The sequence below is a fragment of the Fervidobacterium pennivorans genome, from assembly GCF_001644665.1.
Lineage (GTDB): Bacteria > Thermotogota > Thermotogae > Thermotogales > Fervidobacteriaceae > Fervidobacterium > Fervidobacterium ngatamarikiense.
The window spans coordinates 933187-990857 of sequence record NZ_CP011393.1 but is presented as its reverse complement, the minus strand read 5'-3'; the positions used below and the strand labels follow the sequence as shown (position 1 = coordinate 990857).

Sequence of the window (57671 nt, the reverse complement as noted above, 5' to 3'; positions counted from 1 at the left end):
AACGGTTCAGAGTGATAATTAGTGTTTTTTCCAATCATAATTAGAATGCAAGGTGATTGATGTGAAATGGATAATAAAAGAAAAGCTTGAAGAATTAAAGAAATACGTTATGAAGGAAGGATGGTATGTAGAAGATATATTCCAAAACTGCTCTATTGCATTTAAGGAGCGAAACGATATCATTGCAAAAGAAGTTAACAACAATTACTGGGATGTTTACAATGAATATCTCATGATTCTTGAGTTTTCACAACAGCTGTTCGGTATGTTTACACCAGACAAACGCGACCTACGATTTATATCTGGTTCTGTCATTATTGCGAAGATACTACTTGACATAGCTGACAGATTGCGAGACATTGCTTCTGACATTTTAGATTTAGTAAAAGAGCCAGACATAAACCAGAGCATTTCAATTCCGGATATGTTTAGATTTTCGCAAAGGATGCTGAGAAAATCACTGAGAGTGTACGTGGATCAGAACATCGAAGGTGCTGCTGCAATTTGTGCTCAAGATGCACAAATTGATGAGTCTTACTCAAAATTCAGCGAAGAAATAGTTCGATTGATTCAAGATAATCCAAGGGTTGTCAAACGTGCGTTGATGCTGATGGACATCTCAAAAGGGTTGGAGGAGATATCAGATTATTCAGTCCAGATAATCGAAGTTACTCACTTCATTATTACAGGCAAATACTATACGTGCTACAAAGATTCTCTTAAAGAGTTTTCTATAGAGCTCTTCAAAGATTTGTCTCAACAAGATTGAAAATATTACAAGTAATATTAAGAAAAACCCTACCGTTTAATTTTCTTCAGGAGGAAAACCCTTGTTTGGACATATCGAAAGCAGATTCGAAGATGATAGAATTAGGATTTTGGATAGCACAGGCGTTGAACTTATGCTTGGAGATGTCAATACCGACAAAGATGGAGAAGTTTTGAGACATACTAAAACCTCCTTTCGATTGAATAGGTTAAAAGGCGAGGGCAGGGGCCTGCTGAACCAAACCTCCAGTGTGACGAGGGTTAAAAACCCAACCAACTTATCATGGTTAAAGGCAGGCGACAGACTCCCGTAATGGCTTGAAAGCCAAGGGACACTAAGTCGTCCTGCCCTGCCTATTTTTTGACTAAAATATTTATACCATACTTTTACGTAGGAGGGATATACTCTGAAAACTCTCACAAAATACGTACTCAAACAATCACTTAAGCCTTTTTTCATGGGACTTGCCGGGTTCATTGTCTTTGTAAGTGTCGAGTGGTTATACCAAATCTCCGACTATATAATAAGAAACAGGGTAGGGGTTTCAAAGCTTTTATTGTTTGTCGCATACAACATTCCTTATTTCACGGTTCTTGGCATACCGGTGGGCGTGCTTTTCGCGATATTTTGGGTGATTAGCGAAATGTCGACGAATAAGGAAATTACCGCAATACTGGTCCATGGAATTTCGTCAAAAAGACTCGTGACCCCGTTTTTGATTCTTTCAATAATCTTGGGATTTTTTTCTTGGCTTCTGAATGATTACATCGTTCCTAACGCAAATTACAAATCATCACAAGTATTAAATCAATATATTCTTCAAGCTCCAGAAACCGTTATCAAGACAAATATGCTTGTAGAGCTTGAAAAAGACGTTTACTTTTACGTAAAGCAATATGACAAGCAAAAAGGGGAACTATACGATGTCGTTCTTTTTAGAAACGAGGAAGGAAACGAACAAATTTTAACATCAAAGAAAGTCATAAAGAAAGCAGATGGCTGGTATTTGCTCGATGGTAACATGTATATTGTTGAACTAGAAACCGGATTTCTGAAGCTTGATATGCAGTTTAAGGAAATGAAGTTAGACGTTGCAGGGGAGATTGAGCAGATGCTTAGAGCCTATAAAACAACTCGTGATAAAACCTCAAAGGAACTTCGCGAACAACTCGAGACCTACAAGAAATTAGGTATAAATACTGCATCTCTGACTGTGGAATTACATCAACGTTATGCAACAGCCCTTGGTTCATTAGTTATAGTACTCATAGGCTTGCCTGTATCTTTGCTCTTTGGTTTTTCAAGCAAATCTTGGAGTGTGATTTTGACGTTCGTACTTGTTGTGCTTTATCAAGGTTCCGGTGCCTGGCTTTCTGGTATGGGAAAAGAAGGACTTATGGATCCAGTATTGGCTACGTGGTTGCCAAACATCCTGTTCGCAGTGGTGGGGCTCATACTTTACTTGCTTATGGATACCCCGATAGCTTACAGAGCAAGAGAAATCCTCAGTAGATTTTTTGTAGTGTTTTTGATTGTTGCTTCTTTTTCTTTCATTCTTTTATCAACAGGTTTTGCTGGTGATTTGAAAGTTACTGCAAATATCGCGAATTTTTCGGAAAATTCTGTCTTTTTGAAAGACAAAATTACAGTAGTATGGGATAAATACAGACTAGAATGTGATGAGGCAACTGCTACACTGGAGTCCGGTAAGGTAAAAACAGTATTCGCCTCAGGAAATGTGTCATTCTACGATGGTGATAGGAAATACGTCGCAAAATCGCTTACTTACCACTTTGAAACAAGTAGGGTGCTTGTAGTTAACGCAAAAACTATCTATAATTACAATTACAAAGGTAAAAACGTTCCCATATATGTATATGGTTCAGAGATAGAAGTCGAAAACATCGATGACGAGAAAAAGATGCAAATAGAAATACGTAACCCTTCGATAACTACTTGTAGCTATGAAGAACCTCATTATTTGATACTTTCAGAAGAAGTTTATGTTTTGGAAAACAAATACATAATTGCCACGAACTCATTCCTTGTAGTTCTTGGAGTTCCCATTTTCCCATACCCAGTTTTTGTAACAGCTCTTCAAGGTGAACCACCATATTCTTTGACTTTTACTTTAGGTAATACATTTGGAGTTTCTCAAACTTTTGCTTTTAATGTTAACAACTGGAATACGAAGTTGGCTTTGGGAACAGACAACGTAACGTTTCAAGCCAACGATAACGTTAACAAACTGAATAAAGTAGCATACGACCTAAAAGCAGACAGATTTGAGTTTACCCTCTTTCCACTGACTTATAGATATTCCAACAAAACAATATATTATAAATACGATGGTATTGTGTACCTTGAAAGTAACTACCTCTCGGACGCTAACTATTACCAAAGAATAGGACTTTCATTACAAGATGAGAAGGCACAACTTTATTTCAAGCCTTACATAATGTACGATGCACGTTTGACAGATACGATAATTTATATTAACGGTGGCATCAGAAATATGTCTTTTGTCATCTTAGATGCTAATAGACTCAACTTTAGCTTCGATAACAATTTACAGATAAGAACTGATGGATATTTAACATCGTTAGAAAGAGATTGGGTGCCAACGTACCGAGGTACATATAATTTGAATATCGCCAATAATGACATAAAGTATACTCTCAACATGTCCGGCACGTTATCTGAAAGTGGTCATAGCAGAACTTTTCTTTATACTTATCAACTTCCTTGGACTTTCAAATGGGATTCGTTCACTACGAATTTCAACTATACTTTCAGTATCAAGGGTGTTTCAAACATATCTGCAACAAAAACAGAATCACTTGGTATGTCTGATAGATACCTTGTAGATTTAAGCTACAATATTGGTCCATTTCGACTTACAGGTAGCTGGGAACAATCTTTTGCATTTCTGGACGAACCAAAGACAACTAACAAAAACATCTTTAAACTTACCTTTAACCTGAACTCTCAGAACTTGACAGCAAGTATTAGTAGAGGTGTTGACTTTCTGAATAACACACAGTTACAAGACACGTTTTCTATAAGTTTTTCAGAGCAATTTGGCCTAATCAATACAAACGGTTCAATCTCTGGAGCATATGATAATAAGAATGCGAAGCTTGGTGTTCAGAATATAAATGTTGGGGTTAATCTTAAAGACATTCAAACAAGTTACTCTTTGCAATTCTCAGTAACTCCTGGGAATCCAATAACGATGTATATTCACACTCTAAAATATTCTAATCTTAGTGCAACGATTTATCAGAAACCTGACTACATAGAGCGAGCTACCGTGTCCGGTTCGTTTAACTTGTTTGATTACAATACTAAGATAAGTGGAACTTACTACGTGCGAACAGCAGGAGCAGAACCGAATTGGAGCTTGTCTTACAGTATGGAAAGGAAGGATGAGAAGTATGTAATATCGTACAACACAGATAATACAAAAAGGTATCTTCTTGAATTGAGCACAAAAAAGATTGACCCAAATATTTATATAAAGCTTAGGTACGACCCATCAAGAAATGTTATTGATAGCATGAATTTATCAATTGATAAGTCTTTGCATTGTTGGAGACTTCTTGTAGGTGTAGACTTATCATATAAAAGCACTGGTAACTGGTTAGACTTTTTGGATAAGCTTACATTTAAGTTCTATCTTACAGACATATCTGACATTTTCTTCCTTTTGGATCCAAAGGCAGGTCAATTCCAATTCAGTGGGATGTGATAACAAAAGTATGGCTTATCTGACAGATTTTAGTTCTCACAATTTTGAAAAGCTCGACCTTTATGAAAAGTTTAAAAGGATAATAGATGAATATGCCTCAGAAGTTAATTCATTTCTTCTTGCTGTCTCAGGTGGAATAGATTCAATAACTATGCTTGATTTGTTTTTCAGACTAAAAAAGGAAAGGCAAAACTTACAAATAGGTGTTGCAACGTTCAACCACAAACTTCGATCGGAAGCGGATGAAGAAGTTGAGTTTGTAAAAGCCAAGTCAGAGCTGATGGGATTTAAATTCTTCACAGACTCTGCTGATGTCAGGAGTTTTTCTCAGGAGAATAAGATGTCGATAGAGGAAGCTGCAAGAGTTCTTAGATACAGGTTTCTTGAACAAGTTATGAAAGAACACCATTACGAATTGACAGTGACTGCCCACAATGCTAATGACTTACTTGAGACAATGATAATGCGGTTTACAAAGGGCACAGGTCCCTTTGGATTGGCTGGACTGAAAATAATTTCGAACAATTATTTCAGACCCCTGTTATTTTTCACAAGGCAGGAGATAGAACTTTATGCAAAAAATAGGAATTTGGATTATGTAGTTGATATGTCGAATTACGATGAACATTATCAGAGGAATTATATAAGACACAGCATAGTGCCACTTCTCAAAAAAATCAATCCCAAACTTGAAAGTGCAGCAATTTCTTTGGCACTTAGTATTTGGGAATTGGATGAATATGTTGAACATGTGATAGAAAGAACTGAAAAGTATATTTTGGAGAATAGGTTGATTTTTAAACTGCACAACAATCCGTTTTTACAAATTGAACAACTACGCAGGTTTTCACTCCAATTCTTTGGTAAACCATTAGACCGAGAAAAAATCGAACGCTTTTCCAGAAATGTCAATAAATCTAAATCTTTCAAGGTTTCGTTTTGGGGAGAACTAGGGGCTGAAGTATCCCACGGATGGGTAATGCTTGGGAATATCAAAAGCTTTGAACCTTTTAAATTTGTTATTGAACTATCAGATAATAGCGAAGATTATACGAGGAAACTCATGAAGGGTATAGAGATTAACGGATACTTTATTAATTTAGTGATTCGTGGTATAATTAAATCTGATGTTCCTAAAATTTGCTTGGTTGTGAGAAATTGGAATGAAGGTGACAAAACCTATGAAGGTAAAAAGTTGAAAGAAGTATTCAACGAAAAGAAAGTTCCGACTTTCGTGAGGAGGTTGATACCAATAGTTGTGTTAAACGAACGTGTAATTTACGTGCCGGGGTATTACAAGTCTAAAATCCTTGATGAAATGGGACTGGAGATTGTTTCGAAAGGAGGTATAAATTTTGAATCGTAACTTGAGTTCAATTATTTTTTTCATACTCACAGCTCTCTTTCTCTTCTGGGTTTACCAAGGATTGGTAAATTCAAAGGGTGTTGTAGAAATAAATATGAGTTACAGCGATTTTGTCAATCGGTTAGGTAATGGAGAAACCGATATAGCAAAGGTTATTATAAAAGACGACGGAAATATCTCAGTTGAAACAAAGAATGGAAAATTGTATTCAGTTTACGCTCCCTGGTTTAGATACGATGTCGAAAAAATCAATAAACTCGTTGAATATGGAATTATTGTTGAAGGTGAGCGAAGTGTTGATAGTTCTTTTTGGATAAATGTGATAGGAAATATAGCAATGTTTGTAGTGACATTGCTACTTTTTGCCTTCATAATACGTGGACTTGGGAGAGGTAACAACCAAGCCTTTAATTTTACAAAAAGCAGAGCAGAAAAAGTGGGACCTAACAAAATAAAAGTAACGTTTAAAGATGTTGCTGGCGTTGATGAGGCAGTTGAGGAGCTTAGAGAAACTGTTGACTTTTTAAAGAACCCTGGTAAGTACGCGAAAATTGGTGCACGAATGCCTAAAGGTATATTACTTGTAGGACCTCCAGGTACTGGAAAAACATTACTTGCACGTGCGGTTGCCGGGGAAGCTAATGTTCCATTCTTCCACATAAGCGGTTCGGATTTCGTTGAGCTGTTTGTTGGTGTTGGAGCTGCGAGAGTTAGAGACCTTTTTGAGCAAGCAAAAGCAAGCGCACCGTGTATAGTCTTCATAGACGAAATTGACGCAGTTGGTAGGCACAGAGGGGCTGGCCTTGGTGGAGGACATGATGAGAGGGAACAAACGTTAAACCAGTTACTTGTCGAAATGGATGGATTTGATGTCAACCAGGGAATCGTAGTGATGGCTGCAACAAACCGACCTGATATACTTGACCCCGCACTTTTGAGACCCGGCAGGTTTGACAAGAAAATCGTTGTGGATCCACCAGATGTGAAAGGTCGAGAGGCAATATTGAGGGTTCATTTAAGAAATAAACCTATAGACAAAGATGTGGATGTCTCGCTTTTAGCTAAAAGGACTACGGGCTTCGTAGGTGCAGATTTGGAAAACTTGGTCAATGAAGCCGCTCTTTTAGCTGCAAGGGCGGGGAGAAACATCATTAAGATGGAGGATTTTGAAGAAGCGATAGACAGAGTAATAGCTGGACCCGCAAGAAAATCAAGGATGATTTCTGAAAAGCAAAAGCGAATAGTTGCCTATCATGAAGTAGGCCATGCTATTATAAGTTCTTCGTTACCAAACGCGGATCCTGTACACAGAATATCTATAATCCCACGCGGATATGCCGCTTTGGGTTATACGCTACATCTTCCGGCGGAAGATAAATACCTTGTGAGCAAAAGTGAACTTCTTGACAACATAACGACACTACTTGGTGGAAGGGCTGCTGAAGAGCTCGTTTTTGGTGATTTCACAAGTGGTGCAGCAAACGATATAGAACGTGCAACAGAAATCGCGAGGAAAATGGTTTGTGAGTACGGAATGAGTGAAAGCTTCGGTCCACTTGCATGGGGAAAGACGGAACAAGAAGTCTTCCTTGGTAAAGAACTCACCAGAATTCGTAATTACAGTGAAGATGTTGCAAAACTCATCGACCATGAGATTCAAAAAATAGTGATGAGCTGTTATGAACGAGCAAAGCAAATACTTGAAAAGAATCGCACCAAAATGGACCAGATAGTTGCTGTATTACTTGAAAGAGAAATTATGAGTGGCGAAGAACTGAGAGCCATGCTAAATGGCAACGAGGAAAGTGAAAATCCCAAGGATGAAGTAGCGGCAAATTAAAAGCTGTTTTGAACAGTTTGCAAGGAGGAATAAAAATGGAGCGTTTTGAAAGCCTTTTGGGTTTGAACAAATCTTTTGAAATTGCAACCGATGAATCGATGGTTTGGGACGAGGATAGTGAGCTTTCCTATCTTCATCTAGTCTCAACATCGTCTCTTTTCAAAGAGGTAAGTGCCGCTTCTTTTGATTTGTTGAACAGTTATTTAAGCGAAGATGAAACGTCGGTTGTTACAAAAGTTGAGATTGAACATATAGCACCTGTTGTTGTTGGAGAGCACCTCGTAGCTGGACTAAGGATAACAGATGTCTCTAAAAACCACATTACATTCAAAGTACTTATTTTGAGAGAATCGCAAAAAATTGCAGAAATTAACCTGACACGCGTTGTTGTCTCCAAGAATTACTTAAGAAGAAAAGCACTTGAACATGCATGATTAAAAAACAAAAACCAAAGAAAGGTGAATAACTTAAAGGATGAGAAGACCGCGTAGTTCGGAAGCTTTTAAAGAGTATAGCCATGTTTTAAAATTTAGAAACTCTGAGAAGATTGTTAGAAAAATAGAGGGCAACCTTGGTAGGGTTGCCCTCATTTTCCCAAATTCCTATACAATTGCGAGTGGTTCGTTGGCTTGGAGTTGGGTGCAAACTCTATTGACAGAACGTGGGTTAAATGTTCAGAGGTTTTTCTACGAAAACTGGTTCGAACGATTTTATTCTATGGAGGACCAGATTCCTTTAGACGAGTTTCCAGTATGGTTATTCACATTACAGTTTGAAAACGACTTGCTAAATGTAGCAGATATCCTCGTTAAAAAAGGTATACCTTTCTCAGCATTCGAGCGACAAGCCTACCATCCGATAATTATATTTGGTGGACCTGTAATGCTTTTCAATCATGAATTAGTAGACGAAATAGCTGATTTTGTATTCGTTGGAGATTTGGAATGCTGTGTTGATGAATTCTCAGAAGCCTTGCGACTTGATAATAAAGATGACATAATCAGACATCTGTTGAATATCAATCAAATCTATTCGAGAAAATACGGTAAGTTGAAATTTACGAATTGTATTGGCAATTTAAGCCCTGTGCCGGTGGCCCATTTCATAACCCCTTTTTCGCCATATAAAAATAAATTACTTGTTGAAATAGGACGCGGCTGCATTCGTAGATGTGCATTTTGTGTAACTGGTTATACGAAAAAGCCTGTGAAATTTGCAAGTCTTGATGAAGTCATAAACGTTTTTGAAGAGCGCAAAGGTTACGAGTACGGATTAATAAGTGCAACAATAACAGATTATCCTTATCTTGAGGGACTGTTAGACTATCTGGAGAGTCAAAATATAAAGTTTTCAATCTCATCAATGCGAGCGGATAAAATTGACAAAAGGCTCTTGATGTTGCTGAAAAACACAGACCATCATTCTTTTACGATAGCACCTGAAGGTATATCCCAGAAGATGAGAGATGTCATGATTAAAGATTTAACAACAGAACAGATTATCAAAACTCTAGAGTTAGCAAGAGAGGTTGGTTTCAAGCACGTTAAGTTTTACTATATCATCGGACTTGAAGAAGAGGACGAGAACGATTATGCAGAGTTTTTCGAGTTTCTGAAAACGGTCGTTGATATGGGCTATCAGGAAGTTGTGATAAGTGTCAATCCACTTGTGCCAAAACCATTCACACCTTTTGCTGATAGAAAGATGGTAGAAAAACGAGAGTATGACGAAAAAACAAAATTCATAAGGAGAAATGTTCCAAAAAAAGTCAGGGCAGACTTTGAAAGCTACAAGCTGAGTAGAATTCAATACGAGCTCTCACACTTAAAAGGTCCTCAGACAGTAGATTATCTTGAACAAATCATCAAAATAGAAGAATAGCGCGGAACTTGTGTTCCGCGTCTTTTTTACTCTGCGATTTTACGATTTCTTACCTTTCTTCTTTTCTTCCATTTTTTTGCCCTTCGAGTTCCTTTTGTCTTTTTTCCTTAGTTACGACAAAAATCAAAACAATAGCGGTAAATACCGTGAGTACGAGATCGAGATAAAATTCAAAAGGTTTAGGTTCCTTACACAAATAGTACGTTAACACTAAAAGCTCAAGCACAAAAGCCCATGTGAATATAGTTAAAACAGTGCGGGTAAACATATCTTAACATCACAGCCCTTCAAGCTTTCTGTATAATTTTGGAACACTTTCGACAAGTAGTTTTGTATATTCATGAGATGGTTGCAAAACAACCTTATCAGGATGTCCACCTTCGACTACCTCACCATCTTTCATTACGAGTATGTTGTCGGAAACGTAATAAGCAAGACCTAAGTCGTGTGTGATGAATATAATAGAAGTTCCCTGCTCTTCCCTTAGTTCTTCAAGCAATTTAATTATACCTCCGCGACTCGACGCATCAATCATAGAAGTTGGTTCGTCTGCAACTATTAGTAGAGGTCTCAAAATCCAGCATCTTGCAATCATTATTCTTTGTTTTTGGCCACCGGAAATTTGGTGGGGATACTTTCCAAGGACATCTTTTGGGTCTATTCCTACTTTGAAAAGTGCTTCCTTTATTATCTCCAAACCTTCCTTTTTGCTTTGAGGTTTTTTCTCCATTAAATTCACAGCCTGCCAAAGCGTCCTTTCAACTGGATAAAACGGATTGTAACTGGCGAATGGGTCCTGGAAGACCGCGTGGACTTTCCTTCTGAGCCATTTCAAATCTTCTTGTTTTTTAATGTCTCTCCATATATCCTTTCCTTCAAATACTATTCTTCCGCTTGTAGGTGGAAAAAGTCTTAAAATCATTTTTGCAGTCGTTGTTTTTCCAGAGCCACTTTCACCAACCAAAGATACGATTTCTCTTTCTTTTACCTCAAAAGAAACATTTTTAACAGCATGAATATATCTTTTTGAAAAAAATCCTATTGCAAACGTTTTTGTTAGATTCTCTACAACTAATCTACTCATAATCCTTTCGCCCCCTGGTGGAGAAAACATGCAACCCTTCTACCACTTTCAACCTCGATAAGTTCAGGTTCCTTTTCTTTACATATATCCATTGCGTAGGGACACCTTGGGTGGAATCTGCAACCTGATGGTGGATTTATGAGATTTGCAGGTGCACCCGGTATCACACTTATCCCTCTTGTCCTTATTTCTGGTTCAGGTGTTAAAACAGAATTCAACAAACCCGTTGTGTATGGATGAAGAGGTTTTTCCAATATCTTTTCCATGTCAGAGAATTCTACAATCTTTCCTGCATACATAACTATCATTCTATCGGCAATCTGTCTAATAGTTGCAATATCATGCGTGATAAAGATTATACTTTTGACAATCCCCGCTCTTTTCAACTGCATCAGAACTTGCAGTAGCACCTTTTGGTTGACTACATCCAAAGCAGAAGTCGGCTCATCAGCCACAAGCAACTTAGGATTCAGAAGCGTTGCAATAGCGATAACCGCTCTCTGCCTCATACCACCGCTCAATTCGAATGGATACCTGTTTAACCACAAAGGATTGAGACCAACTTCTTTGAACCTTTCTTCCGCCTTCCTTAGAAGTTCCGCTGGCTCAACACCGTGCGATTCTGCCAAATGTTCAACATATTTAGACATCTTAATGGTGGGCATGAGTGCGTTCATAGCGCTCTGTGGGATGATGGTTATATCCTTACCCCAAAATCTACGTTTCACTTCTTCCCTGGACATTGCAGAGATTTCTTCAAATTTGCCATCTACTTTTAGAAAGACTTTCCCATCTACCAGCGTCAGTGGTTTTAGCATATTCATGAATATGACGTTAGAGAGCGTGGTTTTCCCAGACCCTGATTCACCTACTATGCCGATGACTTCTCCTTCGTATATTTCAAAGGATACGTTGTCGACAGCCTTAACTGTAGCCTTTTCTAATTTATAATACGCCTTAGCATTCTCAACTTTTAATAGTACTTCCTTCACTTTTATTCCTCCCTCAAACGTGGATTGAAAACTTCATCCATCGTGGTGCTTATAACCATCAAAGAAGCAGTTACAGCAACGATTGCTATTCCAGGTGGCACGAACCACCACCAGAGCCCTCTCCTTATACCGTCCATTAGCACCGACCACTGGAGCATCAGCCCTAATGATATTCCTTGGGTAGGTCCAAGACCTATCAAACTCAATCCTGCTTCCCCCATTATCCCTCCGTTTATGAACAACACGAAGGACATAAACGCGTATGTGGCTATAGTTGGTAAAAGGTCCTCAACAACCAATCTCAAGTCAGAATATCCTGCAATCCTTGAGAGGTAAACATACTCTCGAGACATAACACTCATCAGCTGAGCTCTTATGGCTCTCGCATACCAGGGCCACTGGAAAAGACCAAGAATAACTGCAACAACTTCTAAGCTCCTAACACGAAGGTAACTTGCAATCAGGATAGCAATTAATATGGAAGGCGTTGTCAGAACAATGTTTGTTATCGCCATCAAAATGTCGTCGATGATTCCTCTCTTAACAGCTGCCAAACTACCAATAATGGAACCTATCACTAGTGAAATTATTGCTGCGAGAAAGCCTACGTAAAGGGAAGAACGAATACCATGAAGTAGCTGTGCTAAAATATCACGCCCGTATGTATCCGTTCCGAGTGGATGGTTAGCAGATGGTGATTGTTCGAAATCCCAACTCATATGCGTTGGATCTACTTTGTAAAAATATGGACCTAAAATCCCACTCAAAAGAAAGAAGAGGAATATTGTTATTCCAATTATGAATTTTTTGTTCTTAAAAAGCGGTCTTATCATTGTTAGCAACATATTCATTCCTCCTGACCAAGTCTTATCCTTGGATCTATTAAAGCGTACACAAAATCAACTACAAAGTTTGCAAGGTAGATTGAAGCGATGAGGATAACAAAAATTCCTTGAATCATTGGATAATCAAGGGTTGTAAGTCCCTTGAAAAGCAGGTATCCTGTTCCAGGGTAGTTAAAAACAATTTCTGTTATTAATGCTCCACCTAACGCTCCACCTAAGCTTAATGCGAGTCCTGTAATTTGTGGTAACAAAGAATTCCTATAAGCATACTTGAATATTCTTTTATCTTCCATTCCAAGGTACTCTGAGAATAAGGCGTAATCGCTACCAAGTTCATAGACAATCATAACTCTCATTCCTATTGCCCATCCACCCATTGCAGAGAGAACAATTGACGCAAATGGCATTATGTAGTGTTTTAACACATCGATAATGAAGCTCAAGCTGAAGCTTGGAATTGTCCCTTGAGAATAGGCGCCTTGGACTGGTAACCAACCCAATTTTACACCGAATAAATAAATGAAAATCATACCAAGCCAGTAGTAAGGAATTTGAGAAAGAATCATGGAAGATGTCAAAACCCACTTATCTACCCATGTGTTTCTCCTATAGCCTGCTATCGCTCCAAGTTTATTACCAAGCCACCAAGCTGTCAGTGTTGCTGGAAGTAACAGAACCAGTGTCCACGGAATAACAGGTATAATCAAGTCGATTACTTTTCTCGGATAGTAGGTTATTGAAACTCCCAAATCTCCTCGAAGAGCTTTTGATACGAAGTTAACGTATTGAACCATTACCGGTTTATCTGTTCCGAATTCCTCAAGCAAAACTCTTTCGGCTGCCCTAATAGATTCGGGATTTGCTTGAGCAACGCGGGATAAATTTGATAGAAGTTGAGAAAGCGGGTTACCAGGAATTGCGCGTGGTAGTATGAAGACTATAGTGGTAGCTACAATATATGTTAACAGAAGAAATAGAAACCTTCTTCCAATAAACTTGAACATAGGCTTGAATTTCATCGTGTTTATCACTCCTCAGTTTTTATTTTACTCAGGGTTACAAAAAGTTGTAGCTTAACAAACCGGTCCCCTGAGAGGGACCGGGATAGTAGATTATTTCTTTGCTGACTGTAAGTCTTTGAAAATTTTTGACGTTGGTATGCTAAGTCCACCATTATCTACTGTTTCAAGCCATTTTGGAACTGGTTGTGGGTTCTTTGCAGAAGAAATTCCAAATAGAACTGGCCACGTATCAGCATGCCATGGAGCTGGTCTGAACCAATATGGTTTGTCTTGGTTTGGCCAGTTGACCCAATATTTTGTCGAATATTCATACCAGTGGGCTGTGTAGAATGCAGGTATTGATGGCATATCTCTTGCTATTATCTCCTGAATCCTGAAGTATGCGTTCTTTCTCACTGCTGGATCAAGTGTAGATACCGCATTGTCAAGTAGTTTTACTATTTCATCGTTATCATAGCGTTCCCAGTCGCCTGCCCAGGTGACTTCTCCCACAGGTGCAGAGAGTCTTTTATCGAGAACGAATCTGTAAATGTTGAATGGATGATCAAAGCTTGGTCCAACGCTCCAAGAGATAATCATGTCGAATGTTCCTTTTGTCATCCTGTCTGCCCATACCGAGAAGTCTGGGAATTCTGTTATTACCTCGATTCCTATTTGTTTCAAGCTCTTTGCTATAAGTTCACACATCATCATCCAGTCTGTCCAACCGTATGGAACAGAAATTGTGTAAGAAAGCTTCTTACCGTCAGGTCCAACCCTTATGCCATCTTTACCAACTTTGTATCCTGCATCGTCAAGTATTTTCTTTGCTTTGTCAAGGTTATAATCTGGTCTTCCATCGGCTGTTCCGAAGGTTTTCTTCCATAGGTCATAGTTGATATGCTGTTTGTTTGGTTCGAAAAGGTCGATAACAAATGACGGATGAGCTTGACTTCCATATCCGAAGTATGCTTTTTCTAACATATCATCGTATGGGATAGCGTATGCAATAGCTTTTCTTACTTCAGGGTCAGAAAGTCCTGGTTTTGTGTTGTTCAGATATACAAATCCAACTCCGTCAGGTAAAAAGTATGGTTTGGATTTGTACCATGTTCCGACTGGCAAATTCTTCTTTTGCCACATTTCCCAAACACTTGGGATGAACAATCCTGCCCAGTCTACGTCACCTCTCTCAATTGCCAACGTTGCTGTTGGGTTGTCCTTGTAAATGACGTGTGCAATGTACTTTGGTTTTGGCAATCCAAAGATAGACTTACCCCACCAGTTATCAATTCTCTGATAGACAACGAGGTCTGGGGCATAGAAGTAGAGTTTGTAAGGTCCAGAAACAACTTGTTCAGACGGCTTGTCATTGACCCAATCACCTATGTTGATCTTCTTTGCTTTCAAACCATCGTAAACATGTTTTGGCATCGGTTGTGCACCGAGTGCGTATGAAAGGAATTGGAAGTAGTTAAGAGGTTTGGTTTTTGCTTTGAATTCGACAACTTTTGCTCCGACCCGGTTTATAGATTCGATGTAATTGTCCCAACCAGCTCCAGGACCTATACCGAGCTCTTTCGTAAGTTGGAATGTGTACATGAAATCTTCTGAGGTTATGTCTCTTCCGTCGCTCCACTTTGCCTCTTTACGGATGTAGATTCTTAGAGTAGTGCTGTTTACGAACTCGTACTTTTCAGCGATAACAGGAATCCAAGCATCTCTTCCAAGGTCATACTGGAATGCTGGCAGGTACAAGAACTGGTCAGTTCCCCATGTTGACTGCGCTGCATAAAGGTTCCAAGTAGTTGCTGGTCCCCAAAGTGCTCCTGCGACATAAACTGTCTCTTCTCGTGGCAATGTTACCGCCGCCATGGTTAACGAAAGAACCACGAGCAAGAGGAAAAACGTTCCAAACCGCCTCATACAAACACCTCCCTAAAAATGTGTGATAATGTTAACTAAAAGTATTGAAACTTTCCAAAAACCGCATTATCCTTATAAAGAGGGGACACCCCCAACCAACTCTCGACAAAGGAGGTATCCCGATATGAACAACTCAACGCTCTCTTGTCCAAAATGCGGTTCCACCAGCTTATACAAAAACGGTCATGACAAATACGGTAACCAACAATTCCTTTGCAAACTCTGCCATCATTCTTTCAAACTCTCCCATTCTCACAAACGCAAAAACTTCTCTTTCCCTTATCCCAAATGCCCTTCTTGTGGTAAATCTATGGAAATTTACAAAGTCCGTCGCTCTTTCGTCGTCTTCCGTTGTAGAACTTGTCGTACCAAAGATAGAGTACCTTTTAACCTCCCCGAACCAGTCACCCTTATTCCTGAGAAATTTAAATATTTCCGTTTTCCTATCTACTTCATCTTAAAAGCTTTCGTTTTGTATATGAAACACAATATGTCTTATCGCTCTCTTGCTCATTCTCTTAATATCAAAGTATCTCATGTCACCATATACAAATGGGTTATTAAATTGTGTACTTTATTCTCTGTACTTTTTCCAACATTTACCATCGAAAATGTTTTCTCAGTTCATGCTGATGAAACTGTTCTTGTGTTCAAAGAACAAAAGTACTATGTTTGGCTATTAGTTGATCACGAAACTAACTTAATTCTTTGTTGGCATGTCTCAAAGTATCGTGATATGGGACAAGTCAAAGTATTGCTCGAGAAGTTCTTTGGTAATTCAAAACCTAGAAACATTGAACCTATTACTGATGGACTTGGTGCATATGAAAGTGCAGTAAAGCTGTTGTTCAGAAATATCAATCACGTAGTGGTACCGCTCGGTAAAAACAATCAATGTGAATCTAAGTTTTCATTGTTGAAAGACTTTTTCCGACTCAAGCGAGGGCTGAAGAATACGAAGAACTTAGCGAAATATATTCAAGGATTTTGTGTAGTGAAGAATCTTTGGAAAACGCACAATGGCAATATCAATCGCATTCTTTCACAATTACACTCTTTCATCACTACAAGTTAACACTATCTGATTTCAGGTAATTAAACTTTTGCTGAAGAGTGCTGTTTTTCGCATAACTGTTGTCTATTGCGTATTCGAAAGTCCCTAACAACCTCATAGGCGAAAGATATCTTTCAAGTTCTTCTTGACAGAATGAGACATGTCCAATCTCACCTGCGGCGGAATTTCGACCACGAACGATGTTACCATTTACTAAAATTGCTCCACCAATTCCTTCACCAAAGTAAAGGAAAAACGCTACTTTTGAATTTTTCACATCCGGTGAAAAGAAGCGTTCAGCGAGCATTGAGAGATTTGCATCGTTTTCGATGAATATTTCCATTCCAAGCTCCTCAAACTCTTTTCCAAAGTCTATATCTCTCCAGTTTAGATTAGGTGCACACATAAGTGTTTTCTTCTCATAGTTCACAATTCCAGGAAGTGAAAATACAACCTTTGATATGTGATTTCGTGTTGGATATTCTTTCGTGATTTTTTCAAAAGAGTTGATTACTGTATTTTTAAATTTTTCGAAATCTCTTTGAGTATCAAAACTGTCTACGACTTCCCATGAACCATCGAGATATCCAACAGCAACAAGTGTTTCGGCAATTTCCACGTTGTATATAATAGACGTTACAAAGGACTTGGTTGGACCGTATATAACTGAACTCCTTCCAATGTTCGCAGATATACCCACAACTTCTAGTAATCCATTATCTTCTAATTCGCCTATCAATCTCCAAACAGCACTTTGTGCAAGCCCTGTTTCTTTAGAAAGCTCTGCACGACTCGCTTTTCCCTTTTCCATGAGGTATCGGAGTATGATTCTTTTATTCTCTTTCTTCATAGAAACTGGATTAAGTTTTTTCGTCATATCTTTTCCCCCAAAATTGTATGCTTATGTGAAGGTCGCATACCTCTGAGTTTATTGGTCTTTGTTAATTTTTTCTTTCTCAGAAATAATCACATAAGATTATACATGGAATGAGCAAGAATCTAAAATGGATTAAAACAGGCAAAGGTGAGCCAAGTCTTTACAAAATACCTTTACGAAAATTATTTTTAACATTTCGAAGATATTCGGTGAATTCATGGTGTTTTAGAGGAGGGAGTTGAAACAATTTACACGGCATGTTTTAGATGACTTATGGCGGGTAAATCAAAAAAAGTGAAAAACAGCAGAAGTTAGTTCTGAAGTTAAGACAAGCTTATTACAAGTCATATCTTACCCAACTTCATACTGAAAACACCTGTTGCGAGTATTATAGCAGTTTCGAATCTCAAAATCTTTTTTCCGAGGCAGATGCTTCTGAAACGTTTCTTCAGCAACGAAAGCTCTTTTTGGCTAAATCCACCTTCTGGACCGGCTATGATACCAACATTTTTTGATATTCTCTTTGGAATCTTTCTGCCTTTAAAATCAAGTATATAGGTACTCTCAGGAGCCAAAGAAAAAATATCCAAAAACTCTATGGGTTTGATAACAGGAAAATTGTATCTAACACATTGCTTAGCAGCTTCTCTAACAACAAGCTCGAGCTTTTCTTGTTTATCTTCGTAGTGTCTTGAAGCATGCTCGTTGTTAAAAACATAAATTTCATCAACACCTAATTCGACTGCCTTCTCAATTGTCCACCTCAGTCGTTCCCAACGACCAGACGGTGCAAAAAGCACGAGCCTTCCTTCAGGACCTTCAACGAACTCATAGCTTATCACACTTCCAACCGCTGAATATTTATCTATCCTTTTAACCACAACTTTATATTTTCCTCCATTTCCATCGGTGGCTTCTATGATTTCTCCTTCTTTCAGTCTCATCACTTTCATGTGAGTTACCTCATGCTCATCGAAATAAACAGCATCATCTTTTGGAATGCAGAAATACAAATTTGGCAAAGCAATTCCCCCCATTTAGAACTTTTTTAGAATGCGCCGCCCGTGGAACGGGCGGCCATTACAATTTAATATGTTTCTAGTGGTACACATCCTGTGTTTTACATTTTTACCAGTGCAATATTTCCTTTTCCGTTTCTTTGTCAAACACATGCATCGTGCTCATGTCGAAAACCAAATCTATCTTTTGACCTTCTTTTGCTTGCGTTTTGGCATTAACTCTTGCAACAAGTCTGTCTTCGCCAGCAATTACGTGCAAGAGTGTTTCGCTTCCAAGTGGTTCAACAACATCTACCGTAACTTCGGCGGTGTTTTCCGGTTTTGGAGCGATTGCGAACATTTTATCATAAATGTTTTCTGGTCTGATACCGAAAATGATATCTTTGTCGATATATTTTGAAAGCTTGTCTTCGTATTCTGTTGGAACTTTAAGTTTCAATCCGCTTGTCTTGACCCAAAGACCACCTTCGCCGCGGATGATTTTTCCAGGTATAAAGTTCATTGATGGGCTACCAATGAAGCCAGCAACAAATATATTCGCAGGTCTGTTGTAGACTTCGTACGGTGAACCTATCTGTTGGATTACTCCGTCTTTCATTATGACGATTTTATCCGCCATTGTCATAGCCTCAACTTGGTCGTGAGTAACGTAAACTATAGTTGCTTCGAGTCGCATGTGAAGTTTTTTCAATTCTGCCCTCATTTGAACACGCAACTTTGCGTCGAGGTTTGATAGAGGTTCGTCAAACAAGAAGACCTTAGGGTTTCTAACTATTGCCCTACCAACGGCAACCCTTTGCCTTTGACCACCTGAAAGTTGTCTTGGTTTCCTATCAAGGAGATGTTCAATTTCAAGAATTCTTGCTGCTTCTCTAACACGTCTTTCAATCTCATCTTTTGGCACTTTTCTAAGTTTCAAACCAAATGCCATGTTTTCGTAGACTGTCATATGAGGATAGAGCGCGTAGTTTTGGAACACAAAAGCTATGTCTCTGTCTTTTGGTTCAACATCGTTAACAACTCTTCCATCGATTTTGATAGTACCTTTTGTAATTTCCTCAAGGCCAGCTATCATTCTTAGAGTTGTTGTCTTTCCACAACCCGATGGTCCAAGAAGTACAACAAATTCTTTGTCTTCCACGGTGAATGTCGCGTCTTTAACTGCTTCCACCTTTCCTTCATAAATCTTCCACACATGTTCAAGGTCAACCTGTGCCATACGTGTTATACCTCCTCTTCTTTTTGTTGTTCTTCAGAATCTTCTATTTCTTCAAATTCGAAGATTTCTTCCAATTTCAACTCTTTAAACAACGAAGGGTCACCGAGATCAAGCAAGTACAGCTCCCAAACTTTGTCAACAAAGTCCATTATCTTTGTGTATTTTTCATACGATATGATTACAACCGCCGGTTTCCCATTTCTGGTGATTATTATATCCTTTGAAAGAGCATCATCAACCACTTTTGAAAACTTTGCTTTCGCTTCTGCCAGCGAGTAAAAATCTTGCTTTACTCTCATACATTGACCTCCTTGACTATAATTATAGTCAAATTTTTCCAAAATATGCTACCAGTTGCAAAAAGTTACTAAGTTGTAACTACATAGAAATATTAATTCCTAAGGACAAGGTGTAAAATTTGACTGAACGGTCAATAAAATATTGCTTTTCATATTGAGAAGGAGGGGTTAGGTTATGGCAGTTGGTGGTTTGAAAGGTATGTTTTATCATCAGGCCGGTAAGTTAGTAGCCAGCGTTGTAAGAAAGGCGGATACTCAAACGTTTGCCAAGCTTTTATTCACAGCGTCGGCACTTAGTAAAGAGCCAGCAAAGAGCGGTTTGAAGAAACTTGGATTGATGGCTCAAGAGGAACACCCGATGATTAGAAAATGGGTTGAGATTTTCCAGAAATCTTCTCCTAAGGCTGTTGAAAAAATCATAAACAACCTTATTATTAATGAATTTGCAATTGGTGAACCTCTCAGACAAAAACTGATGCACGAACACAAAGTCGTTCTTCCAAAACTCGGAGTTATAAGCCCAACCTATGCATGTAACCTTAACTGTGTAGGATGTTACGCTGGATTGTACGGAAGAAAGTATGAGCTTACAAAAGATGAAGTTCGAAGTGTTTTAAAACAAGGAGAAGAACTCGGAATTTACTTCTGGGTTATTACCGGTGGAGAACCTTTCTACTGGCCACATCTCATGGAGATATTGGAGGAATTTAGCGAGCACTACTTCATGATTTACTCCAATGGAATTTTGATAACAGAAGAGAAAGCTAAAAAACTTGCAGAACTTGGAAACGCGACAATATCTATATCCGTGGAAGGGTTCGAAAATGAAACGGATTGGAGAAGAGGGCACGGAGTTTTCAGAGCAATTCTTAATACATGGGATAGATTGAGAAGATACGGAGTTCCATTTGGAGCAAGTGTTACGGCCACACGAATGAACCACGATATCATTATGAAAGATGAATTCTGGGACTTTCTTGAAGAAAACGGTGTGGAATATGTGTGGATTTATCAATTCATGCCTGTTGGTCAAGACCCTGTTATGGACCTTGTTCCAACCCCGCAGCAAAGGTATGAAAGGTTCTTTAAGACTGAACAAATGAGGCTGAGCGGAAGGTTCGCATTTGTTGCAGACTTCTGGAACCACGGATTCTTAACACACGGTTGTCTCTCAGCAGGTGCAAAGTATTTCCACGTGAATGCAAAAGGATACGTTGAACCATGCGTGTTCCAACAGTTTGCAGTGGACAGCATTAGGGAAAAGACATTGCTTGAGATATTTAAGTCACCGTTCTTTGAAGCTTATAAGAGGGCAATTCCATTCTCCAACAATCTTTTCAGACCATGTCCAATTATCGATAATCCAAAGGTTTTCAGAGCGATGGTTAAGAATTTCAACGCAATTCCACAGCACGAAGGTTCTGAAAAGACAATTACAGAGCTTGCTCCGGAGCTTGATAAACTCGCAGAAGAATGGAAAAAGTATGCTGATAAGCTCTGGTACGAATACGGATACGTGGAAAGATACCCAGTTAACAGGGGTATTTACAACTACGAAACGAGGATGAAGAGATACGCCAACAAAGAAGAAGCGCTGAAAGTTGATAAGAAGATGGCTTTATAAAGTCTGTGAAATTTAAAACTTATATCACTTTAATATGACCAACTCGGGGGCGCTTAAATTGAGTAGTCGTTCGCAGGAAACTAGAAAGAAAATCTTAGAAGCTGCAAGGAAATTGTTTGCTGAAAAAGGATACGATGGTGTTAGTATGGAGGACATTGCGCAGGCCTCTGGCGTGCGCAAGTCCCTTATTTATTATTACTTTGAGAGCAAGGAAGTTTTGTTCGAAGAAGTTTGGATAGGAGTTATCGAGGAACTTGAGAAAGAACTGTTCCCAGAAGTTGAAAATGAAAAGAGTATAGCCGGAGCAATAAAGAAACTAATAAAGAAATACGTTGAATTTACACTGAATAAATCAGAGTTGAGTAGATTAATTGCGCGCGAGCGAATGAACGTTCTGGAAAACGGGGAAAGTTTATCAAGAGCAAAAGGTAAGTATGTTAGTTTGCTTAATAGATTAGAAAAGATTTTTGAAAGAGGTAAGCAGGAAAATGTTTTGAACGATATCGAACCTTCCACTGCGACTGAGATTATCTCAACGGTTGATTCTATTCCTCGTAAAAGCCTTATTAAAAGTGTTGAAGAATTTCTGCTGAAAGTTATTCTCAAAGAAAAGGTAGAGCACTAAGTTCCAGTAATGGGTGAGGTGAATTTAAACATGGATAACGAACTTCCTCAAAAAAGGAAAGCCCTTTACTTTGTAATTTTGATGGGATTGGTAAGTTTATTTAGCGATATTACTTACGAAGGCGCAAGGAGTTTGGTAGGTCCTTATCTTGGTTTGCTCGGAGCAACTGCCGTTGTTGTGAGCAGTATTGCAGGATTTGGCGAACTCTTAGGGTATACTCTAAGGTTTTTAACTGGAAGACTGGTCGATAAGACACGTAAGTACTGGTTTTTTGCAATACTAGGTTATTCAATGAACCTGTTTGTAATTCCAACATTGGCTTTGACAAAGCATTGGTATACAGCTGCCATTTTAATTATTTTAGAGCGAGTAGGAAAGGCTTTGAGAAAGCCTGCAAAAGATACGATTACATCTTTTGCAGGAAGCCAACTTGGTTATGGAACAACCTTCGCTATAGAAGAATTCCTGGACCAAATCGGTGCGACCATTGGTCCTTTCGTTATGAGTGTAACAATAGCACAAAACATAAAACTTGAAACTGTAGATGCTTATCGTAAAGCCTTTGGTTTTCTGTTATTTCCAGCTTTGATAACTATAGGAATTATTACGGTGGCAAGGATTCTGGTACCTGAACCGGATAAAATGGAAAAAAACCAGTCCAAGGCAAGGAATGTCAAGTTTGACAAAGCTTTTTATTTATACCTTATCTCAATTTCTCTCATCGCTTTTGGTTTCGCCGATTTTGCGCTAATTGGCTACCATGTTCAGAGCAACAAAATATTATCTCCCGTGCTAATTCCTGTAGCGTACATGATTGCCATGATTGTAGATGCTTTCGCAAGTTTAATATTTGGTAGACTTTTTGATAAATTTGGAATAGTAATCATGGCTTTTGCATCGTTTATTACCTCATTTTACGCGTTTTTCTCGTTTGGAATGTCAAAAGAAGCGGTATTTTTAGGTTCCGTGCTTTGGGGTATTGGCATGGGAGCAAATGAATCAATAATGAAAGCTACAGTAGCTAAGCTTGTGAGTTCGGAAATTAGAGGAACGGCATACGGGTTCTTCAACGCTATTTTTGGCGTAGCCTGGTTTATAGGAAGTGCTGTGCTTGGGATTTTATACGCCATCAACAGGTTTTATCTTATATATCTTGCCCTCTTTACACAGTTGCTCGCAGCTGTTTTGCTATTATATTTGTCGATTATGATTAAAAAACAGACCACAGTATAGAACCTTCAGATTTTAGACATACGAACGCAAAAGTTAGTCATAAACAAAGGGGTGCACATTGCACCCCTTTTATTAGTTGTTATCTATGAACCTTCTTGCTTTATCTTCTCTTCGTTACGCCCTGTTTTTTGTCAAGTCTCTTTTTGTATTCCGAGTAAGTCTTTTGGCTGTCTTTTAAGAACTTTTGGAGTTTCTTTTCAAACTCTTCTTTCTTCAGTTCAGCGTCACTCATCTTTGTTGTTTCTTCTTTGAGTGATAGTTCCCACTTGCCGTCCTTACCCTTTCCTATTATCTTTGCTTCAATCTCCTGACCAACTTTGAGAAAATCTTCGACTTTCTGTACATACTGGTTAGAAATCTTTGAAATATGGATGAACCCCTTTTCTCCGTTTTCTAGTTCAACGTTTGCTCCGAATTTGAGTACCTCTGTTACTTTGCCTTTTACAACTTGGCCAACTTCCATAAAATGTAACCCTCCTGAAAGATTAGATTGGAGAAAAATATCAAACTATCAATACTTGCCTTCGTACTTTTTCTTGAATTTCTGAACACGACCTTCAGTGTCGACTATTAATCCAACACCTCCACTTCCTTTGTATAGTGGATGGCAATTTGAACATACGTCAACTTTGAGTTGTTCTTTTGTTGTCCAAATCTTGTGCTCCGCACCACATGCACACTTAACTGTTAATAGCCTCATCTCTGGGTGGATACCCTTTCTCAACTCACTCACCTCTCCCAAGTGATTTTTGACTGTATAAATTCACGTTATATATTACCACTTTCTTTTAAATTTTGCAAGTCTTATATTTTTATGTCTTTGAAATTATCTTGTATCATGTTTAAAAGATTGATGGTCTGTTTCACATTTGCAAAGACATTGTTTATTTCATCTAGGAACCGCTGAATCGATGCACTGATTTCTTCGGCAGTAGCTGAACTTTCTTCCGAAATAGCAAGTAGATTTTGGATACTTGTTGTTATGCTTTCGAGTTTCTCAGTTTCTGAGTTTAGAGTTGATACCAAAGAATTGAGTTGTTGCGTAATTTGTGAGATGATGTTACTGGACTCCTTGCTTTCAGTAGCACTTTGGGCAAGTATTTGCGATTGTGCTTTCAATTCTTCGTATCCTTTGATTATACTCTGACTGAGTCTATCAATTCCATTGGAAACCGAGGACAAAAATTGAGAGATTTTCACAGCGGAAGCTTTACTTTCCTCAGCAAGTTTCCTTATTTCGTCTGCGACTACAGCAAAGCCTCTTCCTGCTTCTCCACTTCTTGCTGCTTCTATCGCGGCGTTCAGAGCTAGTAAGTTTGTCTGTTCGGCGATACTCATAACAGTGCTTGCGATTTCCATAATTGCGCTTGCTTGATTTCTTAGTTGCTCGCTTTCACTTGCTATAGTTTCAAAATCACTGCTCATAGTCTTCATACCATTTGCTGAGTGTTCTACACTCTTTGCAGCGTTAATTATTTTCTCAACAGCTAAGTTTAAATCGTGAATAATTTGATTTTGCTCGTTTATCGTTCGTGTAATTGTATCAACGTTTGACGCCACGGTTTCCGAAATTCTTTCAGCATCGTTACTAATTTGAACGGCAGTATCAGCAACTTGTTTTGATAGTTCCTTCATGGTATCGATTTGTTCAAGTACCGTTTCCGAAGATTCTAAGGTTTTCTTGGAGAAGTTCATAAGTTCTTCTGTGTCTCCCTGGATGCCTACTAAGAATTCTCTAAGCTCATTGATGGCCTCTGAATTAATTTTAGAGACTTCTTCGAAGTTTCTTTCACCTTTTATTTGTACCAGAGTATTAAAATCTTTTTGTTTGTAAACTTTGCTAATCTCTTTTAGTCCATCAAGACCTTTTCTGAAATCTTTCAATCCAAACATAACGCCAATGAGTGCAAGTATCGAAGTTAAAGTTGCTCCAATAAGTGGTCCGAAGAATTTGGTCAAAAGGAAAGTGGCGACGAATGTAAATACAGGGAATATTATTGTATAGGTTGTAATGAAGTCTTTTAAAGTCCACAAACTCAAAGCTCGGTAGCTTTTCAAGCTTATAGTCTTACCGTACGGTTTCGTTGAGCGGACCTTTACTTCGACGAAGCTTCCCGAAGATGAAGAACCCTGGTCAAGTATTTCTATTTCAATCGGGTCATTGAAAAACTCAGATGCACCTTTGAGCAGTCCCAAAAAGTAATATCTGAAATCTCTGTGGGATTGATATCTAATAATTGCCGTATATGGGTCTATATAATTGAAAATTATCCTTGGTGGTTTTGCACCGGAAATCCTTCTTGTAAGAACCCTATGAACCCCATCCATTGCACTTAGAAACGACATGCAGTTGTCCTTTTTGAAGTATCCTGGGTAAAATTGCGAAAATGACCTGACATTGTTTTTTCCGGTCTCTTCCCAAAGTTCTTCGTATGTTTTTCCAACTCTTTGCGCTAATTTCTTAGAGAACTGAAAGACCAAATCATCAGGAACGTCCAGTGTTGGGATGATGAGTTTCGAAGTGTCAACTTTGAACTCTTCGATTAGCGAATTGACAACACTCTCACCGTACAATTTTTTCCAAGTGTTTATCCAAATATTCATCACGAAGCTTTTCATATCCCTTTCCTCCTTTCCCTTTTGTGATTTTATTTTCTTTTTTATACCACGTTCATTATTATACCACGGATAGTTATATATTATTATATTTTGTGACCAGATTTTTGAGCCTTCATTTCATACATGAGTTTGTCCACAGCTCTAATTGTGTCACTTAAACTACCATTATATTGTGAAGCACCGAAAGAAAAAACAGGTCTAAGTTCATGAGAGTTGGTGAATTCGTTTTGTACTTTGGAAAATATTTGCTTCGCCTTGCTTACTGGACAATCTTTTAACACAACTAAGAATTCATCTCCTCCCATTCTTACAATACAGTCACTGGTCCTAACGTTGTTCTTGATAGTTCTTACTAGCAGTTTCAAAATTTCATCTCCAATTTCATGTCCGTAATTGTCGTTAATCATTTTGAATTTGTCCATGTCTACATAAACAATGGTATCTTTAGGTGAGAGTCTTAGTTCGCTCAAAATACCCCTGTTGTATGCACCAGTAAGAGGGTCCATGATGCTTTTCAAATATGTTGTAGTAATCCTTACAGTCATATCCCTATATTCAGTGACAATTATGTAAGAAAAGCCGAAGAAGAGTGCTATTATACCAAAATGGGAAAGCAATTTCATGTTCGTTGAAAAGAAAAGCACTGCACCATCGTGAATTATTGTGAGTACGAAGAAGAGCACAAACCCAAAGATTGTAGGAGAATAGGTCTTTACTGCAACGGATATAAGATAAAATGCGTTTACAAAAAGAAGGAATGCGATATTGTTTGTAAGTATCTTCAAATGGTAATTTGAAGGTGCTAACGAAATAGAAAGAGCAGCCAAGAGATTGAGAATCATCATTAATTTATCGGCAAATCTAACCTTATCGAAATATTGGTTAACTATCCCCTTTATCAGGAAAGCAAAACCTAAATAGGCACTTGCAGTAAATATCTTCCTTAGTATTAGAAACGAGTGTAAGGTTCCAAGTGTTGGAAATGGCAATAAATCGAACATCCACAAGTGTCCAAGGAAGCTTGCTATTGATAGTGACAAGTAAATTTTCCGTTTGATATCGCTCGTTGTCTTAGAAAGAAGGTACAGTATTATAGATAGCGTAAGAATCAATCCCGCTGAAAGTGGAACGATAATGACTGTCAAAAAATGGAGTATAGCATATTTGGTGCGTTGAGAACCGTTTACGATTTTGACTGGAAAGTCGATTCCTATTTCATAGACTCCTGATATCTCAAATTCGATGGTTTTGAAATCTTCTGGAATCTGGAATAAAAAAGGCTGATACCACACATGTCCGGTTCTATCTTCCGAGAATCCAAAACTACCTATTACTTTGCCATCTACTTTTACAACAAAATATGACGTATCTATCTGTGGTATATATAAATATCTTGTTGTCCTCTCTTCTTGTGCTTTATGATTTACCAAAGCTCTTACAACCACTGTGGAAGGCTTCCTTAAAGTCTTGTAGAACCTTTTTGGCAGTGTGCTCTCTGTGAAGATATTATTTTCATCCTTGAGCACTTTCCATCCATATATCTCTGTACCATCGACAATTAATGAATATTGAAAGCTTAAAAGTAATAAGAAAAACAACGATGTTGCAAGAAAGAATGGTTTAAAGTAATAACTGATGTATTCCTTCAATCTTACCACATCCCCTTACATGTACAATGTTCATGACGTTATTATTTTATCACACAGACCTATATTCTCAAAACAAAAAGCAATAGCTTCGCTATCGCTTAGATGTATTAGACTAGAAGGGACGCGATTTAGTTCGAAATGATTTTTAATGGTATAATATCTTAAACAAAAGACCATTCTCCGTGGGAGGGTTTACGATGTGTAGAATGGCTGCGTTTTCATCGTCGAATGATATTTGCATTGTTGAAGTATTTGATAAAGTATCTGTAATGGCGGAGCGTGGCAGGGGAGCCCCGCATGATGATGGGTATGGTCTAATAATTCAAAGTCAATTTGAAAAATTTGAGCACAAATCAACTAAGGCGATATATGAGGACGCTGATTTTAGAAAGCTTTGCGAAAAACTCCGGGGAGAGGTTGGGATAATTCATGCACGTAAGGCTTCCCCAGGTATTCCCGTTGGCTTGCAGCAGCTCCATCCGTTCTATATAGAAGGTAGATACCTTGCACACAATGGTACGATAAGAAATGCCAACAAAGCTAATCTTTTTCAGAGCGATACATATGATTTTTTCCTCAGTATTCATGATTTCAAAGACTTTGAAGGTCTACTTAATAATGTGAAAAAGTACGTCGAAAATCATGATTTTAGTGGAATTAATTTTTTGTTATTAGATGAGTTAGATAAGTCATTATACGTTGGTTGCATATACACTGGAGATAGCGAATACTTTACATTGTATTACAAAGCTGACAAAACATCATTTTTTGTATATTCACAAGAAGATGTCGAGGACTCGCTTACACCTATGGAAAACGGACAAATCTTTAAGGTAAGAAACGGAGAAATAATTGAAGAAGGGAAGGTGTTTTGAACGTGTTCAATTGTACAACGATAAATGATTTATTATCGGAAGAATTGGTTCAAGAGTTGTCAAGCTCGTATGGTACACCGCTTTACGTTTATTTCGAAAGAATAATAAGAGAACGTGCAAGGAGCGTGTTGGGGATTTTTAATGGTATCAATATTTTTCCGACCTTTGCATGCAAAGCAAACAACAACCCAAACCTTCTTCGTATTCTAAAAGAAGAAGGCTTTGGGACTGATATTGTTACGTTGGGAGAATACTACGCTTCAAAACTAGCAGAAATTCCAGACGAGAGAATTGTATGGAATGGTAATGGAAAATCTTTGAAAGAGATGTCGCTGTTATCAAAGGTTAGATATATCAATGTAGATTCAATAGAAGAATTGGAAAGATGGAAAGATGTCGCCTCTAAATTTGATAATATCCCCGAATTATTCTTAAGAATAAATCCAGACGTTGATTCAAAGACGCATCCGTACATATCCACAGGTCTGAAGAAGAACAAATTTGGGATTCCAATAGAAATGGTAGAAAGAGCTTTGAAAATAGTAAAGACAAGCAACCTCGAGTTGGTGGGGTTCCATATTCACATTGGTTCACAAATAACAGATGTTGACCCGTTTTACGAAGCCTTGGGTCAGACTGTTGAACTCAGCAAAAGCTATGGTTTTAGGAAGATTAATATAGGTGGGGGCTGGGGAATCAACTATAAAGACAAAGAACTCAATTTATCAAAGTACCGTGAGGAGATTATACCTCTGCTTAAAGATTTTGAAGAAGTCGTCTTAGAAATTGGGAGATACATAATTGGACCCGCTGGGGTGCTAATTTTGAAGGTTGAGTACGTAAAAAAAACAGATGCAAAGACTTTTGTAGTTGTAGATGGCGGAATGAACGTTCTCATTCGACCAGCAATGTATGGAGCATTTCATGGTGTTAGAGTCTTCAGCTCTGAGTGCGATGAGAAAGTGGAAGTAGATGTTGTGGGACCGCTTTGTGAGTCTGGGGATGTTTTGGCAACACAACGCATGTTGGAAATTCCGAAAGAAGGTAGTTATATTTTAATCGAAAACGCAGGAGCTTACGGATACGCAATGGCAAGTAATTACAACTCTACACTCAAACCCGCGGAGGTTTTAATCGCTGAAAACAAGGAGCCAAAATTAATCAGAAGACGTGAGACATATGATGACCTCTTCAGGACTATAGTCTAAAAAATCCGATTATTTAGGGTGTGAATTTGGACAATTTGTGGTATTTGTGGTATAATAATCAGCTCACATGAAATGTCATTTGCAAAGCACAAAGGGGGATGACTATCATGAAAGGTTTGAACACGACTGTAAGTATGAAAGTATCTATCGCTATGGTATTGTTGTTGTTGGTGGCAACGGTCTTCGCACTACCAAATTTTGAGTACCAAATCTATCACGGAAATTTACATTCTCATACTTCATATTCTGATGGAAGAGGAACTCCTGAACAAGCTTATGCTCATGCTTCAAAGTACGCTAACGTGCTGGCAGTTACTGACCATTGCTACTTTCTAAAAATTCCTGTCAATGGGCAATCAAAAACTTATCTAACTCAACAAGCGGCACGCAACGCAACGATTCCAGGAAAATTTGTAGGATTACAGGGGTTTGAATGGACAGCAGGTTCTGGGCATATAAATGTTTACGAAACACTTGAATTCATCAGCAGAGACGAAAGAGGAGACCTGAAAGATTTTTATGAATGGATTACAAAGGTAAAAAAACTTGCGCAGTTTAACCATCCTGGAGTTACCTTTGGCAATTTCCAAGATTTCTGGTTTTGGCCAGAGGCTGACAAATATGTGAATCTGATAGAAATTGGAAACGGTAACTGGAGCAGTGCAGACGTCATTTCGGAGGAAATGTTTAACAATTTCATACTTGCTTTGAACAGAGGTTGGCACCTTTCACCGACAGCTAATCAGGACAACCACAAAGAGAATTGGGCAAGTGCAAACGATGCACGCACCGGTATCCTGGCAAAGTCGTTGATTTATGAAGATATTATGGAGGCACTATGGAACAGGAGAACATTTGCATCGGAAGACAAAAATGCAAAGCTTTATTTTTATGCGGACAATAACATCATGGGAAGCATTTTACCTTACCGTGAAAAAGCAAATTTTTACATCTATTATTCAGACAAAGGAGACCCTGTCAGTAAAGTATACATCTTTTCGCAAAGTAAAATCTACGAACTTCCCGAGCTTTCTGGAAAAGATGAGTTCCAGTACAGCGCAACATTTGATATAGTCGATGGTTACGAATGGTTCTTTGTTTACATTATTCAAAAGGACGGAAACGAAATAGTTTCAGCACCTGTTTGGTTTGAAACTGATAGCCCTTTCAGGGTCAATTACGTTCGCGTCGGTCCTGAAAAGCCAAGCGTGGGTCAAAATGTTGAGATTACCTTTGACATTTACAATGTTGCTGAAAGTTATGAACAAAGAACGTTAACAGTTCTTCTTAACGGTAAGTCGGTATATAGCGAAAAGATTTCTTTGAAACCCTATGGTATCGAGTACGACAAAAACATCCAACTTGGGAAACTCGAAGCAGGGGATACCCGTGTAGACTTTTTAATTGATGATAAAAATGTCCAGTCAGTTGTTATCAAAGTTTCTGAAAAGAGAGGATTAACAGTCCTTGTAGACAAACTCCATGAGAACGATGTAGGTGATGAATTACTATCTTTGTTGAGAAAGTTTGAAGAACAGGGTAATACGGTAATTTTTGCTGACACTGTTTTGAAAGATTACAACGATGTTGATATTGTCCTAATTCCAACGCCGAAACAAGGTGGATTGGATTTCTTCAAAGACCTTATGCCAGATGAAGTTGATTGGTTAAGAGAGTTTAAGGGTAAACTTATTTTGTTAAAAGGTAGCGATGAAGAGTATTTTGGAAAGTATTCAGAGTTGCTCCAGAACGCTAGCGTAGTTACCAGCGTAGAAGAACTTGCAAACATCCTTGGTGTATCTTTAACAAATTCTACAGAAACCAAACAACACAGAAAGGTTGTTTACATAGACCAAGGACATTCGAATGATTATTATAAAGATAAGCTCACAAAGCTCGAAGCTTTCCTTAAGGTGAAAGGTTTTGAAGTAGCATATATAGATAAGCTTCAAAATATCGACGGAATGTATTTAATCATCATGAACGGCAAAGGATACTTAGATGATGAAGTTAGGAATATTGTCAGCTTCGTTAAGAATGGTGGAATTTTGATAATCACATCAAAAAGTGATTACAATAATGGCGGGAATACGGAAGATTTAAACGCGATTCTCGATGCCCTCAATTCACCTGTTAGATTTAACGATGACCAGGTGGTTGATGAAATTAACAACTACGGGGCTAACTACAAAGTAATTGCAGGTAACGTAAGATTTTACTCACCTTGCTCATTGTTGTTATACGGTAACGCACAAGTTTTGATTTCCTCAGAGACGGCGAAATCTGTGGATTCAGATGGCAAAAACGACGCCCAACCTGTTGATAAAATAATACTAGCAGCGACGTTCAAGAGTGGATTGGGAAAAGTCGTTGTACTTGGAAAAGCTGTCTTTTCAGACTTTGATTACGAGCTCAATAAAGAGTTCATTCAAAATGTGCTCTTCGATGTAAAATAAGTCCAAGGTTAAACAATGTTGAACATTGTAGTTCTTTAGATTTAGTCTATAAAAACATTATTTATCGAATTAAAATAGCGGGGTGCACCCGCTTTATTTTTTTCTTTTTATGTGTTATAATATTTTCGGATGTACGGAGGTGATTTACATGTTCGATAGGTTTTCTGAAAGGTCTGCGAAGGTTTTTGTTATGGCTCAAGAGGAAGCGAAAGACCTCGGTCACTCATACGTGGGAACTGAGCATTTGTTGCTTGCAATACTGAAGTTGAATGATAAACCTCTTTCAAACATTTTAGAGAGGTATGGCTTGACGTATGCACGTGTCAAAAACGAGGTCATTTCGATAGTTGGTTTGGGTATGCGGGGATTCATAATGTCTCCGCAAATGACCCCACGAGCGAGGAAGGTTACTGAAATAGCCTTTGAAGAAGCACGTATGATGGGGAGCGACAAAATTGACCCAGAACATTTGCTTTTGGGTATACTACGTGAAGGTGAAGGGATTGCGATTCATATTTTGAAAAAACTCAACGTGAATATTCAAGCGTTACGCAAGGAGATAACAGAAAATGTCTCAGATGAGGATTTCTTTGAAGAAGGTCAAGCGTTTCCTCCGTCTTACGAAGAACCAACAACTTCTCCAGCTGTTCGCCAACTCGAAGGTTTTGGTGTTGATTTGACAGCACAAGCACAACGCGGGGAACTTGATCCAGTGATTGGACGAGAGAATGAAATCGAAAGGCTTATGCAAATTCTCGTTAGGAGAAAGAAGAACAATCCTGTGCTTATTGGAGAGCCGGGTGTAGGTAAAAGTGCAATAGTTGAAGGATTGGCGCAAAGGATAGTGTCCGGTGAGGTGCCGGAACCGTTGAAGGGCAAGACTATATTCTCTCTCGACGTGGCTGCACTCGTTGCCGGTACGAAATACCGCGGTGAATTTGAAAAGAGGATGAAGAAGTTACTTCAAGTCGTTAAAGGGAACAAAGATATAATTCTTTTCATAGATGAGCTCCATATGATAGTAGGGGCAGGCTCTGCCGAGGGTGCTGTTGATGCGGCGAATATTCTTAAACCAGCCTTGGCACGTGGAGAACTCCACTGTATTGGGGCAACGACACCCGACGAATACAGAAAATACATAGAAAAGGATGCAGCTCTTGAAAGAAGGTTTCAGAAAATATACGTTCAAGAACCAAGTCCACAAATGGCGTTGGAGATATTGAAAGGTTTGAAATCAAAATACGAAAGCCATCATAAAGTAAAATACACAGATAAAGCACTCGAGGCAGCAGTATATTTGTCCCAAAGATATATCACAGACCACTTTTTACCGGATAAAGCTATTGATGTTATTGACGAGGCAGGAGCCAGAAGCAGGCTGAAATTATTCGTTATGCCAAGCCACCTTCAACTTTTAAAACTCCAGATAGAGTCTGTTAAGAACGAGAAAGAAGAAGCGGTAGCCGCTCAGGATTACGAAAAGGCAGCGGAGCTGAAAGAGAAAGAACAGCAGCTCAAGGAGCAATTCAACGAAGCCTACAGCAACTGGCGTAAACAAGTTGAATCTACAATCGTTACAGTTGATGTTCCTGAGATAGAAGAAGTTGTGGCAGGTTGGACTGGAATTCCTCTCAAAAAACTTGAAGAGACTGAGAGGGAGAAGCTTCTCAATCTTGAGAATGCATTGCACGAAAGGGTTGTTGGCCAGGAAGAAGCAATCAGTGCAATTGCACGCGCTATTCGTAGGGCAAGAAGCGGTTTAAAAGACCCAAGAAGACCTGTTGGCGTTTTCCTGTTCCTCGGACCGACTGGTGTTGGTAAGACTGAGCTTGCTAAAGCACTTGCAGAATATCTGTTCGGCGATGAAAAAGCTTTGGTACGGTTCGACATGAGTGAGTATATGGAAAAATTCTCAGTCTCCAGGTTGATAGGTGCACCTCCAGGATACGTTGGGTATGAAGAAGGAGGAACACTAACAGAGAAGGTAAGGAGAAGACCGTTCTCGGTAATACTTTTTGACGAGATAGAAAAGGCTCATCCTGATGTGTTCAATATATTACTCCAGATAATGGATGATGGACGTTTGACAGATTCACAAGGTCACGTTGTTGATTTCAGAAATACGATTATAATCATGACGAGTAACATCGGAGGAACCGAAATAGTTACTTCCAAAAAGAACCTTGGATTTGTTGGTGAAGAAACCCATGAAAGAGAGTTCAAAGAAATGAAAGATAAAGTGCTCGAAGAAGTGAAAAAGGTATTCAAACCCGAGTTTATAAACAGGGTCGATGAGATTATCGTATTCCATAAACTTACAAAAGAACACATCGAACAGATTATCGAAATACTGCTCAAAGACATCAGAGCAAGGTTAAGCGAAAGACACATCACCTTAGTGCTTTCGCCAGAAGCAAAAGATTTCTTGGTTAGCGTTGGTTACGATGCGGTTTATGGTGCAAGACCATTGAAGAGAGCTATTCAAAAGTACATAGAGGACCCACTCTCTGAGGAGTTGCTGAGAGGTGAAGTTGAGGATAACGACGAAGTATATGTCGTTCGTGATGGTGATAAACTTGCTTTCATAAAAAACAAACAAAATCAAGTTGCAACGACTGTCAAGTCCGAATCGTAGAAAAGATAACTCTTTATGATTTTTGACAATCTAAAACTTCACAACCATTCAACACGCTAAATGTTAGAAGGTGACTTTAAAAGATGCCAAAAACAAAAACTATCTACGTATGTGATAAGTGCGGTTACGAGTCACCGAAATGGTTTGGACGTTGCCCAGTTTGCGGTGAATGGAACAGCGCAAAGGAATTTCAACTAAAGGATGCTTCAACGGAAGCAAAAAACATTAGGTCTCAAGATGCGGGGATGATGGAATCTCATCCTCGCTTTTTTGATTTGCATACAGCCCTTGAAAGATCTGAAGAAGAGAGAATCAAAACAAACATTCCAGCAGTTGACCAGCTGTTGAATGGCGGATTAGTCCGAGGACAAGTCGTATTGCTCGGTGGGGAACCAGGCGTTGGTAAGAGTACTTTGGCACTTCAAATATGCGATGCTACGGCTAAAAGTAACGAAAGGGAAGACCATGTTGTTTATTATATATCGGGTGAAGAGAGCGTTCAGCAAGTAGCAAGTCGCGCCAAGAGATTAGGAATTAAAAATCCAAGAATTTTAATTTCTTCCGAAACACAAATAGAAGATATCCTCAGCAACATAGACCCACAAAAAGCAAGACTAATTGTTATTGACTCGATACAGACACTCAGCAGCGTTGATATAGATTCCCCTGTCGGTGGCGTTGTCCAGATAAAAGCTGTTGTCGAAAAAGTTAGAATTTTTTCAAAGAAGTACAACATTCCTTCCTTGCTTATTGCACATGTTACTAAAGAAGGAGTTATAGCAGGACCAAAGCTCGTTGAACACGTTGTTGATACTGTGATATATTTCGAAGGTGAAAGAACAACTGATTACAGGATCCTAAGAGTTCAAAAGAATAGATACGGTCCCAGTGGTGAAATCTCCGTCTTCCAAATGACTCAAGAAGGATTAAAAAGCTTACCTGAGGATATATTGTTGAACTATTCAAACACTCCAGGAAACGTTTTTACCAGTGTCTTTGAGGGAAGTAGACCTTTGAATGTTCAGATTCAGGCACTTGTGTCCAGAGTAAAGATGGCTTCCGGAAGGAGAATCTCGCATGGTATAGATGTCAGAAAGGTCATAATAATATCTGCTGTCTTAGCAAAGCACCTGAACTTGCCTCTGGATTTTCACGATATATATATAAATGTTTCTGGAGGATTGAATATAACTGACCCCGGTTGTGAATTAGCAATCGCAGGTGCGATATTGTCGTCTTTTCTCGACTCTTACATAGGAAACGCGCTCATGGTAGGAGAAGTGGGTTTAGACGGTAGCATTCGACCGACAGTGAATGTTACAAAGCGTATTGAAAACGCGAAAAAACTACAGATAGAAAGAATAATCGTCCCAGCTAATGTTGATTACAACTCCATAAATTCAAAGTCGGACTTGAAAGTAGAGCATGTGAAAGATGTAAGAGACCTTTTTGAGCTTGTGATGTCAGAAAAGACGGATAAAATTTGAAATACAAAATCATAAGAGGGAGTGAAGAAGATGTCTGAAAAGCTAAAAGTTAAGATACTGATTGACAGCACGTCTGACTTTCCAAAGGAACTCATTAAACCATGGGATGTTGATATTGTCCCACTTTACGTTATCTGGCCCGATGGAACGACGGAAAAGGATGATACAAGGGATTTCAATGAGTTAAAAAAGTTCTATGAAAAGCTCAAAACTGCGCCAGAATTACCAAAAAGCTCACAACCAACTGTTGAAGACTGGAAGGCAAAATACGAAGAAGCGAAGAAAAACGGTTACGATGGGGTTTTGGTTATAACGATATCTTCGGCTATGTCTGGTACGTTTAACTCTGCGGTTCTGGCTTCCAAAGAGGTAGACATCCCAGTGAGGGTTGTTGATTCCAAAAGGGCATCTACGGCAATATCTCCGATGGTTAGGTATGCACGTGAATTATTCGACCTTGGTTTGGGACTTGAAGAGGTAGCTCAAGAGCTCGAAAAGAAAATAAAAGCCAAGGGTTTTGGTGCGTTCTTCTATGTCCAAGACTTCAACTTCCTTGTTAAAGGTGGAAGGGTCAGTAAATTCACGGGATTTGTGGGCTCGCTTTTGAAGATTAAAGTAGGTATTTACATAGATGACGAAGGCAACATGGTTCCATTCACAAAAGCAAGAGCAACAAAAGCAATACACGAAGAGTTAATCAAAAAAGCTCAGGAAGAGGGGTTCCCTGCCGGTAGTACCGTGGATTTATACATGGTAAGTTGTGACAACATGGAGGAGCTCAAAGAGATAGAAGAGGAGCTAAGAAAAATTTACAAAGTCAAGAATGTATACTACACACCTACCGGTAAGGTTATCTCTATGCATGTGGGACCCGGTCAGACTGGATTTGGTATAGAGAGATATTAAAATATTCTTGTATTGGCTTGTATTAACCTTTAGGGGGGAATGGAATGTCGGAGACTACATTCAACACACTTGAAGAGTTTAAAAAATTCAGAGAACGCATGAACAAAGAAATTTTAGACCGCGGGACGATAAATACAAAACGTTTCTGGAATCTTGATGGTGCAGTTTACCGTGAGGGTGCTATTGAGCCTAAGTATAAGGAACTCATGGGACTTGTCGCTTCGATGGTTCTTAGGTGCGATGATTGTATAACATACCACATGATACGATGTGCTGAACTTGGGGTAACGGACGAAGAGTTTTTTGAGACATTTGATATAGCACTCATCGTAGGTGGTTCAATTGTTATTCCACATTTGAGGAGAGCAGTAAATACACTATTGGAAATCCGGAGGCTCCAAGCAAATGGCGAGAGCATTTCTATTTGACGGAACAGGTCTACTTTACAGAGCTTTTTATGCCATAGACCAATCCTTATCGACCACAACCGGTATTCCAACCGGAGCACTTTATGGTTTGGCTCGAATGTTGCTAAAGTTTATAAAAGAACACATAACAGTAGGTGAAGACTACTGTGTTTTTGTTGTGGATGTAAAAGGTGGTAGTACATATAGAAGAGAACTTTACGAAAAATACAAAGCGCATCGCCCTGAAACTCCCGAACCGTTGCTTAGACAGATTAATCTTGTGGGCGAGCTAATAGAAGGTTTTGGAATCAAACTTGTTCGTATGCCAGGTTACGAAGCTGACGACGTGATAGCCACACTGGCTAAAAGATTTGAAAAAGAAAAAGGTTTGTTGGAAATCTCGGAAATAAACGTTGTAACAAGCGATAAAGACTTGCTCCAACTTGTGAACGAAAATATTTCAGTATGGCGTATAGAAAAAGGTGTAACCGATATCAGAAAATACACTGTAAGAGATGTTTACGAACGATACGGAGTCTACCCGCATCAGATAGTTGATTACCTTGCTTTAGTTGGTGATGCTTCAGATAACATCCCAGGAGTGCCTGGCATAGGTGAAAAGACAGCGGTGAAGATACTACAAGACTTTGGAAGCGTGGAAAATGCGCTAAAAAACCAGGACAAATTACCGGATAAGATTAGAGAAAAACTTTTGGGTTACTATGAGGACTATGAACTGAGCAGAAAACTCGTAGAACTGAATTATGAGATTGAGTTGCCAATCAATTTGAAGGAACTGAAATACCAAGGTTATGACTCGGCAAAGTTGTTGGAGGTTTTAAAAAAGTTTGAATTTGCGAGTATAATAAAAGAATTACAATTGAGCGCTTCACTTGAAAAAGCGGTTGAGTACAATGTCATCTCAAAAGAAAATGAACTCAAAGGATTGCTTGAAGAAATACTCAAAGCAAAGAAGGTAGCACTTGATTTAGAAACCAGTTCCCTTGACCCATTCACAGGTAAGATAGTAGGCATTTCCATAGCTATTGACGAGGGCAGGGCCTATTACATACCAGTGGCACATTTGGATGGACCAAACCTTCCACTCGATAAAGTCAAAGAGTTCTTAAAAGAAGTTGTCGGCGCAAGGAGATTCGGAGGTCATAATCTAAAATTTGATATCAAATTTTTGAAAAGAGCGGGCATAGAACCTGAATATCCCGCTTTCGACACTATGATAGAGGCTTATGTGCTGAACCCGAACGAAAAGAGGTTCAACCTCGATGAGATGGCTTTGAAGTTCCTTGGGTACAAGATGATGAGTTATGACGAGGTCATGCAGGGTGCACTGCCGCTTTTTGCTGGCGATTTCTCATATGTGCCTGTTGAACGTGCAGCGAGGTATTCTTGTGAAGATGCAGATATATCCTTGCGCATTCATAACAAGCTCTATCCTCTTATATACTCAAACGAAATGGTTGAACTCTATGAAAAAATCGAATTACCCCTTGTCTCTGTTTTGGCACAGATGGAACTCAATGGTGTGTTCTTTGACACGAAATATCTTTCTTCGTTGTCCTTGGAAATGGAGAAAAAGCTATCTTCACTTTCACAAAGGATATTTGAAATAGCAGGAGAGCCATTTAATCTGAACTCACCAAAGCAGGTTGGCTACATATTGTTTGAAAAATTGAAACTTCCTGCAATGAAATCAACAAATACTGGCGCTTATTCAACAGATGTGGAGGTTTTAGAAAACTTGGCGCCCGACTTTGAGATTGCTCGTCTGCTACTGGAATATCGAAAGATACAGAAACTGAAAAGTACGTACGTAGATGCTATACCAACGATGGTGAATAAACACACCGGTCGAGTCCACGCCTCTTTCAATCAGACTGGAACTGCAACTGGCAGGTTGAGCAGTTCAGACCCCAATTTACAGAATCTGCCAGGGAGAACGGACGAAGGAAAAGAAATTAGAACGGCTGTAAAACCACAAAAGGAAAATTGGTGGATTCTTGGAGCGGACTACTCACAGATTGAACTGAGAGTTTTGGCGCATATGAGCGAAGATGAGGAACTTATTAGAGCCTTCAGTGAAAACAGAGATATTCATTTAGAGACAGCAAAACGAATATTCGGTGTGAGCGACGAATTTGTCAACGAAAGTATGAGAAGAATCGGGAAGATGGTCAATTTTGCAATAGTTTACGGTGTGTCACCTTACGGTTTGTCAAGAAGGATAGGCTTAGACGTAAAAGAAACAAGAAGAATAATAGATGCTTACTTTAACACCTACAAGGGTGTTCAGAGCTACATAGCAACGATAAAAGAATTTGCGAGGAAAAACGGGTATGTTAAAACGATGTTTGGCAGACGAAGAGAAGTACCACAAATAAATGCAAAGGATCCAAACATCAGAGCTGAGGGCGAAAGGATTGCTATAAATACACCAATACAAGGTACCGCAGCAGATATAATGAAGATAGCTATGATAAAAATACACGAAAGAATGAAGAAAGAGAATTTAAAGAGCATGATGATACTTCAAATACACGATGAATTGGTATTTGAAGTACCTGATGATGAACTTGAGTTAATGAAAGAAATCGTCAAATCTGAGATGGAGAATGCCGTAAAACTGAGAGTTCCCTTGCTGGTTGATATTTACGTGGAAAAGTACATGTTGTGATGTTAGTATATCAAAATACTTCCCACAAACAACAAGACAGCTGCCAGTAACCTAACACCAATCCGTTCTCTGAGAAAAATCTTAGCAAAAAACATCGTCACAAAAACAGATAACATAGAAAGTGGTTCTGCTACGCTAACACCGAAATAATTGAAAGCCTTCAAGAGAGCAACGTATGAATAAGCGTTGCAAATACCACCTAAAATAAGATAAAGCCACTTTTGTTTGATTAAATTTGTGTAGTCTGAAATTCTACTTCCAGATGCAATCCCGTAAACCAAAATATAGGTACTTATCACAAGGTATATTCCCACCGAGTATCCAAGAGGCGAAAGACTTATTGTAAACTTCCTATCGATGATTCTACCAATTGCCATGAGTAGCGATGATACAATCATCGCCACTGCTCCTTTACTTTTGATGATATTTGCATAGGAAACGACTACATTCTCCCCTTTTTTTAAAAAACTCACACCGTAAATCATCAAAACAGCACCTATCAGCCTTTTTATACTAAACGTTTCACCTAAAAATATAGAAGCCAATATTACTAAAAATATAGCGTTTAAGTTATACAACGGTGCGATGACAGAGGCATCTTCGTGTCCTAAGGCATATGTGTAAAGTGAAAATGAGATTGAATAGATAGAACCACTCAAAAGTGACTTCATAAGTATTTCACAAGTAACTGTATTGAAGAATGGGAAGAATGAAAGGAAAGAGAAGAAAAAAAACCCCCACGCAGCCACGAAAGTAGGGGAACCCTTAGATATCTTATTCCCAGCTATGCGTTCGTAACCAAGTAGAATAATACGAACACTCATCCACAGCAAACCTGCCATTTGCGGAATTTGAAAAATAGCAACGCTCGTCACCTATTTGTTCCCCCTTGTTTCTGCTTATTTTTAGTTGTGCTATAATTATTTTAGTTGTGCTATAATCATTTTAGCATATATCTTCATAGAGTGAGCAAATTTAAAACAGTTCGGGGGTGCTAACTTGAGCAGACTAGAAAACAACGAAAAGGTCTCCTTATGGAAGCTCTTTTCAATTACAGCAAAAATAGGTGGTGTTACTATCGGCGGCGGCTATGCTATGGTCCCCATTATTCGCGAAGAATTTGCGATAAAACATAAGTTCTTGCGACCAGAAGAATTTGATTCGCTTTTGGTCATTGCACAATCTATGCCTGGACCAATCGCTGTCAACACTTCTACACTTGTAGGTTACAAGTTAAGAAAAATTCCAGGGGTAATTGCTGCTGTTGCGGGTGCTATTTTCTTCCCAACGATTATAATCCTTGCCGTTGCAATCGTGCTCGGGAGATTTTATAACTTCTTAAAGCCGTTTCTTAACGGTATGAAAATTCCTCTGCTTGCTATTATAGTTGTTAGCGTATTAAAACTTTGGAAGAGCAGCGTGAGAAGTTTAGAAGATTTGGTCGTGTTCATAGTTGCTTTCTCCACCGTTACTGTCTTGAAGTTCAATCCCGTGTACGTCATTTTACTGGCCATTTTATACGGGATTATCCGATTCTTTGTAAATAAAACCACAGAGGGGGACCTGGATTGATATACCTAAAGCTCTTCGTTGTCTTCACACAAATAGGTGCAATTAGTTTCGGTGGAGGTTACAGCATACTCAAAGCTATAATCCATTACGTGGTTGATACAAATAAATGGTTAACACTTGACCAATTTAACGAAATCGTGGCAATATCACAATCCACACCTGGACCAATAGGAATTAATGCTGCCACTTTTGTTGGTTACAAAGTTGGTGGAATTTTTGGTTCTATAATCGCTACGTTTTCGGTTATCTTGGTACCTATATTGTCGTCAATTACGCTTTACCTTTTCTACCTTAGGCATTCCGAAAACAAAGTTGTTCGAAGTATTATCTCCAAGCTGAAACCCGTAGTTCTTGGTATGATAGCTGCTGCTGGGTTAAGTTTCATTAGAACTTCACTCGGAACTCCGTTGGCAATTTTTGTAAACATTTTAGCAGTTGGTCTTTTAATTAAAACAAAAATCGATGCGGTCACAATTCTTGTATTATCTGGTATCCTAGGTTGCATACTTCTTAGATAAAATGTGTTAAAATATATGCAAATTGTAAAATACTTCAAGGGGGTGTGGTGTATGACATTTCGAGAAGGAACCGAGAACTTAACGCTTTACGATGATGGCCAGCACAAGTTCATCTTTCTCGCTTGGGAAGAGCAGGAAGAAGAAGGTATAGTTCAAACGAATCAATATCTGATAGTTGACGGAAATGAGGCAATGCTACTTGACCCGGGTGGTGCTCACGTCTTTCCAAGGGTGCTTGCTAATGTCTCTGAAGTAATAGAACCTAGCAAGATTAAGTATATCTTCTTTACACATCAAGACCCGGACGTTACCTCTGGAATCACGCTTTGGCTTTCCATAGCAGAAAATGCCAAGATTTATATCTCTGCACTTTGGACAAGGTTTCTCCCGCACTTTGGAATATACGACCAAAGAAGGGTGGTTGCACTTCCAGACAAAGGGGACAAATTGAGATTGCCATCCGGAACGGAACTTGAATTCATTCCTACACACTATTTGCACTCAACGGGTAATTTCACACTTTACGATCCAAGGGCAAAGATTTTGTTCTCAGGTGACTTGGGTGTTGCTGTTTTTCCAAAAGGGCAACGCTACGTTTTTGTTGAGAACTTTAACGAACACGTGAAACTCATGGAAGGGTTTCATAAAAGATACATAACTTCGAGCGTTGCTTTAAGAAAGTGGTTGAGTATCGTTGAGAGAAGAGAAATAGACATTGTTGCTCCACAGCATGGAGCAATTTTCAAAGGTGAAAATGTTAAGAAGTTGTTTGATTGGTTCAGAAACTTGAAATGCGGTATAGATATTATTGACGAGATATATGGCAGGTGATAGTATGCCAGAAATCAGTAAAGAAACTATAGAAAAGATGTCTTCCGCTTTTTTTGCTGAAAACTTGATGACCTCTTTTATGGCTCAACTCGATGAGGCTTTGATTTCGAGGGTGAAAAATGTCCAAGAGAATTTACGTGACTTGGAGAATGTATTTCGCAATATGCAGGTAAGGTTAAATAAATTGTCTGAGCAATTTGGGAAAGAGTCCCAAGAGATTGTCAGTGTTATTGAACAATCTCAAAATGTGAACAAAAACATAACTGAGGAACTTAAAAAATCTGGTGCGGATATATCAAAGATAAATGACATAGTCATAGGTTCTGTGAAAAATACAACCCAAACGCTTGAGATGTTCTCCAAAGTCGAAAATATGGTCTTGGAGATTACAAAGATAGCGAAACAGACAAACCTTTTGGCTTTGAACGCTTCGATAGAAGCTGCAAGGGCTGGTGAATTTGGAAAAGGGTTTGCAGTTGTTGCATCGGAAGTTCAAAAACTCGCTGGTGAGTCTAACAGAGTGGCGAAGGAGATAAACGATTTGGTAAAAGAACTTTCATCTTCCGTTTCCGAAGCACTGAATAGTATAAAGTTAGTAGGTGAAATCTTCCAGACTATTCAAAGGTCGCTTGAGCAACTCTTGGGGTTTATGAACCAAAATTCGGCGCTGCTTTCACATGTTTCAGAACTCTTGTCAGAAACGAAAACAGAACTCGAGTCCGAAAATAGCAATTTCAGTTCTGCTGTTGAGACAATGGAACAAGCAGCGGAAAAGTTTGAGACATTGTCAAGAGTAATATCGTCAATTGTAAAGGCGCAGACTAAACTTAAAGATTTGAGGTTATAAACAAAAACAAATCCTTAGGAGTGTATAGGGATGAATGAAATTCAAAGAAACATAATAATTTCCAAAAGTAGACTTGCAAAAGGGACTTACGAATTTTGGATAGACAACGAACTCATCGCAGGAAATGCTAAGCCCGGTCAGTTTGTGATAATCAGGACTTCAGAAAAGGGGGAAAGAATACCTATAACAATTGCTGACTCATATGGTAGTGCTTTTCGCATCGTAGTGAAAGCTGTAGGGAAATCTACAATTGAGCTCTGTATGAAGAATGAAAAAGAACAGCTTTTCGATGTTGTGGGACCTTTGGGTAAACCAAGTGAAATCAACTACTACGGAAAGGTTATAGTCATCGGTGGCGGTGTAGGTATAGCTGCTATACTTCCCATAGCGAAAGCTCTCAAAAATGCAGGTAATGTAGTTGTGGTAATCCTTGGTGCTAAAACATCTTCAGAATTGATTCTTAAAAACGAATTTGCTTTTGCGGACAAAGTTGTGGTTTGCACAGATGATGGAAGCGAAGGAATAAAAGGAACGGTTGTAGATGGGATGTTGAAAGAGTTTGAGATAGAAAAACCGAATATGATATGGTCTGTAGGACCTGCTGTAATGATGAAGGCAACAAGTAAAATAGCTTCTGAATATAACGTACCTATTTTGGTATCACTAAATGCAATTATGGTTGATGGAACAGGCATGTGTGGGGGATGTAGGGTGCTTTTAAGAAAAGAAGAAGAAGGAAGCGTAAAGGAAGAGATTAAATACGTTTGTGTTGATGGTCCTGAATTCGATGGAAGGTACGTTGATTGGGATAGCTTCATAAGAAGGTTACAACAATACAGGGAAGAGGAGAAAGAAGTATTGGAGAAGTTCTTGGAAAAAGTTGGTGATATCTCGTGGCTGTAAAAGACAGAATTCCTGTGCCTGAACTCGAGCCATCGGAGAGAAAGAAAAACTTCACGGAAGTTTCTCTTGGTTATACGTTTGAATTGGCACATCAGGAAGCGCAAAGATGTTTGCAATGTAAAGTTCCAACCTGTGTTTCAGGTTGTCCCGTTGGAATTGATATCCCTGGGTTTATAAGAGAGATAGTCAGAGGAAATTTGAAAAAATCGTATGAAATTCTCAAAAGTTATAACTACCTACCTGCTATCTGTGGTCGTGTGTGTCCTCAGGAAATTCAGTGTGAAGGTGCCTGCGTTCTGAACAAAATAGGTAAACCAATAAATATTGGAGCTTTGGAAAGGTTCGTAGCTGATTTTGCAAATCAAGAAGGCTTTGATGACGAGTTAGGCAAGGTTCGAGATTTCAAGAGTATCCTCGATATATTAAAAAATACCCCTACTAAAGTATCAGCCTTGAAGTCTAAGAAAGTTGCAGTCGTCGGGTCTGGTCCGGCGGGGCTGACCGTTGCATCAGAACTCGGGAAACTGGGTATTAAAGTGCACGTTTACGAAGCATTACACGAGTTCGGTGGTGTGCTTGTCTATGGAATACCTGAGTTCAGACTTCCTAAAGAGATAGTGAAACGCGAAGTAATTCAACTTGAAACGCTTGGTGTAGAGTTATTCAAAAACATTCCTGTTGGCTATGCAATACATCCGAAAGAACTGCTTGAAAGATACGATGCGGTTTTTGTTGGAGTTGGAGCTGGAACTCCGAAATTCATGGGTATTCCCGGAAGTGAGCTCAACGGTGTTTATTCTGCAAACGAGTTCCTCACGCGGGTGAATCTAATGAAAGCGTATAAATTTCCAGAATACGACACTCCTATAAAGGCTGGGAAAAGAGTAGTAGTTGTGGGTGGTGGGAATACCGCAATGGATGCAGCTAGAAGTGCTTTAAGACTTGGAGCACAGGTTACGGTGGTATACAGAAGAACCGAAACAGAAATGCCAGCAAGGCGTGCGGAAATACATCACGCAAAGGAAGAAGGAATCAAATTTTTGTTCTTGACTAATCCCGTTAAGTATATCGGAGATGAGAGTGGTAAATTGATAGGGGTAGAATGTATAAAGATGGAACTTGGAGAGCCAGATGATAGTGGTAGAAGAAAACCGGTCCCCGTGCCCAACAGCAATTTTGTTATAGAAGCTGATATTGCCATCGAAGCAATAGGAACCGAATCAAATAGATTTTTGCTTAGCCAGTTTCCTGACTTAAAGACAAATAAATACGGTTATATCATCACGAACGAATTCGGTCAAACAAGCATTCCAAAGGTATTTGCTGGTGGCGATATCGTCACCGGTTCTGCAACTGTTATCCTCGCTATGGGAGCAGGGAAAAAAGCCGCAGAGGGGATAGTTAAATTCTTTACAGAGTAAAATATAGTTACCACAAATTTTTACAGATAGTTAATTGCAGATAGGCAATGGGGATGAGGGGGTTATGCTTTACACTGAGCTTATCTTCGCAATGATTATCTTAATGCTACTTTTAACAATAATTTCTGGAACAATTCCTGCTCAAAGAGAAGCTTTACAAGAGGCTATAAGACAAGAGAGAGCTCAATTAATTGCCGAAAACATGTTCTGGCAAGAGATAGATAATGAGTATTTAAACAGTGTTCCATCAAAGAAGTTTAGTATAACTTACGATGTTGTAGTGGATGGAAAGAAATACAAAGTCACAATAAATGCTATAAAGTTCGAAAGACCGCAAAAATAGTAAAATATAAAAAATGTGGGGCAACTCGCCCCGCATAATGTTTTGCATCTTTCATGTCTGTCTAACAGATTCTCTTTCAACTATCTTTGTTGGAAGGATGATATTTCTTGGTAGCCTCGTTCTTTTATCTGTTATACGCTCAATTAAGAGTTGAGCAGCGGTTGTGCCCATTTCCCACCTGGGTTGCATAACTGTTGTGAGTCTTGGATTTGTGTAATTTGAAAATGGTGCATCGTCAAAACCTATCACCGATACTTGCTCTGGAACTTTTATCCCATGTTCTTTCAGTGCGTCCATCGCACCTATCGCTGCCCAGTCATTGACAGCAAATATCGCTGTGAAATTAAGACCGTGTTCTTGGAGATGGCGTACCACGCTTACCCATCCATGTTCTGAGTTGTAACCTCTGTGAACCCCGTAATATATTTCCACGTTGTCTTTGCCTACTTTATCTATGAACTTTCTTATCCCTTTTTCTCTGTCGAGTGCAGCTGGTGAGTTTTCTGGACCTGGGATAAAAAGTATTTTCCTGTGACCATGGTCGTAAAGGTATTTAATCGCGGCGTATCCTCCTCCAACGTTATCAACGTTTACTGTATCAAAGTTAATTTCATCAACAGCAAAATCAGTGACAACCATTGGTATACCACTTTTTTCAAAACGTTGTATAAGTTTACTGCCTCCGTAAAGTTCTCCAAGAATGACTCCATCCACTTTTCTTCGGAAGTACTGGTCCAAAACATGCTGTTCAGCATCAGGTTCGCCTTTGGGTAATGCTAACATCACGTCGAATCCTTTTGAATAAGCATATTCTTCAATGGCCATAACGATATCGCTGTAGTGGTAACCGCGTATATCTGGAATCAATATACCAATGGTTTTGAACAGTTCTCTGGATGTTGTTTTGAACGACATCATTGGTTTGTAATTTAACTTCTTCATCGCATTCAAGACTTTCTTCTTAGTCTCTTCAGAAACATTTTCGCTACCATTAATAACCCTCGAAACTGTTGCTATCGAAACATTTGCCATCCGTGCTACGTCTCTAATGTTAGCCATCCTAACCACCTCAGAAATCTATCGTTAATTACTCTTCACCACTTTCCATTTGGTAGACCCGCACATAATCCACATACATTCTTGCAGGGAATGGTGTCTCGTTTGTCGGATAACCGGGCCAATATCCACCAACTGCAAGGTTCAATATAATGAAAAAGTCGTTATCGAACACCCAAGCTTTTCCACGTGACTCTATCGCTGACTTTGTAACGATGTGGTAAACTGTGTTGTCAACATACCACACAATCTTTTCCTCGTCCCACATTATTCCAAAAACGTGGAAATCACTTGTAAAATCTGGTGTTGGTGGTTCCAATCTTATCCTTCCTTGAATACCGTTTGAACCAAAATAACCAGGCCCATGCAAAGTACCATACGCCGTCCATTTATCGTGTCCCAAGAATTCAACAATATCGATTTCTCCACAAGTTGGCCAACCAACATACCTGAAGTTGCTACCAAGCATCCAGAACGCTGGCCAAAGACCTTTTCCATAAGGGAATTTTATTCTTGCTTCTATCTTTCCGTACTGAACAGTAAACTTACCTTCCGTTTTCATACGGGTCGATGTGTAATTAAAAGTCTTGCTGCCATCTTTTACAGTTTCTTTTCTTGCCTCAATTACAAGCATTCCGTTTTCAATCCATGCATTTTTTCCGTCGGTATAATATTGCCACTCACCATTTCCCCAACCGTTGTTGTTACCGATATCGTACTTCCACTTAGTGATATCAATCTTTGTACCATCGAACTCATCTGACCAAACCAACTTCCATCTGGGATCTTTTATCATAACCTCATACTCCTTTAAGGATGCTAAACAACTTGTGGTTAGAATAGTTAAGAAAACAACGGACATTATAACTGGCAAATATTTGAGGAAATTAAGCTTTGAAGACAACATTTACCACCACCTTCCTTTTCACAGATTTACTCGTACAGGAAAATTATCTCTACGCTTTCAATTTTACCATCTCTGACAAACTTTGCATATGGTTCTTCGATAAGGTGGTTCTCAATTTCTACTTTCTCACCCGCTGTTGTCATTAGCTTTACTCTTTGTTTTGAGATATCGAATTTGAAGGTATCAAGCCTCTTTGGATTCACATAAGTTACCCTTACTTTTCCAAGGAAATTGAACGATACTTTTCCTTCTTCATCGAACAACCAACCGGGTAATATGGGTTCAAAAGACAAGAAGAGTTTTCCGTTGATGAACTTAAACGGCTTTTGTCCTGCTAACATTATTCTCCACATGCTTAAAAACTCCGCGCTTGCACCGCTCAACCTTGCAACAAAACCAGTTCCGTGGATTTTTTCGTCAGGATTAGCACTACTTGCTATGAATGAAGAATTCTCCAGAGGACTTCTTCCGTATACTTCAGGGTCCATAAAGGCAACAATTACATTCTTGAAATCCTCATAGAACTCTTCGTATAGGCCGTTCTTTATAAGTTCTAACATGTATTTGTATTCCATGTGTAGCCATATTGATTCATTTTCCAACCAACCGGGTGTGAATGCCTTGGCACGTCCAATTTCTATGCTCTGCTCCTTCAAAGGAGCGTTAACCTTGTACATGTTCAACTTTTTGTCATAGAGTTCTGATGACTTGACTTTTCTGTGGATTTGCTTGATAAATTCCTTGTTGTTTCCGTAAGCCTTAAATCCTCGAACCATCCCTTCCAAGAAATATGGCATCGACTTTTGCCTGAACTTATGCACTTTTACAAATTTTTGATTACCCTCTTCGCTGATAATTTCGTATTCTTCTACTTCGTAATAATAGTAAGTTGGCATCATTCCGTTGCTTTCGGCAATTGCTTTGTCAAGTGCGGACTTCAACTTTGCTTTGAACTTTTCAAGGATGTTTGCCAGTTCATTTGCCGTAATTTCAACTTCTTCACCCAAGAATCCAAACTTTACATCTTCACGGTAAGTTTCCCTGAGGTCGGACATCTTTTCCCAATATTTGAAATCTTTATCATCATCATTGCAAGCATTGTACCAATCGATGATTTCGGCTTCTTTGTTAATTAACGCCATAACTTCGACTGGCAAGTTAACTTTCCTGTGTTGGTATTCTTTCAATGTTTCTATAATGAAATTCATTAAACGCAGAAGCTCGTAGCTTTCTGCAACGGAAGAACCAAATAATCCAGGTAATCCGTTTAATGCATCGTACCAACCTGGCTTTCCTGCTTCCATCTCTATACCAACGCCCGCAGGGTCTGTCGTTGCAAATTTTATAGCTGCCAGATTGACGAGTTTCGTTATTAGCGTTGTTTTGTAGATTTCACCTTTTCCTTTATTTGTTCTCACGACATTTTTGAATTTATCCCTTGATTCTATGAGTCTTTTCTTTTCTTCATCAAGGTAGAGAGAATTGTACTGTCTTACCTTTCCATTGACGAAGACATATCTTTTCGACCTGGGAAGCACACACTCTGCATTATCGTAATATGTGTAGGATTTGTCATCAAAAAGAATTTCTTCTTTTGTTTCGGGGTAAATTGCCAAGTAACTTTCAATGAGATCCAAGTTGTAAGTCCAATGGTCGGTCCAAAAACCTTCGCCGTGAACTGCGTCTACTTCTTCTTCAAGGTACTCTGCAAGATTCCTCAAAAACTCCTCGAAGTCGTTTTTAAGAACTATACTTTGCTTTTCAATGAATGTTAACAATTTTCCTGGTGTTAGATTACCTGCGTTGAGGAAATTAAACAATTTTTCAACATTCTCCGGATTTTCAATTTCTGTTTTTAAGAACTCTTTTATACCTCCACATTCGGGTTTCAGTCTGTATCTGACACCGTTTATTACAAGTGGATTGTAACCATCCGGCTGTATCAAGTTGACAAAGAATCGGATGTTATAATTTCCTATCTCTGGGTGGAAGACAACGTCCTCTCTTCTGTTCTGATTCACATCTCTATAATTCGCGTTACCAGAAGAATAATACTCTGGCAATAACACGAAATAGTTGTAATCCCTTTCTAAATCACCATGTTTCCTCGAGTATATATGATAGACCAATCTATCTTTACCTTCACGCAGAACAACTGGATAGCCGCCCCTTAATATGTTGTCAAGGTAAGTTTGTTTCGTGTATTCATCAAATAAATCAGAAGAAGTCTTTGTCCATACATCATTAACAATCTCTTCGATTATTTTATTACCCTCTTTTCGTTTGTTTTCAAGGTATTCTTGGCTTGAGAATCTTTCTGCGTATTCGTTCAGCAAATTTATATCAGGTGTATGCCCAACAACTGTGTAAATATAAAATTCTTCGCCGGGTTGTAGTGTTACTTCGGTCGGAGAGAAAGCACAAGGCACCCTATTCGATGTGATTTGCTTCATTTTCCTTATATTTTCTAACCTTGAACCGATGAAAACATCTGGTTCGATATAGGAGGTGTTCATTCCAAAAACAACGTCAGGATCCACCAATGGCATTAAGAGTTCCTTTTTTCCTGACTGAATCTTGAACGAAACGTAGAAATTGCCCTCTTTGAATTCGGAAACAGCTGCTACATCTTCTGCCGTTGACCTGAGTTTAAATACTGGCATCTTGTTTTCCAAATTATATACTTCCATCCAAGCCTTTAACGTGTTACCCACATGCTTTAAACCGTAATCGTTGATTCCATAAGGAAGGAGTGCAGCAAGCCCATCGAGAATTTCAAAGTGTTTTACTTCGTTAGATATGTTTTGGAATTTAACAATTCTGATAAGTGCTCCTAACTTCTCCTGGGGCAGTATGAAGTAAAGTACATTTGTTTTAAGACCATATACATTATTTATTTCTTCTATCTCGACTTCATTCCTGGCAATATACATCCTTTGTACAACTTTATCGGAAACCACTTTTCCAAAAGGCTCAAAGAATGCATCCATAGACAAATCTTTAACAAACGTTCTGAAGCCGTGTGTGAATATAACTTGATAAGATCTAAAAGCTGGGTGGAATTCCATAATAGGGTTATCTTTATGAGCAATTCCAAAAGACGCGATTGCTTGAGCTCTGTTAACGTAAAACACCCACAGCGGTATCCCTTTCTTACCAGCTATGCCGGGCAGAAAGCTTGCAAATGGTTTTGAGTTATTGTAGTTTTCAACTACAAATCTCTTATTCTCGTCGAAGTAGTATCTTACCATTTCAAGACCTCCTTTTTTAAAATTGTGAACTTAGTCTAGTACATACTTACCTACCAATCTGATATCTCTTGACGATGCACCAACTCTTATTTCGTATTCCCCCTTTTCAACTATCCAGCAATGACCATTAAAACTTGCAAGGCTTGAGACGGGAACTCTAATTTCCATTTTCTGAGTTTCTCCTGGTTCAAGCAACTTCGTCTTTTCAAAACCCTTCAATTCTTGGTAAGGCTTGTCTATTTTTCCTCTTGGGGCCCTCACATAAATTTGTGCAACTTCTTTTCCAGCCATGTTACCTGTGTTTTTAATCTCGAAAGTTACAACAATATCCCCACCGTCTCTGTATAGCTTTAGATTAGAGTATTCGAATGTTGTATATGAAAGTCCGAATCCAAATTCGAAAGCAGGCTCTACTCTAAATGTATCGTAATACCTGTATCCGACGTAGATGTCCTCGTCGTAAACTACTACTTGCGGATTATCTTTTGGTTCACCCGGGAACGACCTCGATGGAACATCTTCGTATCTTTTTGGGAATGTTGTTGGAAGCTTTCCGGACGGATTCACTTTTCCACTTATCACATCCGCAAAGATTCTTCCTGCCTCCTGACCTGGTTGCCAAACCAATAGTATGGCATCACAAAGATTTTTCCAGCTTTCCACTTCGATAGGAGAACCTATATTTAGAACGACTACGAACTTCTTTCCCTGATTTCTGAACGTGGTTGAAAGTTTCGAAATTATACTAAGTTCATCATCCGTAAGATAGAAGTCACCCTTTTCGAGTTTTCTGTCAACACCCTCTCCTGATATTCTTGTGATGATGAATATCCCAACATCGTTTCTTGAAGCATATTTTTCAATATCTTCTTTGCTGAGGAAATCTTGAGGAAGCCTGGGTATGATATCTTCACCCCATTGACCCTTAGTTACAACATAATCCGTGGCTCTAAAATCCGAGACTTTTTTTCTGTAAAATTCTGCCAGTTCCATGTCAACTCTCAACCCTTTTTCAATCGCACCATCTAAGAAGTTTATGGTGTATCTTGGGTGGGTCTCCCCGCTACCTGTTCCACCTCGTATCGTTTCAATTTGCCCTGTTCCGAAGAGTGCAATTTTTGTATTTGGTGAGAGTGGCAAAACATTTTCATTCTTTAGCAAAACAACACCCTCACATCCGGCTTCGTATGAAACTTTCGCATGTTCATCGAGGTTTGGTTTGTTTGAATACTTGTATCCTTTGAATGAAGGGGTCTTAACAAGCACCTTTAAAATGGTTCTTACCCGCTCATTTAACATTTCATCGGTAATTTCTCCACGCTCGTAAGCTTCTTTAATTTCCTCGATTTCTGGTCTTCTATGTTTAAAAATTTGATACGTATTTCCTGGCATTAACAAATCGTTCCAAGATTTGATTTGCTCAGCTGCGTTATCACCTGCGAACCAATCAGTCATCACTAATCCATCAAATCCCCACTCGTCACGGAGCACATCTTTTAAAAGCCATTTGTTTTGGGATGTATATTTACCGTTTAGTTTATTGTAAGAGCTCATCACAGTCCACGGTTTTGCCTTTTTAATAGCTATTTCAAACGGTTTCAGGTATATCTCTCGCAAAGCACGATTGGAAACGATGGTGTCAACAGTCATCCTGTTTGTTTCTTGCTCGTTTACCACAAAATGTTTTAAACAGGCGCCAACACCTTGGGATTGAACGCCTTCAACAAAACTCGCAGCCATTTCGCCCGTTAATAGAGGGTCTTCAGAATAGTATTCAAAGTTTCTTCCGCACAGAGGATTTCTGTGGATGTTAATTGCCGGTGCTAAAAGTATATCTACACCGTACTCTTTAACTTCTTCTCCCATTGCTTCTCCAACTTTTCTAAGCAGATTTCTGTTCCAAGTGGAAGCAAGCATAGTCTCAACGGGAAATGCTGTTGCATGGTATTTATTCTCATCATTTTCACGTTCAGGGTCTATCCTTAAACCAGCCGGTCCGTCGGCAAGCACCATACCTGGGATACCGAGCCTTTCTATGGGTCTTGTTTCACCAGCCTCACCTTTAACCCTTGGAGCAGGATTATCAGGTAACCAAAGCACACCTGCACCAACCAAAAGGCTTATCTTTTCATCAATTGTCATTTCAGAAATTACCCTTTCAATATCGAACTCCACAATAATCATCTCCCTTCTTACTTTTTCGTTTTATCTTTATTCACCGGTGATTCCCGTTCTCTCAAGACTTTCTACGAACTGCCTTTGGAGGAACAAATAAGTTATCAACAGTGGAAGAATTGTTATCATAGTCGCAGCCATTCTTATACCCTCATTGATTCTATTTGCTGCGCTACCATCGGCGGTTGGAAACATGACAGCGTATCTCACAACGAAGTCCCTGAGTTCCAATGGGAGAGTTTTAATCTTATTTCCAAGCAAAAGGCCTGACAACAGAGTTTCATTCCAATACCAAACCAATGAGAAAATAAACGTTGTCACGATTGCAGGCAAAGAAAGTGGAAGTATGATTTTGTAAAAGATTTGGAATGTATTAGCACCATCAATCTCAGCTGCCTCATCGAACGCTTTTGGTAGCATGTTGAAGAAGTTGAGATAAAGAAGTATGAAGATAGCACTTCTAATACCCTGTCCAAAAATCGCTGGCAAGAACGTTGCGAAGATACTATCAGTCAACCTCAGCGTGCTGAACAATACGTATTTGGTAACCAAAGTAACTTGCGTCGGTATCAAAAATGTCGCAAGCATTAAAACAATCCAGAATCTTTTGAGTGGAAATTCAAAACGCGAAAGACCATATGCAATGAGGGCTGTTATCAAACTCTGTGCTAGTGCAGGTATAACTGACGTATAAACACTGTTCCACAATGCCTTGGGCATTTCCAATACTTTCCAAGCCCTAACGAAATTGTCAAGAGTAAGTTTAGTCGGTATCCAAACAACCGTTGGATTGACCAAATCTTCGACACTCATAAAGGATGAAGTAATCATGTATAGCAATGGGTAAAGGTAAGCATAACCAATGCCTATTAAAACAACATATATTATGGTTTTCGTCGCAGGCTCTTTGAATGTCTTGTAATAAGAAACGCGGAATTTCTTTTCTTTATTCTTTGACATTTTCATATCCTTGTCTTCCTCCTTTCGCGTAACAACAGATACGCGATACCAAGAATCAGCATAACTGCTGCAAAGTATATCCAAGATAAGGCAGCGGAGTATGAGTACGGCTTGTCTATGTCAAACATATGTTGAGTTATACTTGTATTAACTGCGTTGTTTGCGAATGAAGCAAGGTCAACAATGGTATAAATCGTGTTCACCAAGACAAATGGTTTTATAAGGGGTAGTGTTATCTTCCAAAAGATAACCCAGTCGTTTGCTCCATCTATCTGAGCAGCCTCGTATATGCTGTTGCTTATCTTCTGTAACCCTGCGAGGAAGAATATAATCTGTACGCCTGAGAACCAGAGAATCAACACCAAGTTATTAAACATGTATAAAAACGGATAGCTTATCGTGTTCGGTATCATTTGGAAGAATCTGTATATGAAGTACCTTCTCGGGTCAACTATACTTGCCGCGTTGTTTGCGACAAGCTCAGCCACAACAGGACCACTTACAATGACGACTGGCAAGAAGTAAAGCAGTCTAAAGAATGCCCTCGCTACAAGTTTTCTATTGAGTAGTATTGCAACTATCAGTGAGAATATGATGATTAAAGGCGTGGATAACACGATATTGATTATCGTGTTCCAGAAATTTATCGGGAACGCTGGGTCTGTTCTGAAGGCGTAGATGTAGTACTTCCATCCAACAAATGTAGCTTCAATTCCATCAACTGTAAAATTGACGTTAAAGAAGCTCAAGTAGAGTGAGTAAAAGAACGGATAAGCTGTGAAAACAGCGAAGCCTATTATCCAGGGCAATGTGTACATGTAACCAGCAAGTGCTCTTCTTGTGCTTCTCTTCATTTGGAATCAACTCCATTTGTAGGATTGTTAGCTTTAACAACCTTGAATGATTCAGCGGGTACAACCACTAGACCGTCTTTAAATTCTTTGTTCGTGTAATTGATGTATATTTCATACCCGTTACTATAACTTACTTTCACCACTCCAGGCGTTATCACTATGCGATCTGTTATAGTTGAACCTTTTACATATTTGAGAGCACTATTGATTGTATTATATATTTCCACCATTTTGTTTTTCCAATCCTCGTACCGAGTTGATGGGTAATCCCACAACGGTGTGTCTTTCAAAGATGCGTTATCAAGCCAAGATACTAAGAACGAAGGATACGCACCGTAATCTATGGCTTTCAGAACATCCATCTTTGAGAAGAACCCATTGTTCATATATGGTGTGAAGTAATTTAATCTACCACTTAATACAATTTGTAGGAAAGGAACGGTATCCGTTTCAAAAAGATACTGACTGGCGTTCATCGGAACAGCCCCAATAGTTGTGGAATACTTCCATGCATAGTCGTTTGGTTCGAATAGGATTACATTATCCGTTTTTGAGGCTACCTCGTTCAACGTTTGCTCGACAATTCTTTTAGCTTCCGAACGGTATATTTCCGAGCCTATCTTGAGATTACCGTAGAGTTTGTTCGCAAATTCTTTAACTGCGAAATTTTTAAAACCAAGCTGCGAAAGTTTTGATGCACGCATCAAAAGATATCTCGAGGCGAGGTCTATTCTTACATAGTAGCTCTTGTACAGCCAAAGGTCTTTGTTATCCCTTTCTTCAGAGATTATGGATTGCGAAAGGTTCAAACCAACTTCTTTTCTGAGGTTCAGTTGTTTTTCGGTTACCCTTGTCACGTTGTCAACAAAAAAGAGTTCGACTCTTTTACCGTTGGATTTGTTCTTTGTGTTGAAATCAACAATATGCCTCAAAAGTTCCTTGAAATCACCAACTTTCTTTTCCAATCCAAACTTTCCTACTTTGTTCCCGTGGATTCCCCCTTCTTGCCAGCCTTCTATCAAAAGTACGATCTTGTTGATACCCTTGCTCGTTAGTTCGTAAAGGATTTGCTTAATTTGCTCTGTAGAAGAGATAGCTATAACCTTATGACCTATCAACATCTTTTCAATGTCCGAGGCAATGATGCTTACGTAAAGGGGTATATCTTCAACTATTGTTGAGTTGAGTTGTGTAGTGGACACATTTTTGTTCCCGAATAATTCATTTGAAAACTTTTCTCTATAGTACTTAGCCATACCTACATAGTTTGCCGTTGAACCTGTGAGGAAAGAAATCTCAAGAACCGCATCGAACTTATTCCGGGTTTTTTGAGCCACCTGTATTCCAGCACCACTTCTTGTTGTCGGTTGGAGGTATTTCTGTCTGTAGATGAATTTTGCAGACGTCCAGTTATATTTACTTAAAATACCACTTGGATACGAAACTATAGCGCTATATTCTTGTCCAGAAGTAATAACTCCAAAGAGAGCGTTTTGATTTACGCCATGAACAATTCCAAATACTGGGATAAATGCCGTTGGCTCTTCTCTTAAGAAGTCATTTGGTCTTCTTGCTCTCAAGTCATTGACGGTTACCAAGTTTTCTATAGCGTAGTCCTTACCGTAAACCCTTTTTTCAAACCAGTTTAGATAATGGGCTGGTTTTGAGAACCTTATCAGAGCACCTGGGCCATC

The 57671-nt window shown here is 39.0% G+C and carries 48 protein-coding genes and 1 pseudogene (2 of these 49 only partly in view); 26 read left to right on the top strand and 23 right to left on the bottom strand.

Annotation, left to right across the window (positions count from 1 at the left end; translation table 11 throughout):
* Together JM64_RS04605 and JM64_RS04600 are read left to right on the top strand one after the other, a co-directional pair.
* Positions 1-15, top strand: partial view of an NAD(+) kinase gene (locus JM64_RS04605; RefSeq protein WP_064011679.1) — the end only. 789 nt of this gene lie to the left of the window's left edge; the window shows 15 of its 804 coding nt (coding positions 790-804); the start codon falls outside the window, past its left edge; its stop codon occupies positions 13-15.
* Between the two features lie 46 nt (positions 16-61).
* Complete coding sequence (locus JM64_RS04600; RefSeq protein ID WP_064011678.1) at positions 62-769, top strand: phosphate signaling complex PhoU family protein; 708 nt, start codon at positions 62-64, stop codon at positions 767-769.
* Positions 770-818: 49 nt separating this feature from the next.
* Here the strand turns inward: JM64_RS04600 and JM64_RS10315 are convergent.
* Positions 819-950 (bottom strand): annotated as a pseudogene (locus tag JM64_RS10315) (IS110 family transposase); the annotation flags it as partial.
* A gap of 225 nt (positions 951-1175) precedes the next feature.
* On the opposite strand from JM64_RS10315, the gene JM64_RS04590 reads away from it, so the two are divergent.
* From JM64_RS04590 to JM64_RS04570, 5 genes are read left to right on the top strand one after another with little or no spacing between them, the layout of a single operon-like run.
* Positions 1176-4520: an LptF/LptG family permease gene (locus JM64_RS04590; RefSeq protein ID WP_064011676.1), complete on the top strand. Its 3345-nt coding sequence runs from the start codon at positions 1176-1178 to the stop codon at positions 4518-4520.
* 10 nt (positions 4521-4530) lie between these two features.
* On the top strand, positions 4531-5886 hold the full coding sequence (tilS, locus tag JM64_RS04585) for a tRNA lysidine(34) synthetase TilS (protein WP_064011675.1): 1356 nt from the start codon (positions 4531-4533) through the stop codon (positions 5884-5886).
* A complete protein-coding gene (gene ftsH / locus JM64_RS04580) occupies positions 5876-7726 on the top strand; it encodes an ATP-dependent zinc metalloprotease FtsH (RefSeq protein ID WP_064011674.1) in 1851 nt (616 codons plus the stop codon). Before tilS ends, ftsH begins: the two co-directional genes overlap by 11 nt.
* Positions 7727-7761: 35 nt before the next feature.
* The gene (locus tag JM64_RS04575) at positions 7762-8160 is read left to right on the top strand and encodes a thioesterase family protein (protein ID WP_064011673.1); all 399 of its coding nucleotides are present in this window, start codon (positions 7762-7764) and stop codon (positions 8158-8160) included.
* 40 nt (positions 8161-8200) lie between these two features.
* Positions 8201-9607, top strand: coding sequence for a B12-binding domain-containing radical SAM protein (locus JM64_RS04570; protein WP_064011672.1), 1407 nt, complete (start codon positions 8201-8203; stop codon positions 9605-9607).
* A 49-nt stretch (positions 9608-9656) separates the two neighbouring features.
* On the opposite strand, the gene JM64_RS10310 is transcribed toward JM64_RS04570, so the two are convergent.
* The 6 genes from JM64_RS10310 to JM64_RS04540 all read right to left on the bottom strand — a co-directional run bounded on the left by JM64_RS10310 (position 9657) and on the right by JM64_RS04540 (position 15455).
* Positions 9657-9875, bottom strand: coding sequence for a TM0026 family membrane protein (locus JM64_RS10310; protein ID WP_064011671.1), 219 nt, complete (start codon positions 9873-9875; stop codon positions 9657-9659).
* A gap of 9 nt (positions 9876-9884) precedes the next feature.
* On the bottom strand, positions 9885-10691 hold the full coding sequence (locus JM64_RS04560; protein ID WP_064011670.1) for an ABC transporter ATP-binding protein: 807 nt from the start codon (positions 10689-10691) through the stop codon (positions 9885-9887).
* Positions 10688-11683, bottom strand: a complete 996-nt coding sequence (locus JM64_RS04555) for an ABC transporter ATP-binding protein (RefSeq protein WP_064011669.1) — start codon at positions 11681-11683, stop codon at positions 10688-10690. Before JM64_RS04555 ends, JM64_RS04560 begins: the two co-directional genes overlap by 4 nt.
* Positions 11684-11685: 2 nt before the next feature.
* Positions 11686-12528: an ABC transporter permease gene (locus tag JM64_RS04550; protein WP_064011668.1), complete on the bottom strand. Its 843-nt coding sequence runs from the start codon at positions 12526-12528 to the stop codon at positions 11686-11688.
* 2 nt (positions 12529-12530) lie between these two features.
* Positions 12531-13547 (bottom strand): ABC transporter permease, encoded by a 1017-nt coding sequence (locus JM64_RS04545; protein WP_064011667.1) that lies wholly within the window; start codon positions 13545-13547, stop codon positions 12531-12533.
* A 93-nt stretch (positions 13548-13640) separates the two neighbouring features.
* Positions 13641-15455, bottom strand: a complete 1815-nt coding sequence (locus tag JM64_RS04540) for an ABC transporter substrate-binding protein (protein WP_064011666.1) — start codon at positions 15453-15455, stop codon at positions 13641-13643.
* A 124-nt stretch (positions 15456-15579) separates the two neighbouring features.
* Here JM64_RS04540 and JM64_RS09995 point away from each other — a divergent pair, with 124 nt between their 5' ends.
* A complete protein-coding gene (locus JM64_RS09995) occupies positions 15580-16530 on the top strand; it encodes a DDE-type integrase/transposase/recombinase (RefSeq protein WP_064011665.1) in 951 nt (316 codons plus the stop codon).
* On the opposite strand, the gene JM64_RS04530 is transcribed toward JM64_RS09995, so the two are convergent.
* From JM64_RS04530 to JM64_RS04515, 4 genes are all read right to left on the bottom strand, one after another.
* Positions 16520-17386, bottom strand: coding sequence for an ROK family transcriptional regulator (locus tag JM64_RS04530; protein WP_231882473.1), 867 nt, complete (start codon positions 17384-17386; stop codon positions 16520-16522). The genes JM64_RS09995 and JM64_RS04530 overlap by 11 nt on opposite strands.
* Positions 17387-17730: 344 nt before the next feature.
* Positions 17731-18408 carry a 16S rRNA (uracil(1498)-N(3))-methyltransferase gene (locus tag JM64_RS04525; protein WP_064011664.1) on the bottom strand — a complete coding sequence of 226 codons (678 nt, stop codon included), beginning with the start codon at positions 18406-18408 and terminating at the stop codon, positions 17731-17733.
* Positions 18409-18514: 106 nt separating this feature from the next.
* The gene (locus tag JM64_RS04520) at positions 18515-19624 is read right to left on the bottom strand and encodes an ABC transporter ATP-binding protein (RefSeq protein WP_064011663.1); all 1110 of its coding nucleotides are present in this window, start codon (positions 19622-19624) and stop codon (positions 18515-18517) included.
* Between the two features lie 5 nt (positions 19625-19629).
* Positions 19630-19923, bottom strand: a complete 294-nt coding sequence (locus JM64_RS04515; RefSeq protein ID WP_064011662.1) for a type II toxin-antitoxin system Phd/YefM family antitoxin — start codon at positions 19921-19923, stop codon at positions 19630-19632.
* Positions 19924-20098: 175 nt separating this feature from the next.
* On the opposite strand from JM64_RS04515, the gene JM64_RS04510 reads away from it, so the two are divergent.
* From JM64_RS04510 to JM64_RS04500, 3 genes are read left to right on the top strand one after another with little or no spacing between them, the layout of a single operon-like run.
* A complete protein-coding gene (locus JM64_RS04510) occupies positions 20099-21547 on the top strand; it encodes a radical SAM protein (protein WP_064011661.1) in 1449 nt (482 codons plus the stop codon).
* A 58-nt stretch (positions 21548-21605) separates the two neighbouring features.
* A complete protein-coding gene (locus tag JM64_RS04505) occupies positions 21606-22172 on the top strand; it encodes a TetR/AcrR family transcriptional regulator (protein ID WP_082868295.1) in 567 nt (188 codons plus the stop codon).
* A 30-nt stretch (positions 22173-22202) separates the two neighbouring features.
* Complete coding sequence (locus tag JM64_RS04500; RefSeq protein WP_064011659.1) at positions 22203-23405, top strand: MFS transporter; 1203 nt, start codon at positions 22203-22205, stop codon at positions 23403-23405.
* Between the two features lie 100 nt (positions 23406-23505).
* Here JM64_RS04500 and JM64_RS04495 read toward each other — a convergent pair whose 3' ends face one another.
* From JM64_RS04495 to JM64_RS04480, 4 genes are all read right to left on the bottom strand, one after another.
* Entirely contained in the window at positions 23506-23868 is a 363-nt protein-coding gene (locus tag JM64_RS04495; protein WP_014451023.1) for a S1 RNA-binding domain-containing protein, read from the bottom strand.
* Positions 23869-23916: 48 nt separating this feature from the next.
* Complete coding sequence (rpmE, locus tag JM64_RS04490; RefSeq protein ID WP_014451024.1) at positions 23917-24129, bottom strand: 50S ribosomal protein L31; 213 nt, start codon at positions 24127-24129, stop codon at positions 23917-23919.
* A gap of 80 nt (positions 24130-24209) precedes the next feature.
* Positions 24210-26024 carry a heme NO-binding domain-containing protein gene (locus JM64_RS04485; RefSeq protein WP_014451025.1) on the bottom strand — a complete coding sequence of 605 codons (1815 nt, stop codon included), beginning with the start codon at positions 26022-26024 and terminating at the stop codon, positions 24210-24212.
* 83 nt (positions 26025-26107) lie between these two features.
* The gene (locus tag JM64_RS04480; RefSeq protein WP_155804077.1) at positions 26108-27682 is read right to left on the bottom strand and encodes a GGDEF domain-containing protein; all 1575 of its coding nucleotides are present in this window, start codon (positions 27680-27682) and stop codon (positions 26108-26110) included.
* A gap of 188 nt (positions 27683-27870) precedes the next feature.
* On the opposite strand from JM64_RS04480, the gene JM64_RS04475 reads away from it, so the two are divergent.
* From JM64_RS04475 to polA, 8 genes are all read left to right on the top strand, one after another.
* On the top strand, positions 27871-28548 hold the full coding sequence (locus tag JM64_RS04475) for a class II glutamine amidotransferase (RefSeq protein ID WP_014451027.1): 678 nt from the start codon (positions 27871-27873) through the stop codon (positions 28546-28548).
* Positions 28545-29756 carry a diaminopimelate decarboxylase gene (gene lysA, locus JM64_RS04470; protein ID WP_082868293.1) on the top strand — a complete coding sequence of 404 codons (1212 nt, stop codon included), beginning with the start codon at positions 28545-28547 and terminating at the stop codon, positions 29754-29756. Before JM64_RS04475 ends, lysA begins: the two co-directional genes overlap by 4 nt.
* A 107-nt stretch (positions 29757-29863) precedes the next feature.
* Positions 29864-32212: a DUF4350 domain-containing protein gene (locus JM64_RS04465; RefSeq protein WP_082868292.1), complete on the top strand. Its 2349-nt coding sequence runs from the start codon at positions 29864-29866 to the stop codon at positions 32210-32212.
* A 148-nt stretch (positions 32213-32360) separates the two neighbouring features.
* A complete protein-coding gene (locus JM64_RS04460) occupies positions 32361-34847 on the top strand; it encodes an ATP-dependent Clp protease ATP-binding subunit (protein WP_064011658.1) in 2487 nt (828 codons plus the stop codon).
* A gap of 83 nt (positions 34848-34930) precedes the next feature.
* Entirely contained in the window at positions 34931-36334 is a 1404-nt protein-coding gene (gene radA / locus JM64_RS04455; RefSeq protein ID WP_064011657.1) for a DNA repair protein RadA, read from the top strand.
* Between the two features lie 30 nt (positions 36335-36364).
* The gene (locus JM64_RS04450; protein ID WP_014451032.1) at positions 36365-37240 is read left to right on the top strand and encodes a DegV family protein; all 876 of its coding nucleotides are present in this window, start codon (positions 36365-36367) and stop codon (positions 37238-37240) included.
* Positions 37241-37284: 44 nt separating this feature from the next.
* Complete coding sequence (locus JM64_RS04445; protein ID WP_014451033.1) at positions 37285-37668, top strand: carboxymuconolactone decarboxylase family protein; 384 nt, start codon at positions 37285-37287, stop codon at positions 37666-37668.
* On the top strand, positions 37646-40339 hold the full coding sequence (gene polA / locus JM64_RS04440) for a DNA polymerase I (RefSeq protein WP_064011656.1): 2694 nt from the start codon (positions 37646-37648) through the stop codon (positions 40337-40339). Before JM64_RS04445 ends, polA begins: the two co-directional genes overlap by 23 nt.
* 2 nt (positions 40340-40341) lie before the next feature.
* Here the strand turns inward: polA and JM64_RS04435 are convergent, their stop codons facing one another.
* Positions 40342-41214 carry a DMT family transporter gene (locus JM64_RS04435; RefSeq protein ID WP_082868291.1) on the bottom strand — a complete coding sequence of 291 codons (873 nt, stop codon included), beginning with the start codon at positions 41212-41214 and terminating at the stop codon, positions 40342-40344.
* A 124-nt stretch (positions 41215-41338) separates the two neighbouring features.
* On the opposite strand from JM64_RS04435, the gene JM64_RS04430 reads away from it, so the two are divergent.
* The 7 genes from JM64_RS04430 to JM64_RS04400 all read left to right on the top strand — a co-directional run bounded on the left by JM64_RS04430 (position 41339) and on the right by JM64_RS04400 (position 46774).
* Positions 41339-41911 carry a chromate transporter gene (locus tag JM64_RS04430; protein WP_064011655.1) on the top strand — a complete coding sequence of 191 codons (573 nt, stop codon included), beginning with the start codon at positions 41339-41341 and terminating at the stop codon, positions 41909-41911.
* Positions 41908-42429: a chromate transporter gene (locus JM64_RS04425; RefSeq protein WP_014451037.1), complete on the top strand. Its 522-nt coding sequence runs from the start codon at positions 41908-41910 to the stop codon at positions 42427-42429. Before JM64_RS04430 ends, JM64_RS04425 begins: the two co-directional genes overlap by 4 nt.
* Before the next feature lie 51 nt (positions 42430-42480).
* Complete coding sequence (locus tag JM64_RS04420; protein WP_064011654.1) at positions 42481-43260, top strand: oxygen-binding di-iron domain-containing protein; 780 nt, start codon at positions 42481-42483, stop codon at positions 43258-43260.
* Between the two features lie 4 nt (positions 43261-43264).
* Positions 43265-44107, top strand: coding sequence for a methyl-accepting chemotaxis protein (locus JM64_RS04415; RefSeq protein WP_064011653.1), 843 nt, complete (start codon positions 43265-43267; stop codon positions 44105-44107).
* Positions 44108-44137: 30 nt separating this feature from the next.
* On the top strand, positions 44138-45010 hold the full coding sequence (locus JM64_RS04410) for a sulfide/dihydroorotate dehydrogenase-like FAD/NAD-binding protein (RefSeq protein WP_064011652.1): 873 nt from the start codon (positions 44138-44140) through the stop codon (positions 45008-45010).
* Positions 45001-46431 carry an NADPH-dependent glutamate synthase gene (gltA, locus tag JM64_RS04405; RefSeq protein WP_064011651.1) on the top strand — a complete coding sequence of 477 codons (1431 nt, stop codon included), beginning with the start codon at positions 45001-45003 and terminating at the stop codon, positions 46429-46431. The genes JM64_RS04410 and gltA overlap by 10 nt, the downstream gene beginning before the upstream one ends.
* A 64-nt stretch (positions 46432-46495) precedes the next feature.
* A complete protein-coding gene (locus tag JM64_RS04400) occupies positions 46496-46774 on the top strand; it encodes a hypothetical protein (protein WP_064011650.1) in 279 nt (92 codons plus the stop codon).
* A gap of 51 nt (positions 46775-46825) precedes the next feature.
* On the opposite strand, the gene JM64_RS04395 is transcribed toward JM64_RS04400, so the two are convergent.
* The 7 genes from JM64_RS04395 to JM64_RS04365 all read right to left on the bottom strand — a co-directional run.
* On the bottom strand, positions 46826-47833 hold the full coding sequence (locus JM64_RS04395; RefSeq protein ID WP_064011649.1) for a LacI family DNA-binding transcriptional regulator: 1008 nt from the start codon (positions 47831-47833) through the stop codon (positions 46826-46828).
* Positions 47834-47861: 28 nt separating this feature from the next.
* The gene (locus tag JM64_RS04390) at positions 47862-48626 is read right to left on the bottom strand and encodes a glycoside hydrolase family 16 protein (RefSeq protein WP_231882472.1); all 765 of its coding nucleotides are present in this window, start codon (positions 48624-48626) and stop codon (positions 47862-47864) included.
* Positions 48627-48763: 137 nt separating this feature from the next.
* Positions 48764-51988, bottom strand: coding sequence for a hypothetical protein (locus tag JM64_RS04385; protein WP_064011647.1), 3225 nt, complete (start codon positions 51986-51988; stop codon positions 48764-48766).
* A gap of 30 nt (positions 51989-52018) precedes the next feature.
* Positions 52019-54172 (bottom strand): beta-glucosidase family protein, encoded by a 2154-nt coding sequence (locus JM64_RS04380; protein WP_064011646.1) that lies wholly within the window; start codon positions 54170-54172, stop codon positions 52019-52021.
* Positions 54173-54199: 27 nt separating this feature from the next.
* Entirely contained in the window at positions 54200-55129 is a 930-nt protein-coding gene (locus JM64_RS04375; protein ID WP_064011645.1) for a carbohydrate ABC transporter permease, read from the bottom strand.
* Complete coding sequence (locus JM64_RS04370) at positions 55126-55977, bottom strand: carbohydrate ABC transporter permease (RefSeq protein WP_064011644.1); 852 nt, start codon at positions 55975-55977, stop codon at positions 55126-55128. Before JM64_RS04370 ends, JM64_RS04375 begins: the two co-directional genes overlap by 4 nt.
* Positions 55974-57671, bottom strand: the 3' portion of a protein-coding gene (locus tag JM64_RS04365) for a DUF5696 domain-containing protein (protein WP_064011643.1). It continues 660 nt past the right edge of the window; the window shows 1698 of its 2358 coding nt (coding positions 661-2358); its start codon lies beyond the right edge, outside the window; it ends in the stop codon at positions 55974-55976. The genes JM64_RS04370 and JM64_RS04365 overlap by 4 nt, the downstream gene beginning before the upstream one ends.

Bases quoted from the DNA above. Each gene is read 5' to 3' on its own strand.
- JM64_RS04540 (WP_064011666.1), bottom strand. From the start codon at position 15,455: ATGAGGCGGTTTGGAACGTTTTTCCTCTTGCTCGTGGTTCTTTCGTTA.
- JM64_RS04485 (WP_014451025.1), bottom strand. From the start codon at position 26,024: ATGAAAAGCTTCGTGATGAATATTTGGATAAACACTTGGAAAAAATTG.
- JM64_RS04410 (WP_064011652.1), top strand. From the start codon at position 44,138: ATGAATGAAATTCAAAGAAACATAATAATTTCCAAAAGTAGACTTGCA.
- JM64_RS04380 (WP_064011646.1), bottom strand. From the start codon at position 54,172: ATGATTATTGTGGAGTTCGATATTGAAAGGGTAATTTCTGAAATGACA.
- JM64_RS04500 (WP_064011659.1), top strand. From the start codon at position 22,203: ATGGATAACGAACTTCCTCAAAAAAGGAAAGCCCTTTACTTTGTAATT.
- JM64_RS04550 (WP_064011668.1), bottom strand. From the start codon at position 12,528: ATGTTGCTAACAATGATAAGACCGCTTTTTAAGAACAAAAAATTCATA.
- JM64_RS04575 (WP_064011673.1), top strand. From the start codon at position 7,762: ATGGAGCGTTTTGAAAGCCTTTTGGGTTTGAACAAATCTTTTGAAATT.
- JM64_RS10310 (WP_064011671.1), bottom strand. From the start codon at position 9,875: ATGTTTACCCGCACTGTTTTAACTATATTCACATGGGCTTTTGTGCTT.
- JM64_RS04375 (WP_064011645.1), bottom strand. From the start codon at position 55,129: ATGAAAATGTCAAAGAATAAAGAAAAGAAATTCCGCGTTTCTTATTAC.
- JM64_RS04530 (WP_231882473.1), bottom strand. From the start codon at position 17,386: ATGACGAAAAAACTTAATCCAGTTTCTATGAAGAAAGAGAATAAAAGA.
- JM64_RS04510 (WP_064011661.1), top strand. From the start codon at position 20,099: ATGGCAGTTGGTGGTTTGAAAGGTATGTTTTATCATCAGGCCGGTAAG.
- JM64_RS04390 (WP_231882472.1), bottom strand. From the start codon at position 48,626: ATGATAAAAGATCCCAGATGGAAGTTGGTTTGGTCAGATGAGTTCGAT.
- polA (WP_064011656.1), top strand. From the start codon at position 37,646: ATGGCGAGAGCATTTCTATTTGACGGAACAGGTCTACTTTACAGAGCT.
- radA (WP_064011657.1), top strand. From the start codon at position 34,931: ATGCCAAAAACAAAAACTATCTACGTATGTGATAAGTGCGGTTACGAG.
- JM64_RS04495 (WP_014451023.1), bottom strand. From the start codon at position 23,868: ATGGAAGTTGGCCAAGTTGTAAAAGGCAAAGTAACAGAGGTACTCAAA.
- JM64_RS04415 (WP_064011653.1), top strand. From the start codon at position 43,265: ATGCCAGAAATCAGTAAAGAAACTATAGAAAAGATGTCTTCCGCTTTT.
- JM64_RS04465 (WP_082868292.1), top strand. From the start codon at position 29,864: ATGAAAGGTTTGAACACGACTGTAAGTATGAAAGTATCTATCGCTATG.
- JM64_RS04515 (WP_064011662.1), bottom strand. From the start codon at position 19,923: ATGAGAGTAAAGCAAGATTTTTACTCGCTGGCAGAAGCGAAAGCAAAG.
- tilS (WP_064011675.1), top strand. From the start codon at position 4,531: ATGGCTTATCTGACAGATTTTAGTTCTCACAATTTTGAAAAGCTCGAC.
- JM64_RS04520 (WP_064011663.1), bottom strand. From the start codon at position 19,624: ATGGCACAGGTTGACCTTGAACATGTGTGGAAGATTTATGAAGGAAAG.
- JM64_RS04475 (WP_014451027.1), top strand. From the start codon at position 27,871: ATGTGTAGAATGGCTGCGTTTTCATCGTCGAATGATATTTGCATTGTT.
- JM64_RS04420 (WP_064011654.1), top strand. From the start codon at position 42,481: ATGACATTTCGAGAAGGAACCGAGAACTTAACGCTTTACGATGATGGC.
- JM64_RS04560 (WP_064011670.1), bottom strand. From the start codon at position 10,691: ATGAGTAGATTAGTTGTAGAGAATCTAACAAAAACGTTTGCAATAGGA.
- JM64_RS04450 (WP_014451032.1), top strand. From the start codon at position 36,365: ATGTCTGAAAAGCTAAAAGTTAAGATACTGATTGACAGCACGTCTGAC.
- JM64_RS04545 (WP_064011667.1), bottom strand. From the start codon at position 13,547: ATGAAATTCAAGCCTATGTTCAAGTTTATTGGAAGAAGGTTTCTATTT.
- JM64_RS04445 (WP_014451033.1), top strand. From the start codon at position 37,285: ATGTCGGAGACTACATTCAACACACTTGAAGAGTTTAAAAAATTCAGA.
- JM64_RS04385 (WP_064011647.1), bottom strand. From the start codon at position 51,988: ATGGTAAGATACTACTTCGACGAGAATAAGAGATTTGTAGTTGAAAAC.
- JM64_RS04460 (WP_064011658.1), top strand. From the start codon at position 32,361: ATGTTCGATAGGTTTTCTGAAAGGTCTGCGAAGGTTTTTGTTATGGCT.
- JM64_RS04570 (WP_064011672.1), top strand. From the start codon at position 8,201: ATGAGAAGACCGCGTAGTTCGGAAGCTTTTAAAGAGTATAGCCATGTT.
- JM64_RS09995 (WP_064011665.1), top strand. From the start codon at position 15,580: ATGAACAACTCAACGCTCTCTTGTCCAAAATGCGGTTCCACCAGCTTA.
- JM64_RS04400 (WP_064011650.1), top strand. From the start codon at position 46,496: ATGCTTTACACTGAGCTTATCTTCGCAATGATTATCTTAATGCTACTT.
- JM64_RS04370 (WP_064011644.1), bottom strand. From the start codon at position 55,977: ATGAAGAGAAGCACAAGAAGAGCACTTGCTGGTTACATGTACACATTG.
- JM64_RS04395 (WP_064011649.1), bottom strand. From the start codon at position 47,833: ATGGCTAACATTAGAGACGTAGCACGGATGGCAAATGTTTCGATAGCA.